The sequence below is a fragment of the Bacillus sp. Medicinal_06 genome (genome assembly GCF_056711665.1).
In genome coordinates this window covers 1-57,671 of record NZ_JBWYHD010000007.1, presented here as the reverse complement: position 1 = coordinate 57,671, position 57,671 = coordinate 1, and the positions used below count along the sequence as shown (strand labels likewise).

The 57,671-nt window shown below is 34.1% G+C and carries 50 protein-coding genes, 4 pseudogenes and 3 other annotated features (1 of these 57 running past the window's edge); of the genes and pseudogenes, 43 read left to right on the top strand and 11 right to left on the bottom strand.

Annotated features, from left to right (window positions below; translation table 11 throughout):
- From miaB to AC1M36_RS17760, 7 genes are all read left to right on the top strand, one after another.
- Positions 1-218: the final stretch of a tRNA (N6-isopentenyl adenosine(37)-C2)-methylthiotransferase MiaB gene (gene miaB, locus AC1M36_RS17790; RefSeq protein ID WP_336453167.1), read on the top strand. The gene continues 1,312 nt to the left of window position 1, outside the view; only the last 218 of its 1,530 coding nucleotides appear in the window; its start codon lies off the left edge, out of view; it ends in the stop codon at positions 216-218.
- A 3-nt stretch (positions 219-221) separates the two neighbouring features.
- The gene (locus tag AC1M36_RS17785) at positions 222-653 is read left to right on the top strand and encodes a YlbF/YmcA family competence regulator (RefSeq protein ID WP_174102197.1); all 432 of its coding nucleotides are present in this window, start codon (positions 222-224) and stop codon (positions 651-653) included.
- A gap of 129 nt (positions 654-782) precedes the next feature.
- Positions 783-1,325, top strand: coding sequence for an outer spore coat protein CotE (cotE, locus tag AC1M36_RS17780; RefSeq protein WP_174102196.1), 543 nt, complete (start codon positions 783-785; stop codon positions 1,323-1,325).
- A 170-nt stretch (positions 1,326-1,495) separates the two neighbouring features.
- Complete coding sequence (gene mutS / locus AC1M36_RS17775; RefSeq protein WP_336453166.1) at positions 1,496-4,168, top strand: DNA mismatch repair protein MutS; 2,673 nt, start codon at positions 1,496-1,498, stop codon at positions 4,166-4,168.
- An 8-nt stretch (positions 4,169-4,176) separates the two neighbouring features.
- On the top strand, positions 4,177-6,123 hold the full coding sequence (gene mutL / locus AC1M36_RS17770) for a DNA mismatch repair endonuclease MutL (RefSeq protein ID WP_336453165.1): 1,947 nt from the start codon (positions 4,177-4,179) through the stop codon (positions 6,121-6,123).
- 762 nt (positions 6,124-6,885) lie between these two features.
- Positions 6,886-8,184, top strand: a complete 1,299-nt coding sequence (locus AC1M36_RS17765) for a cation:proton antiporter (RefSeq protein WP_336453164.1) — start codon at positions 6,886-6,888, stop codon at positions 8,182-8,184.
- 727 nt (positions 8,185-8,911) lie between these two features.
- Positions 8,912-9,514 (top strand): hypothetical protein, encoded by a 603-nt coding sequence (locus AC1M36_RS17760; RefSeq protein WP_431613428.1) that lies wholly within the window; start codon positions 8,912-8,914, stop codon positions 9,512-9,514.
- 215 nt (positions 9,515-9,729) lie between these two features.
- On the opposite strand, the gene AC1M36_RS17755 is transcribed toward AC1M36_RS17760, so the two are convergent.
- Complete coding sequence (locus AC1M36_RS17755) at positions 9,730-10,119, bottom strand: LysR substrate-binding domain-containing protein (protein ID WP_336453162.1); 390 nt, start codon at positions 10,117-10,119, stop codon at positions 9,730-9,732.
- A gap of 248 nt (positions 10,120-10,367) precedes the next feature.
- Here AC1M36_RS17755 and AC1M36_RS17750 point away from each other — a divergent pair, with 248 nt between their 5' ends.
- The 4 genes and pseudogenes from AC1M36_RS17750 to AC1M36_RS17735 all read left to right on the top strand — a co-directional run bounded on the left by AC1M36_RS17750 (position 10,368) and on the right by AC1M36_RS17735 (position 13,566).
- A complete protein-coding gene (locus tag AC1M36_RS17750; RefSeq protein ID WP_479846084.1) occupies positions 10,368-11,054 on the top strand; it encodes a response regulator transcription factor in 687 nt (228 codons plus the stop codon).
- Positions 11,051-12,841, top strand: coding sequence for a sensor histidine kinase (locus AC1M36_RS17745; protein WP_336453160.1), 1,791 nt, complete (start codon positions 11,051-11,053; stop codon positions 12,839-12,841). The genes AC1M36_RS17750 and AC1M36_RS17745 overlap by 4 nt, the downstream gene beginning before the upstream one ends.
- 127 nt (positions 12,842-12,968) lie before the next feature.
- Positions 12,969-13,415, top strand: a pseudogene (locus tag AC1M36_RS17740) (N-acetylmuramoyl-L-alanine amidase family protein); the annotation flags it as partial.
- Positions 13,408-13,566 (top strand): hypothetical protein, encoded by a 159-nt coding sequence (locus AC1M36_RS17735; protein WP_336453159.1) that lies wholly within the window; start codon positions 13,408-13,410, stop codon positions 13,564-13,566. The pseudogene AC1M36_RS17740 and the gene AC1M36_RS17735, both read left to right, overlap by 8 nt.
- A 138-nt stretch (positions 13,567-13,704) precedes the next feature.
- Here the strand turns inward: AC1M36_RS17735 and AC1M36_RS17730 are convergent, their stop codons facing one another.
- Positions 13,705-15,051 (bottom strand): NAD(FAD)-utilizing dehydrogenase, encoded by a 1,347-nt coding sequence (locus AC1M36_RS17730; protein WP_336453158.1) that lies wholly within the window; start codon positions 15,049-15,051, stop codon positions 13,705-13,707.
- Positions 15,052-15,347: 296 nt separating this feature from the next.
- Between AC1M36_RS17730 and AC1M36_RS17725 the strand changes: the two genes are divergently transcribed.
- From AC1M36_RS17725 to AC1M36_RS17705, 5 genes are all read left to right on the top strand, one after another.
- Entirely contained in the window at positions 15,348-16,187 is an 840-nt protein-coding gene (locus tag AC1M36_RS17725; protein WP_336453157.1) for a polysaccharide deacetylase family protein, read from the top strand.
- A gap of 878 nt (positions 16,188-17,065) precedes the next feature.
- The gene (locus AC1M36_RS17720) at positions 17,066-18,052 is read left to right on the top strand and encodes a UDP-N-acetylglucosamine 4,6-dehydratase family protein (RefSeq protein WP_336453156.1); all 987 of its coding nucleotides are present in this window, start codon (positions 17,066-17,068) and stop codon (positions 18,050-18,052) included.
- Positions 18,049-18,957 (top strand): NAD-dependent epimerase/dehydratase family protein, encoded by a 909-nt coding sequence (locus tag AC1M36_RS17715; RefSeq protein ID WP_336453155.1) that lies wholly within the window; start codon positions 18,049-18,051, stop codon positions 18,955-18,957. Before AC1M36_RS17720 ends, AC1M36_RS17715 begins: the two co-directional genes overlap by 4 nt.
- Positions 18,958-19,042: 85 nt before the next feature.
- Entirely contained in the window at positions 19,043-20,107 is a 1,065-nt protein-coding gene (locus tag AC1M36_RS17710) for an undecaprenyldiphospho-muramoylpentapeptide beta-N-acetylglucosaminyltransferase (protein WP_479846083.1), read from the top strand.
- Between the two features lie 597 nt (positions 20,108-20,704).
- On the top strand, positions 20,705-22,813 hold the full coding sequence (locus tag AC1M36_RS17705) for an LTA synthase family protein (RefSeq protein ID WP_479846082.1): 2,109 nt from the start codon (positions 20,705-20,707) through the stop codon (positions 22,811-22,813).
- A 38-nt stretch (positions 22,814-22,851) separates the two neighbouring features.
- On the opposite strand, the gene brnQ is transcribed toward AC1M36_RS17705, so the two are convergent.
- The gene (gene brnQ, locus AC1M36_RS17700) at positions 22,852-24,216 is read right to left on the bottom strand and encodes a branched-chain amino acid transport system II carrier protein (protein WP_479846081.1); all 1,365 of its coding nucleotides are present in this window, start codon (positions 24,214-24,216) and stop codon (positions 22,852-22,854) included.
- 105 nt (positions 24,217-24,321) lie between these two features.
- Positions 24,322-24,574, bottom strand: a binding site (T-box leader).
- 58 nt (positions 24,575-24,632) lie between these two features.
- Positions 24,633-24,886, bottom strand: a binding site (T-box leader).
- A 48-nt stretch (positions 24,887-24,934) separates the two neighbouring features.
- Positions 24,935-25,195: a binding site (T-box leader), on the bottom strand.
- Positions 25,196-25,821: 626 nt separating this feature from the next.
- On the opposite strand from brnQ, the gene AC1M36_RS17695 reads away from it, so the two are divergent.
- The 4 genes from AC1M36_RS17695 (at position 25,822) to AC1M36_RS17680 (ending at position 30,140) form a co-directional block, all read left to right on the top strand.
- Positions 25,822-27,213, top strand: a complete 1,392-nt coding sequence (locus AC1M36_RS17695) for an amino acid permease (protein ID WP_336453151.1) — start codon at positions 25,822-25,824, stop codon at positions 27,211-27,213.
- 378 nt (positions 27,214-27,591) lie between these two features.
- Positions 27,592-27,786: a hypothetical protein gene (locus AC1M36_RS17690; protein ID WP_336453150.1), complete on the top strand. Its 195-nt coding sequence runs from the start codon at positions 27,592-27,594 to the stop codon at positions 27,784-27,786.
- Positions 27,787-28,250: 464 nt separating this feature from the next.
- Positions 28,251-29,684 carry a MocR-like pyridoxine biosynthesis transcription factor PdxR gene (gene pdxR, locus AC1M36_RS17685; RefSeq protein ID WP_479846080.1) on the top strand — a complete coding sequence of 478 codons (1,434 nt, stop codon included), beginning with the start codon at positions 28,251-28,253 and terminating at the stop codon, positions 29,682-29,684.
- Positions 29,685-29,717: 33 nt separating this feature from the next.
- Complete coding sequence (locus AC1M36_RS17680; RefSeq protein WP_336453148.1) at positions 29,718-30,140, top strand: YfmQ family protein; 423 nt, start codon at positions 29,718-29,720, stop codon at positions 30,138-30,140.
- A 114-nt stretch (positions 30,141-30,254) separates the two neighbouring features.
- Here the strand turns inward: AC1M36_RS17680 and AC1M36_RS17675 are convergent, their stop codons facing one another.
- Positions 30,255-30,944: a Crp/Fnr family transcriptional regulator gene (locus AC1M36_RS17675; protein WP_336453147.1), complete on the bottom strand. Its 690-nt coding sequence runs from the start codon at positions 30,942-30,944 to the stop codon at positions 30,255-30,257.
- Positions 30,945-31,017: 73 nt separating this feature from the next.
- Here AC1M36_RS17675 and AC1M36_RS17670 point away from each other — a divergent pair, with 73 nt between their 5' ends.
- Complete coding sequence (locus AC1M36_RS17670) at positions 31,018-31,806, top strand: HAD-IIB family hydrolase (RefSeq protein WP_336453146.1); 789 nt, start codon at positions 31,018-31,020, stop codon at positions 31,804-31,806.
- A gap of 71 nt (positions 31,807-31,877) precedes the next feature.
- Here the strand turns inward: AC1M36_RS17670 and AC1M36_RS17665 are convergent, their stop codons facing one another.
- Both AC1M36_RS17665 and AC1M36_RS17660 read right to left on the bottom strand, forming a co-directional pair.
- The gene (locus tag AC1M36_RS17665) at positions 31,878-32,357 is read right to left on the bottom strand and encodes a CBO0543 family protein (protein WP_336453145.1); all 480 of its coding nucleotides are present in this window, start codon (positions 32,355-32,357) and stop codon (positions 31,878-31,880) included.
- Positions 32,254-33,444, bottom strand: coding sequence for a DUF2515 domain-containing protein (locus tag AC1M36_RS17660; RefSeq protein ID WP_336453144.1), 1,191 nt, complete (start codon positions 33,442-33,444; stop codon positions 32,254-32,256). Before AC1M36_RS17660 ends, AC1M36_RS17665 begins: the two co-directional genes overlap by 104 nt.
- 250 nt (positions 33,445-33,694) lie before the next feature.
- On the opposite strand from AC1M36_RS17660, the gene AC1M36_RS17655 reads away from it, so the two are divergent.
- The 3 genes from AC1M36_RS17655 (at position 33,695) to pepT (ending at position 36,797) form a co-directional block, all read left to right on the top strand.
- Positions 33,695-34,084 (top strand): VOC family protein, encoded by a 390-nt coding sequence (locus tag AC1M36_RS17655; protein ID WP_336453143.1) that lies wholly within the window; start codon positions 33,695-33,697, stop codon positions 34,082-34,084.
- Positions 34,085-34,411: 327 nt separating this feature from the next.
- A complete protein-coding gene (locus tag AC1M36_RS17650; protein ID WP_336453142.1) occupies positions 34,412-35,059 on the top strand; it encodes a 2OG-Fe(II) oxygenase in 648 nt (215 codons plus the stop codon).
- Positions 35,060-35,564: 505 nt separating this feature from the next.
- Positions 35,565-36,797: a peptidase T gene (gene pepT, locus AC1M36_RS17645; RefSeq protein ID WP_336453141.1), complete on the top strand. Its 1,233-nt coding sequence runs from the start codon at positions 35,565-35,567 to the stop codon at positions 36,795-36,797.
- A 38-nt stretch (positions 36,798-36,835) separates the two neighbouring features.
- Here the strand turns inward: pepT and AC1M36_RS17640 are convergent, their stop codons facing one another.
- Genes AC1M36_RS17640 through AC1M36_RS17630 form a run of 3 tightly spaced genes read right to left on the bottom strand, consistent with a single transcriptional unit; the run spans position 36,836 to position 39,069 of the window.
- On the bottom strand, positions 36,836-37,939 hold the full coding sequence (locus AC1M36_RS17640) for a DNA-3-methyladenine glycosylase 2 (RefSeq protein ID WP_336453140.1): 1,104 nt from the start codon (positions 37,937-37,939) through the stop codon (positions 36,836-36,838).
- Between the two features lie 34 nt (positions 37,940-37,973).
- Entirely contained in the window at positions 37,974-38,471 is a 498-nt protein-coding gene (locus tag AC1M36_RS17635; RefSeq protein ID WP_336453139.1) for a methylated-DNA--[protein]-cysteine S-methyltransferase, read from the bottom strand.
- Positions 38,461-39,069, bottom strand: a complete 609-nt coding sequence (locus AC1M36_RS17630) for a bifunctional transcriptional activator/DNA repair enzyme AdaA (RefSeq protein ID WP_336453138.1) — start codon at positions 39,067-39,069, stop codon at positions 38,461-38,463. Before AC1M36_RS17630 ends, AC1M36_RS17635 begins: the two co-directional genes overlap by 11 nt.
- A 182-nt stretch (positions 39,070-39,251) precedes the next feature.
- Here AC1M36_RS17630 and AC1M36_RS17625 point away from each other — a divergent pair, with 182 nt between their 5' ends.
- The 10 genes and pseudogenes from AC1M36_RS17625 to AC1M36_RS17580 all read left to right on the top strand — a co-directional run.
- The gene (locus AC1M36_RS17625) at positions 39,252-40,010 is read left to right on the top strand and encodes an exodeoxyribonuclease III (protein WP_336453137.1); all 759 of its coding nucleotides are present in this window, start codon (positions 39,252-39,254) and stop codon (positions 40,008-40,010) included.
- 289 nt (positions 40,011-40,299) lie between these two features.
- A complete protein-coding gene (locus tag AC1M36_RS17620) occupies positions 40,300-41,268 on the top strand; it encodes an iron-hydroxamate ABC transporter substrate-binding protein (protein ID WP_479846079.1) in 969 nt (322 codons plus the stop codon).
- A 27-nt stretch (positions 41,269-41,295) separates the two neighbouring features.
- On the top strand, positions 41,296-42,303 hold the full coding sequence (locus AC1M36_RS17615) for a FecCD family ABC transporter permease (RefSeq protein ID WP_336453135.1): 1,008 nt from the start codon (positions 41,296-41,298) through the stop codon (positions 42,301-42,303).
- Positions 42,296-43,318 (top strand): FecCD family ABC transporter permease, encoded by a 1,023-nt coding sequence (locus AC1M36_RS17610; RefSeq protein ID WP_431613432.1) that lies wholly within the window; start codon positions 42,296-42,298, stop codon positions 43,316-43,318. Before AC1M36_RS17615 ends, AC1M36_RS17610 begins: the two co-directional genes overlap by 8 nt.
- A gap of 15 nt (positions 43,319-43,333) precedes the next feature.
- The gene (locus AC1M36_RS17605) at positions 43,334-44,152 is read left to right on the top strand and encodes an ABC transporter ATP-binding protein (RefSeq protein ID WP_336453133.1); all 819 of its coding nucleotides are present in this window, start codon (positions 43,334-43,336) and stop codon (positions 44,150-44,152) included.
- Between the two features lie 25 nt (positions 44,153-44,177).
- Entirely contained in the window at positions 44,178-44,999 is an 822-nt protein-coding gene (locus AC1M36_RS17600) for an alpha/beta hydrolase (RefSeq protein WP_479846078.1), read from the top strand.
- A gap of 101 nt (positions 45,000-45,100) precedes the next feature.
- Positions 45,101-45,442, top strand: a pseudogene (locus AC1M36_RS17595) (cation diffusion facilitator family transporter); the annotation flags it as partial.
- A 167-nt stretch (positions 45,443-45,609) separates the two neighbouring features.
- On the top strand, positions 45,610-45,915 hold the full coding sequence (locus tag AC1M36_RS17590) for a metal-sensing transcriptional repressor (protein ID WP_336453131.1): 306 nt from the start codon (positions 45,610-45,612) through the stop codon (positions 45,913-45,915).
- A gap of 249 nt (positions 45,916-46,164) precedes the next feature.
- On the top strand, positions 46,165-46,371 hold the full coding sequence (gene copZ / locus AC1M36_RS17585) for a copper chaperone CopZ (protein WP_336453130.1): 207 nt from the start codon (positions 46,165-46,167) through the stop codon (positions 46,369-46,371).
- Between the two features lie 118 nt (positions 46,372-46,489).
- A pseudogene (locus AC1M36_RS17580) lies at positions 46,490-46,625 on the top strand (hypothetical protein); the annotation flags it as partial.
- Between the two features lie 78 nt (positions 46,626-46,703).
- On the opposite strand, the gene AC1M36_RS17575 reads toward AC1M36_RS17580, so the two are convergent.
- Both AC1M36_RS17575 and AC1M36_RS17570 read right to left on the bottom strand, forming a co-directional pair.
- On the bottom strand, positions 46,704-46,976 hold the full coding sequence (locus AC1M36_RS17575; RefSeq protein ID WP_336453128.1) for an HU family DNA-binding protein: 273 nt from the start codon (positions 46,974-46,976) through the stop codon (positions 46,704-46,706).
- Between the two features lie 101 nt (positions 46,977-47,077).
- The gene (locus AC1M36_RS17570) at positions 47,078-47,893 is read right to left on the bottom strand and encodes a formate/nitrite transporter family protein (RefSeq protein ID WP_479846077.1); all 816 of its coding nucleotides are present in this window, start codon (positions 47,891-47,893) and stop codon (positions 47,078-47,080) included.
- A 525-nt stretch (positions 47,894-48,418) separates the two neighbouring features.
- Between AC1M36_RS17570 and AC1M36_RS17565 the strand changes: the two are divergent.
- The 9 genes and pseudogenes from AC1M36_RS17565 to AC1M36_RS17525 form a co-directional block, all read left to right on the top strand.
- Positions 48,419-49,111, top strand: a pseudogene (locus tag AC1M36_RS17565) (CsxC family protein).
- A 137-nt stretch (positions 49,112-49,248) separates the two neighbouring features.
- Entirely contained in the window at positions 49,249-50,682 is a 1,434-nt protein-coding gene (locus tag AC1M36_RS17560; protein ID WP_336453127.1) for a BC_2427 family protein, read from the top strand.
- A gap of 88 nt (positions 50,683-50,770) precedes the next feature.
- Positions 50,771-51,082: a hypothetical protein gene (locus tag AC1M36_RS17555; RefSeq protein WP_336453126.1), complete on the top strand. Its 312-nt coding sequence runs from the start codon at positions 50,771-50,773 to the stop codon at positions 51,080-51,082.
- Positions 51,083-51,393: 311 nt separating this feature from the next.
- On the top strand, positions 51,394-51,945 hold the full coding sequence (locus AC1M36_RS17550) for a DUF420 domain-containing protein (RefSeq protein WP_420792365.1): 552 nt from the start codon (positions 51,394-51,396) through the stop codon (positions 51,943-51,945).
- A 117-nt stretch (positions 51,946-52,062) separates the two neighbouring features.
- Entirely contained in the window at positions 52,063-53,226 is a 1,164-nt protein-coding gene (locus AC1M36_RS17545; RefSeq protein ID WP_336453125.1) for an iron-containing alcohol dehydrogenase, read from the top strand.
- Between the two features lie 158 nt (positions 53,227-53,384).
- Positions 53,385-54,134 carry a DeoR/GlpR family DNA-binding transcription regulator gene (locus AC1M36_RS17540; protein ID WP_336453124.1) on the top strand — a complete coding sequence of 250 codons (750 nt, stop codon included), beginning with the start codon at positions 53,385-53,387 and terminating at the stop codon, positions 54,132-54,134.
- A complete protein-coding gene (pfkB, locus tag AC1M36_RS17535; RefSeq protein ID WP_336453194.1) occupies positions 54,134-55,045 on the top strand; it encodes a 1-phosphofructokinase in 912 nt (303 codons plus the stop codon). Before AC1M36_RS17540 ends, pfkB begins: the two co-directional genes overlap by 1 nt.
- Positions 55,046-55,057: 12 nt before the next feature.
- Positions 55,058-56,923, top strand: coding sequence for a PTS fructose transporter subunit IIABC (locus AC1M36_RS17530; protein ID WP_336453123.1), 1,866 nt, complete (start codon positions 55,058-55,060; stop codon positions 56,921-56,923).
- 381 nt (positions 56,924-57,304) lie between these two features.
- The coding region (locus AC1M36_RS17525) for an SH3 domain-containing protein (protein WP_479846076.1) at positions 57,305-57,671 on the top strand (367 nt) is incomplete at its 3' end.

Genomic DNA, 57,671 nt, shown 5'->3' with positions numbered 1-57,671 from the left:
AGAATAAACGATATGAAGGTCAAATTGTTGAAGTACTAGTTGATGGAGAGAGTAAGAATAATCCTGATGTGCTTGCAGGCTATACACGTACTAATAAGCTTGTAAACTTCGTAGCTCCAAAATCTGCAATCGGTCAGCTTGTAAAAGTAAAAGTAACGGAAGCAAAAACTTGGTCTCTAAACGGGGAATTGGTTGAGGAGCCGATCGAGGTGAAATAATAGATGAAGATTTATACAAAAGATGAAATTGTTGAGCAAGCGAAAGAGTTAGCGAAAATGATTTCTGAAACAGAAGAAGTGGATTTCTTTAAACGTGCGGAAGCACAAATTCATAAAAATGAAAATGTGAAACGTGCAATTGATGAAATTAAAGCACTGCAAAAACAAGCTGTAAACTTACAGCATTATGGAAAATGGGAAGCGTTGAAAAAAGTAGAAGCGGAAATAGATGCTTTGCAAGATAAACTGGACAGCATTCCGGTTGTACAGGAATTTAAATCTTCACAAACATATGTAAATGATTTACTGCAGCTAGTAGCAAGTACTATTTCTAATAACGTAACGGATGAAATTTTAATTTCAACTGGTGGCAATGTGTTAAAAGGTGAAACAGGTGCTGAAATAGAGAGTAAAAAAGGAAATTGTGGTTGTTAAGAGAGGTGTCTTATAGACACCTCTTTTTTATTTATATTCTGCTTTATAGTCTTTTGTCAAAAAAAGAATGACACATTCCGCTATTGTCACGCATATGATTAAGTGAATATTGATTGAGGAGGGTTCCGAATGTCCGAATTTAGAGAGATTATTACAAAAGCAGTAGTGGGCAAAGGACGTAAGTATACAAAATCAACGCATACATGTGAATCAAATCATGAGCCGACAAGTATTCTCGGATGTTGGGTAATTAATCACACATATGAAGCAAGAAAGAATGGGAAGTCTGTAGAAATTGAAGGATACTACGATGTGAATACGTGGTACTCATTTGATGAAAACACAAAAACAGAAGTTGTAACAGAACGTGTTAGTTACACAGATGAAGTGAATGTTGGATATCGTGACAAAAATTTTTCAGGTGAAGATTTAGAAATTATTGCCCGCGTTATTCAACATCCAAACTGTTTAGAAGCAATTGTTTCACCAAATGGTAATAAAATTGTTGTAACTGTAGAGCGTGAATTTGTAACAGAAGTTGTTGGTGAAACAAAAATTTGTGTAAATGTAAATCCAGATGGATGCCCAGAAAATGAGGAAGATTTTGAAGTAGATGATGATGAATTTGAAGAGTTAGATCCAAACTTTATTGTAGAAGCAGAGGAAGAGTAATAGAAAGCTAGGGAGAAATTCTTCCTAGCTTTTTACATAAGGTGAATGAACATGTTTCCTGATAAAAATGTGCTATAATGAAGGGAGACTCCTAAAAGAGGAGATAAGAGTGTCCGTAAAGTGCGGCATTTAAATATATAGCACATTTTTATGAAGTATGGAGGAAACAAATGGCTCAGTATACCCCTATGATACAACAATATTTAAAGGTCAAGGCAGACTATCAAGATGCCTTTTTATTTTTTCGTTTAGGTGATTTTTATGAAATGTTTTTTGAAGATGCAGTTAAGGCAGCTCATGAACTTGAAATTACGCTAACAAGCCGAGATGGGGGAAGCAGTGATCGAATACCGATGTGTGGTGTTCCGTACCATGCTGCGAAAAATTACATTGAACAGCTCGTTGAAAAAGGATATAAAGTTGCAATCTGTGAACAAGTAGAAGATCCGAAAACAGCAAAAGGTGTTGTACGTCGTGAAGTGGTGCAATTAATTACGCCAGGAACGATGATGGAAGGGCGTACAATTGATGAAAAAGAAAATAACTTCTTAGCTGCGTTAACTCATTTTGAAGATGGCTCTTACGCATTAGCCTGTAATGATTTAACAACAGGGCAAAATACAGTTACATTGTTAACAGGTTCTGTAGAAGATGTACTGTTAGAAGTTTATGCAACAGGTTCAAAAGAAATTGTTGTCGATTCTACATTTTCTAAAGATGAGCTAAACAAGTTGACAGAAACATTAAAGATGACAATCTCTTATGAAGATGAAACGAAAGTGCCTGAAGGATTAGAGCATCTTGTGAAAAATGTAACCCAAACGAAATTAGTTACAGCAGTAGGACGCTTATTGAATTATGTACTAAGAACACAAAAACGCTCATTAGATCATTTGCAACCAGTAGATATTTATTATACAAATCAATTTATGAAAATTGATGTGCATTCAAAGCGTAACTTAGAATTAACAGAAACACTCCGAACAAAAGAAAAAACAGGTTCGCTCCTATGGCTATTAGATAAAACAAAAACAGCGATGGGCGGCCGCATGCTAAAACAGTGGATGGAACGCCCGCTTATACAAAAAGACAAAATTGAAGAGCGTCTAGAAATGGTTGAAACATTTGTGAATGACTATTTCTTACGTGAAGATTTAAAAGAAAAACTAAAAGAAGTGTATGACCTAGAGCGTTTGGCGGGAAAAGTCGCATATGGTAGTGTCAATGCGCGCGATTTACTACAATTAAAACGTTCTCTATTGCAAGTTCCGACCATTTTAGAGGCAATTAGTCTGTTAGACAGTTCTTATGCGGCAAGATTAATTCAAGGCGCTGATCCATGTGAAAGTTTAACAGAGTTACTAGAGAGAAGTATCCAAGAAAACCCTCCACTGTCTGTAAAAGATGGAGATATTATAAAAGATGGTTATAATGACAGGCTAGATGAATATCGTTATGTTAGTAAGAACGGAAAAACATGGATTGCAGAGCTTGAAAAACGTGAACGTGACATTACGGGAATTAAATCGTTAAAGATTGGTTACAACCGTATTTTTGGCTACTATATTGAAGTGACAAAGGCAAACCTTGCTTCGCTTCCAGAAGGGCGCTATGAGCGTAAACAGACGCTTGCAAATGCGGAGCGCTTCATTACAGATGAATTAAAAGAAAAAGAAACATTGATTTTAGAGGCAGAAGAAAAAATTGTGCAGCTAGAATATGATTTATTTACTGCACTTCGTGAAGAAGTAAAAGTGTTTATTCCTAAATTACAGCACTTAGCGAAAGTAATTAGTGAACTAGATGTACTGCAAAGTTTTGCTACAGTGAGTGAAGAAGAACAATTTGTAAAACCAGTTTTAACAGATAAGCGTGAAATCTTTATAAAAGATGGTCGCCATCCTGTTGTAGAAAAAGTATTAAACGGAAAATTGTATGTGCCAAACGATTGTGTGATGCCTGAAAACATGGATGTCTTTTTAATTACAGGTCCAAACATGTCGGGTAAAAGTACGTATATGCGTCAATTAGCACTTGTTACTGTTATGTCGCAAATTGGTTGCTTTGTACCTGCAACAGAAGCTATATTACCAGTCTTTGATCAAATCTTTACGAGAATTGGTGCAGCAGATGATTTAATTTCAGGTCAAAGTACGTTTATGGTCGAAATGCTAGAAGCAAAAAATGCAATCGCTAATGCATCAGAAAGAAGTTTAATTTTATTTGATGAAATCGGCCGCGGAACATCTACGTATGACGGTATGGCACTCGCACAAGCAATCATCGAGCATATCCATGACCAAATTGGAGCGAAGACACTATTTTCAACACATTACCACGAATTGACTGTACTAGAAGAGAGCTTAGGGCAGCTGAAAAACGTACACGTTTCAGCTATTGAAGAAAACGGAAAAGTTGTTTTCTTGCATAAAATTCAAGACGGTGCAGCAGATAAAAGTTATGGTATTCACGTTGCTCAGCTTGCTGAACTTCCAGATAGCTTAATTGCTCGCGCAAAAGAAGTATTAGCGCAGTTAGAAGGACAAGAGGAAATCATTATTCCGGAACGTGCAGAAGTTAACGTCCAAGAAGAAATTGTTCAAGAACCAGCTATAGTAAAAGAAGAGGAAGAGACAATACCAGAGAAGAACGAAGAAGCAGAAGAATCACAGCTTTCTTTCTTTGCGGCAGAACAATCTCCTAAAAAACAAGAAAAGTCTGCACTGGATCAAAAAGAAACAGCGGTCTTAACACAAATTAAAAAAATTGATTTACTTGATATGACGCCTCTAGAAGCATTAAATGAATTGTATCGTTTGCAGAAAAAGTTAAAGAAAGGATGAGTAAGTAGATGGGGAAAATTCGCAAACTCGATGACCAACTCTCTAATTTAATTGCAGCAGGGGAAGTAGTTGAACGCCCTGCTTCAGTTGTAAAAGAACTTGTCGAAAATTCCATCGATGCGAATAGTACATCTATTGAAATCCACTTAGAAGAAGCTGGATTATCGAAAATTCGCATCATCGATAATGGAGATGGGATTGCTGAAGAAGATTGTATTGTTGCCTTTGAACGCCATGCAACAAGTAAAATTAAAGATGAAAATGATCTATTTCGCATTCGAACGCTTGGTTTCCGCGGTGAGGCATTGCCAAGTATCGCATCTGTTAGTGAATTGGAATTAATTACAAGCACAGGAGATGCACCAGGTACACACCTTGTTATTAAAGGCGGAGACGTTATAAAACAGGAAAAAACAGCGAGCCGTAAAGGAACGGATATTACGGTTCAAAACCTGTTTTTTAACACACCAGCGCGCCTTAAATATATGAAAACAATTCATACAGAGCTTGGGAATATTACAGATATTGTGTATCGCATTGCAATGTCCCATCCAGAAGTGTCTTTGAAACTGTTTCATAATGAGAAAAAACTGTTACACACTTCAGGAAATGGTGATGTGAGACAAGTACTTGCAGCCATTTATAGCATTCAAGTTGCAAAAAAACTGATTCCAATTGAGGTGGAATCATTAGACTTTACGATTCGTGGATATGTAACGCTTCCAGAAGTAACGAGAGCGTCTCGTAATTACATGTCAACGATTGTAAATGGTCGTTACGTTCGAAACTATGTACTAATGAAAGCTGTGCAGCAAGGGTACCACACATTGCTTCCAGTTGGACGTTATCCAATTGGGTTCTTATCAATTGAGATGGATCCAATGTTAGTCGATGTTAACGTTCATCCAGCTAAATTAGAAGTACGCTTCAGTAAAGAACAGGAATTACTGCAATTAATCGAAAAGGCGTTGCAAGACGCCTTTAAAAAGATCCAGCTAATTCCAGATGCTGGCGTGACAACGAAGAAAAAAGAAAAAGACCAAAGTGTGCAAGAACAATTCCATTTTGAGCATACAAAGCCTAAAGAACCACCTATGCCTAACATTGTCTTACCAACTGGAATGGATGAAAAGAAAGAAGAAGAAGTAAATCCAGTAAAACCAGTGCCACAGCTTTGGCAACAGCCGAAGCAAGAATGGCAGCCACCGCAGTCATTCGTAAGAGAAGAAGCAAGCTGGCAGCCATCTTCTACACCGATAATAGAAGCAAGTGTTCAAGAAGCAAAAGAATGGGATAGTAGTGAAGAGGACTTTGAATTAGAGGAACTAGAAGAAGAAATTCAAGAAATCAAAGAGATTGAAATGAACGGTAATGATTTACCACCGCTTTATCCAATTGGGCAAATGCACGGAACTTATATCTTCGCTCAAAATGATAAAGGATTATATATGATTGATCAGCATGCAGCGCAAGAGCGAATCAATTATGAATATTTCCGAGACAAAGTAGGTCAAGTAACGCAAGAAGTACAAGAATTACTCGTACCATATCGCATTGATTTATCCCTTACTGAATTCCTGCGTGTCGAAGAACAATTAGAGGAATTAAAAAAGGTAGGATTATTTCTAGAACAATTTGGCCATCAATCGTTTATCGTTCGTTCCCATCCAACATGGTTCCCAAAAGGGAAAGAAACAGAGATTATTGATGAAATGATGCAGCAAGTCGTCAAACTAAAAAAAGTTGATATTAAAAAACTTCGTGAAGAAGCAGCGATTATGATGAGCTGTAAAGCATCGATTAAAGCAAATCAATATTTAACGAACGATCAAATCTTTGCTTTACTCGAAGAGCTGCGTACAACAACAAATCCATACACATGTCCGCATGGTAGACCGATTCTTGTGCATCATTCTACTTATGAATTGGAGAAGATGTTTAAGAGGGTTATGTAGGAGAGTTGTCCAAAGGGAAAAGTCTGCTACTGGGTAAAGAAAATTGTTTGTACTGTTTAAAGTTAGTATAAAGAATGAAAAATACCACTGAATGAATGAGTTTTTACGTTAATATACTGAAAAAATAATGTGCGAAAAGAATATTTTAATAGGCAAAAAAGCATGACAATTTTATGTCATGCTTTTTGTTAATTATTCATAATTTATAGGTTCTATGCTTTGGGGTAACGTGTAGAGTATTATTTGTCATTTCAATGAAAGGTTTGAAAGAAGGGCGTTTAAAGAATGTAGAAATATGGGAGACTCACCTTACGAGTTAAAATGAAAAGAGCATCTTAAATTAAATGGTCTTCATTTTCAAACTCAAGTACCTGTTTATGAGATGAATAGGCATGGAGTACCTAAGTATTGGTTGGATTTGTAGATTTGAAATAAAGATTGATAATTTGTAAAAAAGTTTTATAAAGAATCTATTTTGTAGAGTATTTCTTTTTCAGCGTGTGCCCGGAATGGGTTCAACCTCTCTAGGGTGTGAGTCCCGAACTGTGAAGGCAGAAGTAACAGTTAACACAAGGGTGTCCGCGGTGACGCGGAATCTGAAGGAAGCGAGCGGCAAACTTTCGGTCTGAGGAACACGAACTTTATATGAGGCTAGGTATCACTGATGGGCTTTGCACTATTTTATTAAATTGTACTCATACCTTTACATAATTCCATCTATTTACATAATATATATAAATATTTATAGAAAGGAGGATATTTTTGTTTAGTATACAGAGTGTAGATGTCGCTCATTTTTTATTTGCCATGGGCTGTCTCTTGGCTTTAGCTCATCTATTGGGTTTTTTAGCAGAACGTATGATGATTCCTCGAGTTATCGGTGAAATATCTGCAGGTCTTGTTCTTGGACCAACATTGTTAGGCTATTTTTTCCCTGACACTTTCCAATGGATGTTTTTAGGTTTCGATGGAGAAGGTAAGTTATTTGGAATTCTTTATCAAATTGGCTTACTTATGCTCATGTTTAGTTCAGGGTTAAAATTCCAGACAAAATTTAATAAAGAAGATTTTAAAATCACTTCTGCATTAGTTGTAGGGGCAACCATTCCAGCATTTATTGTAGGTTGGTTTGCTGCTGATCTATTAAATGTTACTTCCTACATGGGAAGCGCAAACAGTCCGCTTGCGATCAAGATTGTTATTGCTGTATCTATTGCGGTTACATCAATACCCGTTATATCAAAAATATTTAATGACTTAGGGATTATGCGCACTAGATTTGCCAAAATAGTGCTTGCATGTGCTGGTATACACGATATTATTCTATGGGTGGCTTTAGGATATGCAACAGCAATAGCAAGCCAAGAAGGTATTATTACATTTAGTTTAGGACTCAAAACGATATTAATAAACCTTAGCTTTATTGGCGGAATATTTTTAATTGCACACTTTTTATTTAATCGCTTCACATTTCTTAAAAATAATTTTCTTTTTAAAGCATCACATCTTGGATATTTCCTATTCACCATGTTTATGTTAGCATCACTTGCAGGGTACCTTCATGTAGAGGCTATTTTTGGAGCTCTTCTCGCTGGAATTATGATCAAACTGTCCATTCCAACAGATGAAGTGGATAAAGTTGAATATATTGTTTCAAAAGTTGGCTTTTCTTGGTTTATTCCACTATATTTTGCGATTGTTGGGCTACAATTAGATCTTATTAAAAACTTTAATCCATTTTATTTCCTTGGTTTTCTTTTATTTGCTTGTTTCGTTCAAACGTTATCCGTTTATCTAACATCAAGGATGATCAAGCAGGATCCTTTAACTAGTCTCAATCTTGCAATAGCCATCAATGACCGTGGAGGTCCTGGAATTGTCCTCGCTTCTATTGCATATTCAACGGGGATTGTCAACAAGGAGTTTTTTGCCGTACTCGTTATGTTAGCATTAATGACCTCATTCTTGCCTGGTGTTTGGTTCCGTATCGTTCTAAAAAAGAAATGGAGACTAATGCCAGGAGATGAGAATTTAGTTCCAGATCGAAATAAAGATGATTAATAATATTTTTTAGAATAATTGCTAAAATTGCGAAAAGAACATGATTTCCGAAGTTTATCAACTAATACAGGGGCATTATAACAACGAGTGGTTCTATAATAAATCGGATTGATGATTCAGAAAAGTAGATAACCTGAGGGGGAAGGTAACTTCTGGACTTATTCTACTTTTCTTGATAATAATCACATTATTTTAGTTACACCGATTGTAAGATATACAACAATGATGTAGAGCTATATTGCTTATTCCTGTATTTTCCATAGTGCCCTCAATCTGCGAATCGTTGTCCTACCCCGATAATACCGATAAATATTATAGTCAAAAACATATATGGGATCTTTTTCTTTATATTGAATTTTAGTATTATAGCTTCCATTAAATCCTACTAAATGAACATTAATTGTAATTAGCCAATTTTTATCTTCGCCTTGATATAAACGAATATAATAAATAAAATTAAAATCAAGATAAGCTTTCTTTTTACTGTATGACACCCTTGTTATAAGAAATGTACGAAAGTAAAGAAATATGAAAAATAATTAATTTATTAAAAAACAAGTTAGATCCCAAAGTTCACATGTATACTGTATACAAATTTAGTTTACATAATTGCAATTATCAAAACTAAATAAATTACTTAAAGTATTTTATAAATGGGACAAGTATAAGAAACGAAATCACTTTTTTTGAATTAAATATAATAGTATAGATAAGTGAGGTGAATTTTTTGTATCCATTTATTAGGAAAATTTGTAAACTTCTTTCTGTTTTTGGTCCTACTCCTGATCCTATATCTACTCCTTGCACTGTTTCCACAGCTACATTTAGTAATTTGTCCCCAATTGTTCTACCATCCGAAGGCCCAGCAATACCATATCCATCTAGTATTCATGTTACAGGTTTATCGGGTGAGGTTACTCAAATTACAGTGACATTAATTGGCCTGACTCATATATTCCCTGATGATGTTGATATCTTGCTTGTAGGACCACAAGGGCAAAACGTTATTCTTATGGCGGATGCGGGAGGTGGGTTCGAGGTTAATAGTGTTATATTAAATTTTAACGATTCTGCACAAACTTTACTTCCTGACGAAAGTCAAATCGTCTCTGGTACATTTCAACCAACCAATTATCTTGGTATTGATCCTATACTTATAGATACTTTTCCTTCTCCAGCACCACCACCTCCATATGGATCGACTTTAAGTGTTTTCAATGGAATAGATCCAAATGGTGTATGGAATCTCTTTGTATTTGATGACTTTGTTGTATTTGAAGGTTCTATTATAGGATGGACACTAAATATTACTACTACTTTTTGTTCTTAAAAAATCGTGATTTTTAGATTATTGTAATAAACCGGTTTATTACAATAAAGAAGGATATGGAATAATCCTTTTTGGTTTTGACATTTTTCTAATGTAAGGCATGTATTTTTCTTATACTGGAAATCGACTTTTTTAGGTTGAAATTCGCTTAGTATACCGCCGGCATTAACGAAATGTTGGCGGTATACTTTATTTAAGAAAAGTATCATGTATACTCAACAAGTAGCTTTTACATATGACCAGCCTCTTGCATGTTTTAAAGTAATATCGATAAACATTGATAAAGATGGAGAAACCCACTTGTTTGTATGATAAATAACTTGAGAGAAAATCTGTTTAAAATCACCATCGCAGGGGATAACCTTTAACCTTTCTTCTAGGATTTCGTCCTTTACAGTCATTAACGGTAAATAAGAAATATCAAGCCCTCTCATTACACAACGTTTAATCGCCTTGATACTCCAAAGTTCCATGGTGTAGGCAGGTACGCTTTCCCATCCTCGAAGATATTCTTCAAATATTTTTCTGTAACTACATTCTTTCTCGGTGGTAATCAAACACTCGCTTATTTTTTGACTGTCGTAGCTTTTATCTAAAACATTCAAATGTGGGTGAGATTTTGAAACGTATTCACTATGGCTGGTTTATTCTTTCCATAACATAAATGTATATGTGAAGGATTGTTATAGTTGATGGGAATTTTAAAATATAGATTTTATATTTTACGTGCATTTTATCTTTATCTCATTTTGGTACAATGAGTGTAAAGGAAAGGTATAGTAAAAAATTGTAGGATTGAACAGTATAAAAATAAAAAGTAAATGTAATCATTAGGGAAAGATAGGAGAGAACTATGCAAAAAACAATTCTGATTGTAGAAGATGAAGATATTTTACGTGAAATAGCTAAGGATTATTTATTGAATGAAGGATATGAAGTGTTAGAAGCAGCAGATGGAAAAGCAGCTTTAACTATATTTGAAGAACATGAAGTACATTTAATTATTTTAGACATTATGTTGCCAGAGTTAGACGGATGGTCTGTTTGTAGAAGGATTCGTAAATCATCCAACGTGCCTATCATCATGTTAACAGCTCGTGTGGATGAGGATGATACATTACTTGGCTTTGAATTAGGCGCAGATGATTATGTTACAAAGCCGTATAGTCCACCAATTTTATTAGCGAGAGCAAAACGATTAATTGAAAGTAGGTATACTTCTACAGTTAATGTATCTAGCGAAGACACATTAACCAGTAGTGGCATCCATGTACATTTTCCCTCACGTACAGTAATTGTAGATGGGGAAGGTATAAGTTTAACACATACGGAATTTGAAATATTAACGTATTTAATGCAAAATCAAGGGATTATTATTACGAGAGAACAACTAATCACTAAAATTTGGGGTTATGAATTTGCTGGTGATGATCGTACAGTCAATAGTCATATCCGTAATTTGCGTCATAAATTAGGACATAAAGCAACTTGTATTGTAACTGTTGTCCGAGCTGGTTATAAATTTGAGGGGCAGGCATGAAAAAAGGAATTGTATTAAAATTATTTTTGCTAACAACAGCGTTATGCACACTTATTTTAGCAACTATTTTTATTGGACAAACTCTATTTTTTAAGCAATACTATGCGAATCGAAAAGTTAATAATATTAAAACAAGTATTCAATCTTTTGAAAAAGCATATGTAAAGGCTGGGGAGGATGCGGAAAAAATTCAAGAATTGGAACAAACTTTCTATCAGGAGCATGCGACATGGATTACAACGCTAGATAGTTTAGGGAATATTAAGTATGTCAATGATTTTTCTGTTGAAATTCAACTAGAACCTTCTCGAAACAAGTTTTTTTCTAATCATTTAATTAAAATCCCATTGTATAATTTAACCGAATTAGATGATACGAAGAGGATAAAATTTAGTTTAGAGCAGGGGGATCGTATTATTATTGATGGGGTACAAAAAGGTGATACAATAGTCCCTGCAATTTTAAGAGTGGAAAATAAGAACGTTGAGCTGGAAAATAAACAATTAGCAGATAAGTTATATGGGAAACCAAATGTAACAGAATCTACACCGAAAGAAAGTTCAATATATTTAGTAGGAAATATTGAAAAAGTAAAATTACCTGAGGGTAATGTAAGGACGAACTTTATTTATACAAATCATGTGTTTATAGATAGGATAAAAAACTTTCAAGTAAATTTAGTATTAAATGAAAATCATAATAAGTTGAGCTCTACGGAAATTAGGGATTATGAACAAAATGATATTAAATATAAAATATTAATTAAACCGACAAAAGATGCAAATGGTAAAACAAATTATATTTTTGCTATGACATCATTACAGCCAGTTGATGAAGCTGTGCAAATGATAAAAGATTATTATATATATTTAATTATATTTGTATTGCTTCTTATTGTTTTGGCATCATTCTATTACTCAAAAAAAATTGCTGAGCCATTATTACAAATAAACGATACTACAAAAAAAATTGCGAATTTGGATTTTTCAGAGACGATACCTATTACGACGAAAGATGAAATAGGTAATTTATCACAGAATATCAATACACTTTCTAAAACTTTGCATTCGTATATTAACCAATTGCAACAAGATATAGAGAAAGAAAAACAATTAGAAAATACACGTAAAGAATTTATTTCTGGTGTTTCACACGAGTTAAAGACACCTTTAAGTATAATGAAGAGTTGTATTTCCATTTTAGAAGATGGTGTTGCTAGTAATAAAAAAGATTACTACTTTAAAGCAATGTCAAAAGAAGTAGATAAGATGGATATGCTTATTATTGATATGCTGGAATTAGCAAAATTTGAATCCGGTACGTATAAAATGGAAATGGATGTTTTCTATATTGATGAGATTATTGAATATATATGCGAACAATTAGCCTTGGATATAACTGCTAAGCAATTACATGTTTATAAACAACTTTCTAAAGTTGAGGTAGTGGCAAATCAACATCGAATTGAACAGGTGATTACTAACTTTATTACCAATGCGATTCGTTACACGCCAGAAAATGAAAAGATTATTATTTCTACTATAGAAGAAAATGAACGTGTAAAAGTATGTGTCGAAAATAAAGGAGTTCATATTGCATCGGAACATTTGGAGAAAATATGGGATCGCTTTTATCGTGGAGATGTTTCACGTCAACGTTCCCAAGGTGGAACTGGATTAGGTCTTGCTATTTCCAAGAATATTTTAGAGTTGCATGGTGTGGAGTATGGCGCATTAAATACAGAAGATGGAGTATTATTTTTCTTTTATTTAAATAAAAACGTGTAGAGTTTTCGTTCTACACGTTTTTTATTATTTTTAAACAAAATCGACATTATCTGCATTTTATCTTTATCAGTACTCATTAATATTTTCATTAGAAAATGAATTGAAGTCTGATAAGGAGAGTGTTGAAATGAAAAAAGTAGCAATATTGCTCTTATTTATAATCTTACTAATAAGTACAGGCTTTTGGTTATTGAATGCTAAAGCACAAAAAAATGTAACAAGTAATGATTTACGCTTGAAAGGAAGAACAATTGTAATTGATCCTGGTCATGGTGGAAGAGATAGAGGGACGAAAGGAAAGAAGCTAGGCACAATTGAAAAGGATCTTAATTTAAAAGTGGCTCAAAATATAAAAAGAGAGCTAGAGGAAAGAACGGATGCAAAAGTTATATTGACACGTGAAAATGATACTAGTTTACTTTCAGAAACAAAGCAAAAAGAAGAATTACAAGCGCGTGTCAAAGTAGCTAAAGACCATTCTGCGGATCTTTATATCAGCATTCATCATGATGCTTTTGAGGATATAAATGTAAAAGGAATCACAACTCATTATGGAGCTAATAAAAATGGGGATTTTACAGTTTAATAAATCATATGGGGAAAACAAGCCATTTAATGCGGATGATGCAGAAGCTATGCAAAAAGAGATCGAATGGAAAAAATTTACTAAAGATATAGAGAATCGGATACATGTATTAGATTCAGTTTCCATCATTAAAAAATAATAAAAACATATGTAATGCAGAAAAAACCAGGGTGATTTTAAGAATTTATCCTGGTTTTTTCATTTTGTGATTTAAAGTGCAATTTTATATAATAATGTTGTCATTTATCGTAAGTATAGGATTAAGTAGTGCCTATAATTAAGGTGTTGAACTAGTAGATAAATACTTTCCAACATACAGACCACTTGCTGCTGCTTGAGATAATGAATGAGTAATGCCTGAACAATCTCCAATCAAATACAAGCCCTTAATAGTTGTCTCAAACCTTTCATTGATTTTAATCGTAGGAGCATAAAACTTCCCATCAATTCCATATAGTAAGGTATCTTTATCAATAGGTTCTTCAATAAATTTTTCTAAACGTAACAAAAATTCTTTGAGTCCTTCAATATATAACGGAGGGATCTCTTTATGAAGGTCTCCATAGTCCCCTTGTAGTGTAGGTTGTATACGATTATATTGCATCATCTTTTCTACTGTAGGTTGTCTTTTTAATAAATCCTCTAAGCGCTGCACAACAATTCGATCCTGTCCCTGATTAATTCCTTTAATAATTTTCTTTGCGTATAAATCGGCTTCTTTAAGAGTAGGGAAATAGCACGGGATAAATAAAGTGAAATTTAAGTTGGAAGTGCCAGTCCCTTGTTCTCGAAAATTTTGTCCATCAGGCATAACTAATCCTTCTTCGTACTTACGAATTATACGTCCTTTTGGATTCATACAGTAAGTAGTTGCTGTGAAATTGTTATATTGATAAGAAAGTTTTGTTTCAAATGTGTCTTTTAATATCGAGCGTAATTGATGTTCTTTCATCTCTACTCGAATACCTAAATCTACACGAGCTTGCTCCTGTATAATCCCAAGAGAAGAGCATTTTTCTTTTAACCAGTCTGTCCCAGAACGCCCAGTTGCAAATACCACTTGTCTAGAGTGAATAACCTCTTGATTTGTAGTTATTTTAAAATGTTGTTCCTGTTTAACGATATGTTGTACATCTATGTGAAATTGGATATCTATCTTGTTACATAAAAATTCATAGAGTTGCTGAAAAATTTTTGTTGAAAGTGTAGTACCTAGATGTCTTACTTGTGTTGTTAACATCTGTAAATCGCATGCCTCAGCTTTTTGGGTAAGGCTTAGATTCTCTGTTGAATATTTTGGAGTTATGTCCCCACCAAAACGACATAGAACCTCGTCTACCTCATCCATTAGTTTTAGAAAAGTTTTTTTACCTATTTTTTGCTCTAGTTCTCCTCCGAACCCATTTGTGTAATTAAATTTCCCTTCAGATTTCCCTAAACCACCAAAGCCAAAATATTTATCACATGTATTACAAGTACATAAATTGCCCGTATCTAAAGGACAGTTTCTATGTTCTAATGGTTTGCCTTTATCAAGAATTAATATTTTTTGATTGCTTTTAGCTAGTACATAAGCCATAAAAACAGCACTTACTCCAGCACCGATGATTGTAACATCATACATATTCTTTCACCTGCTATTGAATAGTTTGTTTGCTATTTTTCTAGTGTATAACAAATTTTAAAAGTTAGGAAATAGCTTACATTGATTAGAGAGGCAACTGTTTTTTTATTTTATACGTTATTTAAGGGTCAATAGATTAATCTTTAATTGATTTCGACATTATCTGCATTTTATCTTTATCTTTCTCTATTAATCTATTTATTGTAAGAACTGGTTTAAAATAATGAATCACCTAATAAAAGTTCAGCTTTATAAATAATTCATATAAAAATCAATAGAGAAAGGATAGATAAGTAATGAAAAAATCACGGAGTAAGGATAAAACAAGTAGAATAATTAAAATAGTAATACCACTAGGAGTTGTTCTAGCAACGGCATTTTACATGTTCTTTTTAATTGGAACATTGAGCTCTACTCCTGCGAAAGGGATAGCTAAAGAAAATGTCAAACAAGTTAACACGCAACAAGAAAAGAAAAATGAAACATCACCGACAAGACAAAAAAGACCTGATGGAAAACCAGTAGGAAAAGTTGTTTATTTGACATTTGATGACGGTCCTAGCACATTAACAGGTCAATTTTTAAATGTATTAAAAGAACATAATGTTAAATCAACATTTTTTATGCAAGGAAGTAATTTGCAAAATACAAGTTTTCAGGAAAACGTAAAACGTACAGTAAAAGAGGGACATTATATTGGAGCACATAGTATGACACATAATAGTAACAAGCTATATAAGAACGGACAATTTGTACCAGAGATGAAAGAAGCATTAGCTCTTATCCATGATATTACAGGCACAAATCCTAAATTAGTACGTCCGCCATATGGTTCTGCACCAGGATTAAAGAGTGAAGAAATTCGGAATCAAATTGTAGAAGCTGGAATTAAAGTTTGGGATTGGACAATTGACTCTAATGATTGGAAATTAAAAGATAATCCAAACCAAATTATAGAAAATGTAAAGATGGCAACGACAGAAGAGGTAGAAGTTGTTCTGATGCACGAAAAACCACAGACATTACAAGCACTGCCGGAAATTATTAAATTTTATAAGGAACAAGGATATGAATTTGGTGTATATAATGATACGGATCATTTTCATCTGAATTTCCAGAAAGATCACCGTTTGTAACATAAAATGTTCTAAAAGCTTTTAAAACATATATTTATATAAAACATAATTTAGAGATTAATAGTTGAAATTTAATGTACAATAAAATCAATAGAGTAGATTGCCAATAGAAAAATTAGAAGCGAATGATAAAATACCTCCTTTGGAATAATCCAGAGGAGGTATTTTATTATTAAAATTTAAACGATACTATTCATCCGTGAATGATGGTATAGGTACTACGGAGGTGTCTTTGTGATTTATGAGCGTATGTCTTTGGCATAACATTGTGGTGTTCTTTTCAGGATATAGATTAATAGTTGGAGATAAATATAAGGTGCAGATTAGGTTGGATTGAATTAAAGAATAAAAAAGTATCGAAGAGGAGTTCTAAACTTTTTAAGTAGTTTATGAAAGAACCAGTATTTACTTTAGGAGCTCTCTTGACAAATTTCTATCTTAATGATTATGTATTGATACTATAATTTGGATATAAATTCACTAACTATATAATACTGATGATGTAGATGTGATGAAGGCACGTTTTGTTATTAATATAAATGCATCTAATATGATATAAACAAGGGTTAACTCTATTGTTCGTTTACAATTATTAAATTTCTTTATTTAGAATAATGCAAACGGAATAAAGGTGTTAGATATAAAGTTTTTATAGGAGACATATAATATCTTCTGAAATACAAAATAGAAAGGGAGAAACTATTTAATTTGTTTCTCCCTTTCTATTTTGTCAAACAAATGTAACAAATGATTAGTATGATTTAAATCAATGAAAGATATATGGATAAGCCTATGGAAACATAAAGAATTCGTTTAAGTATCTGTTAAGTAGATATTTAACACATTCTATAGTGGTTATTTGTTAGGAGGAAAAGTAATTGTATAATAAAACAATTTTAGTTACTGGTGGTACAGGCTCTTGGGGCCATGAACTTATAAAACGATTATTAAAAGAATCTCCAAAAGAAATACGAATTTTTTCAAGAAATGAAACAGTTCAATTTGAAATGGGACAACAATTTGCTAATCATGATAATTTGAAATTTATTATTGGAGATATTCGTGATAAAGAGCAATTACATTCTGTTTGTAAAGGTGTTCATTATGTGTTCCATCTTGCTGCTTTAAAACATGTTCCGGTATGTGAATATCATCCTTATGAGGCAATTAAAACAAATATACATGGAACACAAAACGTAATTGAAGCATCCATTCAAAATGAAGTAGAAAAAGTAATATATGTTTCGACAGATAAAGCTGCTGACCCATCGAATACATATGGGATGACAAAAGCAATTGGAGAAAAGCTTATTATTCATGCAAATTTGCAGACAAAGAAAACAAAATTTATTTGTGTACGTGGTGGAAATGTTTTGGGGTCAAATGGAAGTGTAGTCCCTCTTTTTATAAATCAAATCAAGGAACATTCAAGAGTTGATATTACAGATTTAGATATGACGAGATTTTTCTTAACAATTGAGGAGGCAATTGAATTGTTATTTAAAGCGACATACGAAGGAAGAGGTGGAGAAATCTTTGTGATGAAAATGCCAGCTTGTAGAATTATAGATTTAGCAGAGGTTTTAATTGAGAATTCCCAAAACACAAATGTACAAATAAAAGAATCGGGGATTCGTCCAGGCGAAAAGTTAAGTGAAATGCTACTTTCTGAAGTTGAGAGTAGAACAAGTATATGTTTTGATGAAGACTATTTTGTCGTATTGCCTACTATTCATATAGGAGGTCTTCAAGAGTACTATTCAAATTATCCGCGTGTTACGTTACAAAACTATAATTCTCAACAGGAACTACTTAAAAAAAATGAAATAAAGCATATGTTACAACGAGGAGGTTTTGTATCATGAACAGAAATGCATGTCTTTTGATAACTGGCGCAAATGGTTTTACAGGGCAGCATGCCTATCGATATTTTTCTGAACTTGGTATAAATGTCATTCCCATGTTTCACAATCACTCTCAGATAACTCATTCAAACAATGGTGTTGTTTGTGATTTAACAAATAAAACTGAGGTGATGAATCTAATTAAAAAGATAAAACCTGATTACGTACTACACCTAGCAGGACGTAATTCTGTTTTAGAGTCGTGGAAGCAACCTCTTGAATATGTGGAAGTTAATATAATGGGAACTTCTTATTTATTAGAAGCACTGAGACAAGAAGTACCAAATTGTAAGACAGTTATTCTTGGTTCAGCCTTACAATCTGATTTTACAAAAAATACAATTCCTCCTCATCCGTATAGTTTAAGTAAAACTATACAAGCAATGATTGCGGATGCTTGGGGGGAATTAATAGGTTCGAATATTGTGATAGCAAAACCTTCAAATTTAATCGGACCAGGGGAATCAAAAGGTATATGTTCTCTTATTGGGAAGAAGTTAATAGATATTAAAATGGAAAAATGTGAGCCTGTTATTGAGATTCATAATCTACAAGATACAAGAGATTTTTTGGATGTCCGTGATGCAGTTGCTGCTTATCACATATTACTATGTGAAGGTGAAGCAGGAAAGAAATATGATATTGGTTCAGGAACAAAAAGGTCTTTATCAGAAGTGCTAAAAGAATATAGGGAAATAACGAAGCTAGATTTTCAGGTGGAGGAAACAAATAATAGGAAGAATAAAGATCAATCGGATTTAGTTCTAAATGATATTAGACAACTAGGTTGGACTCCTAGAATTCAGTTTACTGACTCATTAAAAGATATATTGAAATACATGAGGGGAAATATACGAGTACGGTGAAACTTTCCTTATTTTGAAGATGTATAAAATATAAAAAAGTTAGAGTGTTAACTTTTTAAATACACAATAAAGGAGGGAATCATATATGAACAAAAGAATTCTTTTCACTGGAGGCGGTACAGCAGGACACGTTATGGTTAATGTGGCACTAATCCCCAAATTTATTGAAAAGGAATGGGATGTTCAATATATTGGATCTCAAGATGGAATTGAAAAATCGTTAATTACAAATACACAATATCAAAGTATTTCAACAGGAAAACTTAGACGGTATTGGGATTGGAATAATGTGAAAGATCCTTTTAAAATTATAAAGGGATGTCTACAGAGTTATAGATTAATGAAGAAAATGAGACCGGATGTTGTATTTTCAGCAGGTGGATTTGTATCTGTTCCTGTAGTTATAGGAGCGTGGTTGAACAAGATACCTATTATTATACGTGAACCAGATAGTACTTTAGGGCTTGCCAATAAAATAGCGCTGCCTTTTGCTAAGAAAATTTGTATAACTTTCCCTGGTACAGAAAAGAAACTAAATCCCCAAAAAACGATTTATATAGGTCCAATTGTGAGAGAAGAAATTCAAAAAGGTAATGTATCACGTGGAAGAGCTTATTGTGGATTTCAAATAAATAAACCTGTGCTATTAGTAATGGGTGGAAGTCAAGGTGCGCAGTGGATAAATGGTATGGTCAGAGATAATTTAAATAAATTATTAGAGAAGTTTAATATTGTGCATATGTGTGGAAAGGGAAAAATGGATCCATCCATTCAGGCAGAAGGCTATAAACAGTTCGAATATGTAGGAGAGGAATTACCGGATATACTTAATCTTGCGAGTGTTGTTGTTTCAAGGGCAGGTTCTACTGCTATTTCTGAATTATTGGTTTTGAAAAAGCCGATGCTTTTAATCCCGCTCACTAGTGGTTCTAGTAGAGGAGATCAAATTATAAATGCGGAATATTTTCGGCATTCAGGTTACGCTGAAGTATTACTTCAAGAAGATACAACAGACTACAAATTTATTAATTCGATAAATCAATTATATAATGACAGAGAAAGATATATTCAAAATATGAACAATTATAGAAGAAAAGATAATGAGGGAACTACTCAATTAGTTGATTTAATCTGTGAAATGGTTAAGTAATGAGAAGGGTTATACACGTAAGGATTAACAAATTGCATGACTGAATTAAGCTTTTGTGTTCGGAGAAAAGTTATCTTTATGGAGAAGATCAGCCATTTAATACTGATGATGCAAAAGCTGTACAAGCAGAGACTAAATAGGTGAAACTTATTAAAGATATGGGAAATCAGGTGGATTTAATTGATTCACTTTCAATCATAAAGAGGGTGTTGCAAAACTCATAAATATCCAAAGATGAATGCATAAAGAAATCCGTCTTCCTGGAAAAACGATAGTATTCCAAACTATCTCCAGAGAGGACGGATTTACTAGTATGATAACCACTTTTGAGGAAAGTCAATCGATTTTACATAGTTTTTTTGATTTATAACATTGCATGTTTATTTTAGTTTGGCAATACTCTCGATATAGTTTGTAGATACAGTATTTTTGCATTTTTTCGATTCTATCAGGTTGTAAAAAATACGAAGAAGTGTTATTTTTTAAGGAGTATTTAAGGTTATATCTGTATAATAAAAATAGATATGAGGATTGAGAGTATAATGTTTTTACTGATGCGGGGTGAAACAAAGAAACAAAAAGAAAAGAGGAAATAAATTGCATTTGGATGTTGTAGCTCAGAAACAAAGAAGAAATGAATTGCGTTTTAATTTTTCTGTTCAGCAGACAAGAAAGAACCCATTACTTTCTTTCATTATTAGCGGAATGTGGACCATTTTTTTAGAAACGTTGTTTTTTATCACGCTAGGCTATTTTGAATTAGAGAAGACTAAGCTATTTTTTAATGAGGGAATCACATTAAGTATAGTTACTATAATTTTATGGAGCATACTATTTTTTATTGCTTATTTGAATAAAGGGATGATCAATAGACTTAGACCAGCTATAGGAATTCATATTTTATTGTTTGTAATAGCTCATTTAATAGCTTGGCTTTATATATTCATACAAGAAAATATGAATTTTTTACTTGTGAATAATTGGATTTATTTGCAGTATGCACAGTACCTATTCAGCTTGGTATTTATTTATATGGTATATGTTTTAGTTTATAATTTAATTGGTAAAATTTTACTAAGCATAATATTAACTAGTTGTTCTTTAATTATTCTAGCGATTGTTAATTATTTCAAAAGTATGTTCAGAGGAGAGCCGCTTTATCCGTCTGACTTTACACAAATCGGGCATATGCAGTCCGTTATACCGATGGTTATGGATTATTTTAGTTTGAAAAATATATTGATAGTAATCATTAGTATAGCTTTATTTATATTTGTAGTTTTTTATATTCGAAAACACATTAAATCTATAAAAATCCATATTAGTATGAGGATTGTTTTAATATGTGCATCCGTGTTTATGGTATATTCGTTTAGTAATTACCCTAATACATTTGTGAATAAGTTATTTGCAAAAGGGGGGATATACTTCCCTTTGTGGAATCAAAATATGAACTATGGTCAAAATGGTTTGGTTTTGGGGTTCTTAAGTAACTTAGATACAACGGTCATACAGGAACCAGAAGAATATTCAAAAGAAAATATGCTTCAAATTGCAGAGGATATAAAGAAACAATATGGCGATAATGTGGGAGAACAAAAAAAAGCAGAGAAACCGAATATTATATTTCTTATGAGCGAGGCTTTTTGGGATCCTACAAAATTAACGAACCTTTCATTTAGTGAAGATCCGGTGGCGAATTTACATCATTATATTGAGAATTTTCCAGGGGGACAAACAATAGCTCCTACATTTGGGGGAAATACAGCGAATACAGAATTTGAAGTGTTAACGAGTTATTCAATGAGTTTGTTAATGCCTGGTTCTATACCATATCAACAAGCTGTTACAAGTCAGAAAGAAATTCCATCCATCGCAAGTGAATTGAAAAAGCAGGGGTACTATGCGAGTGCAATTCATGCTTTTAATCGAGCGTTTTATAAACGGGACGATGTATATAATACATTTGGATTTGATCACTTTAATGCAGAAGATACGATGAAAAATAAAGAATTAGCTGGAGACAATATTAGTGATTTATCTATGAGTAAAGAAATAATAGATGAATTGAATAAGAGAAAAAAGCCTACATTTATTCATGCGGTGACGATGCAAAATCATTTTCCATATAATCCAGGGCGGTTTGAAGAAAATAAAATAGAAGTTAGTGGATTAACAAATGAAGAATCAAAAGCAGAATTAGAAATCTATACGGAAGGTGTAAGGCGTTCGGATGAAGCTCTACAATATTTAATAGAACAGCTTAATGGGTTAGAAAGACCTACTTTATTAGTCTTCTTTGGGGATCACTTGCCAGTGTTAGGAACGAATAAGGCTATTTATAAAGAGGCTGGATATATAGAAAATGAAGAAACTTTAAGTGAAAAATTAATTATGTCAGAAACGCCATTACTAATGTATGCAAACTTTGATTTGCCAAATGATAACTTAGGATTAGTAAGTCCGATTTATTTTTCAAATCTTGTTCTTGATTATGCTGGATTAAATAAATCACCATTCTATCAGTTTTTATCGGAACTACACAAAGAAATACCAGTGCTTAAAGATGATTTAAAGGTCGATAAAAATGGAGAAGAAATAAAAGATTTAACTCATAAACAAAAAGAAATGTTAGAGCAATATAAACTTATTCAATATGACTTACTTGCTGGAAAGCAATATAGTAAGGACATATTATTCAAATAAGCGAAAAGAAAGGGTGCCCTATAAAGGCAGCCTTTCTTTTACTTAGTAGATAACATTTTATCATTTTGTACCTCTGATTCATTAGGGGAAAAATAATCATTTCTTAATATTCCCCATAAATAACCTGCACAAGCTCCAAATATTGCAGGGAAAATCCAGCCCATTCCCACCGTATATAATGGAATAAAATGATAAAGGCTTTCGATAACATGTATTTCAATGCTACTTTGCTTCAAACCATCAACGATACTAATGAAAGCTGTTCCTGCTAAACTACCTACGTAAACAGATGAGTATCCCTTAAAATATTTGTGGAAGAAAGATAAAATAATTAAAACGATGGTTAAAGGATAAATCATAGTTAATATTGGAACAGAAAATAATATAATTTGAGTTAAACCTAGGTTAGCAAGAGACATACTAATGAAACAAAGAATTCCAATCCATGTTTTATAACTAAAATACGGTATAATTCTAGAAAAATATTGACCACAAGAAGTGATAAGGCCAATGGATGTCGTTAAGCAAGCAAGAGTAAATACTAATCCTAATAGGATACTACCCGAATTCCCGAATAAATGAGTAGTCACAGCCGTTAAAATAAGTCCGCCATTTTCAGTTGAAGGAAGCAAAGACTGGCTAGTAGCTCCTAAATGTCCTAACATCAGATAAATAATTGCTAAAAAAACACCTGCGATTATCCCTGTTCTAATAGTAATATGCGTTATCTTTTTTGCATCATGGATACCTCTTTTTTTAATGGCTGTAATAACAACACTTCCAAAAAGAAGGGCAGATAAAGCGTCCATTGTTAAGTAACCATCTATAACGCCTTTAAATATAGCAGTATGTTCATACTTTTGAGATGGTATTCCGTATTCTCCAATTGGATGGAATATACTTTGAATAAATATAATCGCAATAATTCCTAGTATAATGGGAGTTAAAACTTTACCAATTCGATCAAATAATTTAGAAGGGTTTAGACATAACCAAAAATTTAAAGAAAAATAAAGAATGGTATAAATAAAAAGCGATAAACTTTGGGTCTTTAACTCATTTGGAAGAAACGGAACAGCTCCCATTTCAAAAGCTACACTTCCTGCACGTGGAATAACTAAGAATGGACCTAGACATAAGTATGTTATGAGTGTGAAGGTAATTGAAAATTTTGGATGTACATGATTGGTTAATGCCTGTAAACTTCCGAACTTAGCGATAGCAGTTACACCTAATATTGGTAGACCAACTGAAGTAATAAGAAACCCCATCATTCCTTCCCAAATATTTGATCCAGCGGTATGTCCTAAGGAAGGGGGGAAAATCAGGTTGCCTGCTCCAAAAAATAGAGCGAATAACATAAGACCGATGTATAAGTTATCTTTCATTGAAAAACTTTTCATTTTTTATTCCTCCTGTTTTCATCTTTTTAATGTCTTTTGAATTAATTCTTACGTAGAAATAGAAAAATCTCACCTCCACAATCAAATACGCATAATATGCTTGATTGCTGAGGCGAGATTATCGCGGTACCACTCAGTTTCTCTATTTCCTCACGGTAAATAGACTCAGTAAGTCACTATGACTTTAGTTCAGTAACGAGAACTATATCGTTGCTTTCTACTGGATATGATTTTCTATCTTTCAAAAGCAAAGCTCCAAGACTACCTTCAAGGAGGTCTCATAGTCGTTCTCTCAGCCAGTGGAACGATTCTCTGTGTATGAGAATTCTCTTTTACTCCTTCTTTTCAACGCCATTATGTATTCAATTCATAAAAAAAGCCCCAACATTTGATTCATTTCTGGAAAATCAATCAAATGTTGGGGCGAGGTTATCACGGTACCACCCAACTTTTCTATTTCCTCACGGTAAATAGACTCAGTAAGTCACTATGACTTTAGTTCAGTAACGAGAACTATATCGTTGCTTTTTATTGGATATAATTTTTCCATTTTTCAAAAGCAAAGCTCCAAGACTACCTTCAAAGAGGTCTCATGGTCGTTCTCTCAGCCAGTGGAACGACTCTCTGTGTATGAGAATTCTCTTTTACTCCTTCTTTTCAACGCCATTATGTATTCAATTCATATAAAAAGCCCCAATATTTGATTCTGAAAATCAAATATTGGGGCGAAAGTATCACGTTACCACCCAATTTTCCTATTTCTCTCACGAAAAACAGGCTTTATAAGTTTAACGAATAAAATTAAACTTAGGTCTGCTAACGGGACCAACCGTTACTTACTAATCTAGACACGAAATAGCTATTTCACAAGTAAAGCTCCAAGGCTACCTTCAATGATTTGACCGTTACCACCCTTTCAGCCTTGGGGCAGCTCTCTGATACGCTCCTAACCATCTACTCTCCTCTTCATCGCAGATAAAATCAGCACAAATTGCATTTGTTTAAGTTGTTATAACGGATTATAAAAAAATATAAGCTATTTTGTCAATACATTTTTTGAGCAACTCATCATTTCGTATTGTTAGGATTTGATTGAAAGGCGAGATTCCTATGTATAAAAATACTAGTGTTAATTAAATTTAGTAGACTATTCCTATGATTTTTACGGTTAAGGAGAATTGCTTCATTCTAAGATTGCATTTGGTATTTCCATATTTTCTTGGAGTACACGATGAGATAGAAAAGAGATGTTGATATTTAGTCTTAGAATCAATGGCGAGTAACTATTTCTATATTTAAAAAATATTTATTGGTAATTTAAATAGTGAAAATGTTGCTGTTTGTTACTAATACATTTAGTATTCCCTAATCGATTAATCTATATTAATTTCCAAGAAAAGTAATTGTATTTTTCAGATAAATCAATTATTATAAAATAAGTAATTTTATGAAGAAAGGAAGATAGGGGGATTTGTTCTAATTGTTAGGAATGATTTTAGAGCAGCTTTAAAAGAGAAAAAATGACGCCTGCTTTATCATTTTGTTACCTAATAGGAATTGTAGTATCATATTTTGCTGATGAATTGTGGATGAGGAGGAAATCTAGTGGCAAATAAAGAACTGAAAAGGGGATTGGAAGCGCGTCATATTCAAATGATTGCTTTAGGCGGTACAATTGGTGTTGGTTTATTTATGGGGTCAGCCAGCACGATTAGGTGGACAGGTCCATCAGTAATGCTTGCTTATGCAATTGCAGGGATTTTTATATTTTTCATTATGCGTGCGATGGGGGAAATGTTGTATGTAGAGCCAGGTACAGGCTCATTTGCGACATTTGGCCATAAGTATATACACCCATTAGCGGGATACATGACGGCATGGAGTAACTGGTTCCAGTGGGTGATCGTTGGGATGTCAGAAATTATAGCGGTTGGGGCATATATGCAGTATTGGTTCCCAGATCTGCCAGCTTGGGTGCCAGGTGTCATCACAATGGTGATTCTTGGTGCGGCAAATTTAATTTCTGTTAAATCATTTGGTGAATTTGAATTTTGGTTTGCAATGATTAAAATCGTTACGATTGTGTTAATGCTCATTGCGGGATTTGGACTTATTTTCTTCGGATTTGGTAACGGAGGGAGTGCGATAGGATTATCTAACCTTTGGGAAAACGGCGGTTTCTTTACGGGCGGCTGGTCAGGGTTCTTCTTTGCTCTATCGCTAGTTGTTGGAGCTTATCAAGGCGTTGAATTAATTGGAATTACAGCTGGTGAAGCAAAAGATCCGAAAAAAACGTTAACGAAAGCAATTCAAAGTACAATTTGGCGTATTTTAATCTTCTATATTGGTGCAATTTTTGTTATTGTAACTGTTTACCCTTGGGATCAGCTGAATTCAATTGGTAGCCCGTTTGTAGCGACTTTTGCGAAAATTGGGATTACGGCAGCTGCTGGATTGATTAACTTTGTCGTAATTACAGCTGCAATGTCTGGCTGTAACAGTGGTATTTATAGTGCAGGACGTATGCTTTATACATTAGGAATGAATGGGCAAGCGCCAAAATACTTCACAAAAATTTCCCGTAACGGTGTACCTTTATTTGGTACGGTTGGTGTGTTAATTGGTTTAGCAATTGGCGTTGTTTTAAGTTATATTGCACCAAAAAACTTATTCGTGTATGTATACAGTGCGAGTGTACTTCCTGGTATGGTTCCGTGGTTTGTCATCCTGATTAGTCAAATTCGATTCAGAAAAGCAAAAGGAGCTGAAATGGAAAATCACCCGTTCAAAATGCCTTTTGCACCTGTTACAAACTATGTAACGATTGCCTTTTTAATTATGGTATTAATCGGTATGTGGTTCAATGAAGATACACGAATTTCACTTATTGTAGGTATTGTTTTCCTAGCAATCGTTGTCATTAGTTTTTATGCTTTTGGAATAGGAAAACGTGTTCCAGTAGATGTTCAAACAGAGAATGAAGTGGTTAACCGTTAATTCGCTTCGGCTGGTTAACATTTCTCTCATTAATAACATTAAAAATTTTGATGTAGGTATAAAGAATATATCAGAGAGCTCATATCAAGCAAACAACCAATGAGAAATACTCATTAGGCTGTTTGCTTTTTTCTATTGTTCTTTTTATTTTTTAGTAGTAGCAATTACTTAGAAGCACTATTTTTTACCTGTAAAGTGGATGAGTAAAAAGTTGTGAAAGTGGATGGTCCTTTTGAAATAGATATCCCTTATTATAAAAGAGGAGGGTAGTATGTTTTAAGTATCTTGATTATGTTCTCATCCAAAAAATATAAAGTTTTTAAGTTAAACGATTCGGTTTTCTGTTCAAATAGACTGGTTTTAGAAAGGAGAAAGGCAATGAAATTTGCAATTTTATTAGTTATTATTATTGTAATTGCATCACTTTTAGGAACGGTGTTTGTTACAAGAAACGCGGAGGAAAATTACGGTCAGTCTACGAAGCAGAATGTGAAGAATTTGTCTGCTATTTATATCGTCCTTCTTTTAAGTCTGCTTATAGGAGTTACGTGGTATGCGGTTGCTGTCTTGTAGTCTTTCTACTTTTGATAAATAGGTAGCCTAAATGAAATGTTTATTTTTTAACACTATTCTTTTTATCTTGCATTGACAGGCGGTAAGACTCCTACCTCAAAGTTTAGTAAAAGCAAAGAGGTTAGGTGAGAGTTGAGCTGTCCGTAAAAAACCGATTGGTGAGGGTTAATAATCAGTGCGGGATGAAGAAAACCTCCTGCTGATTAAAGTTTTACTGTTTAACGTAAAGAAGCTTCATTCCTCAATATGTGAATGTACAATAGGGGTGAAAATTCAATTTGTATATATGTTTAGTTACTACTCCTCACATTGTAGAATGAGTGAATATTTTCATAGCTGGGGATGAATGGGGCAAACTATGCTAAATGAAAACAGGAAAATACTTAGTATATAACAAACAGAGGTTAACATCTTAATTTTATTTTAATTAATAAAAAGACTGCTGATAAGGGGGAGGGAATTAGATGGAATGGAGACCCAATCGTGCAGATAAAACGCCAGTCTATAAACAAATTGCTGACTATATAGAACGGGGAATTTCTTCAGGAGAATTTTCTTCAGATAGTATGTTACCTTCGGAACGTACTTTAGCAAAAGAGTTGCAAGTGAACCGCAGTACGGTAGTAGCAGCATATGAGGAACTGAAATCACTTGGGGTAGTAGAGAGAAAAAAAGGAAGTGGGACACGTGTAAACACAGATATATGGGGGGTATCACGTAAACGTACGCCAAACTGGGGGAGATATGTAGAAGATGGTTCATTCCTTCCGAATCTGCCGCTAGTTCAACAAATTCGAACGGAAACACAAAAGGATGATTTGATTAATTTAGCAAGTGGTGAGTTGTCACGGGATTTGTTTCCTGCTGACCAGTTTCGCTGGATTCTCTCAGAACAAATATTTATGGAGAATCTAGGATATGATCATCCGCAAGGAAATGAAAAGTTAAGGGAAACGATCTCTTCACATGTGGATAAATATAAAAATATCGCTGTTGATCCATGTTCCATTCTAATTACATCAGGAGCTCAACAAGCGCTTAACCTTATCGTTCAATGCTTGCTTAAACCAGGAGATGCAATTGCGATTGAAGATCCATCTTATTGTTTTTCACTTCCGATGTTTAAGTCTGCCGGGTTAAACATATACCATTTACCTGTGGATCAACATGGCATGAATCCAGATGATTTGATAGATTTACACAGAAAGCACCGAATTCGAATGGTATTTCTAAATCCGGATTATCAGAATCCAACAGGAACGGTCCTTTCAATGTCTCGTCGCAAAAAGGTTTTGGAATTGTCATCTGAATTTGGTATACCGATTGTGGAAGATGATCCTTATAGCTTAACTTCGTTTAATGGTGAAGTAAATCTAACCTTAAAATCTATGGATACGAATGGAAATGTTTTATATATTAGTTCATTATCGAAAATTGTAGCATCTGGATTGCGAATTGGGTGGGTGATTGGTCCGCCTCGTGTCATTGAACGTTTAGCAGATGCAAAGCAACAAGTAGATTTTGGACATAGTGTCTTTCCTCAATGGATAGCGAATCAATTTTTAGAATCAGAAAATTTTCATGCGCATATTTCTATGCTTCGGGAACAATTGAAACAGAGAAGGGATCAAATGGTCACCAGTCTTAGTGAACTGTTAGATGAGCGGGTTGAATTTTTTGTCCCAGAGGGTGGAATCCATTTGTGGTGTAAAGTGAAGGATTCATTTCAGGAATATCACTTATTAGGAAGTGCGATACAAAACGGGATAGCGTTTGTTCCTGGAAGTGTTTTGGGTTCGAGAAAAGAATATGTACGTTTTACTTTTGGAAGAGCGAACACAGACCTCATAAATTTAGGTATTACAAGATTTGCGGAGGTTTTAAATAGAAGTCAATAATATGAATTTACAATGTAACGGAGATGATAAAATATGACGACCTGGTTTGTAATTATGTTAGCTCTTTTCGGTGGACTTAAAATATTAGTTTCAAGCATTCCAAACTCTGTTGTGGAGTCTTTTGTCAGTAGATTTGAACTACATCCACAACTTAATGAGGAAGCTGCCACTGTAACGGTTGATGGAAAACGCTTAGATGGGGAAGATGAGATTCAAATAATTAATCAGTTTAACGAAGCAATATTTTTAGAGAAATACTATTTTCCGCCACAGCATGAAGGGATTCCATTGGTGATTGAAACAAAGAGAGGTAAACATGATGTTAAGTTTTCGATTTACAGTTTCGATGATCGTGTCGATGTGATTAAACAACATAAAAAGAAAGTAGTTGCGTATAGTTTACGTTCAAAAACACTTCAAAGCCGTCCTTTGTTAGTAGCGGGAGATGTAGTTTAACGGATTGTCAAAGAGACAGTCTAAAACCCATATACAAAGACAAATCATAATGAGAAGGAGCAATTCGAATGAGTTGCTCCTTTTTGCAATGCAACAATATTTAGTGTAACGATATTATTCGTATCTTAAACTATTAGAAAGCTGTTCAATAGTTTCCCAATCATTAACGATAATTTGTTTTTTTTCTTTACGGATTGTATTCGATACACTTAATTTTTCAATGACACGATTTAAGTGACGAGTTGTAGTACCGATAAGTGAAGCGATTTCGTGATGATCTGTTGTACGAATTTCTCTCCCAAATAGTTTAGAAGTATTTCGTATTGTACATAAGTAACTTGCAAATCGTGTTTCCACTGAAGCTAGTAAATTTATACGTGAAGCAGTCGTACATGTTTGTAATTTATAAGTCACGTGGCATAGGAGCTCTTGTAAAAAGGAAACTTCATGCAAAAGTTTCTTTTTGACGTATTGTCTATCGATAAAGATAAAATCTGTTTGTTCCTCGGTAGTTACATGTGATTGTATGTTTACATTTTGAATGAGTTCAATATCACCCATCATAGAAACAGCTGAACAAAATCGAAGTAATAGTGCTTTTCCTGTAATGACGTTTGTTGTTATTTTTGTACGTCCAGATATTTGAATGTACAAGCCGTCTATAGCTTCCCCCTCGTGTAAAACAATTTCTTTCGCATCGTATCGCCGAATTTGAAATGGATGATCAAGATGTGTAAAAAGTTTCTGTATATGTTCATTGGCTAAGTATGTTGATAGCAGCAATTCGTCTTCAATTTTTTTCATCATTATTCTCCTTTTTCGGACATCTGTCCTGTTCATTATAAAGGAATTCTTTTACATTAAAAAGAAAGGAGCGATGTATATGAAATTTGTTTTTGATATTGATGGTACAATTTGTTTTAAAGGAAAACCAATAACGGAAGGTATAATTCAAGCATTAGATACTTGTCATGCAAGAGGGCATGAAATCATATTTGCATCTGCTAGACCAATAAGAGATTTACTACCTGTGATACCAAGACATATGCATCACTATTCAATGATTGGTGGAAATGGGGCGTTTGTTGCAAAAGAAGGAAAAGTCACTCAGGTTACACCATTTGATAAATCAACAATGAAGTCTATTCGATCATTAATAGAGGAGCATAACCTTACTTATTTGATTGATAGTCAATGGGATTATGCTTATACGGGAAGTGAAAATCATCCAATTTATCGCAACATAGATCCCGATAAATTAGCTGCTAATGTATCGATTGATTGCATCGAGGAAATGGTGAAAGTTGTGTTGTTTCCTGATGGGAATGAAGAAGAATTAGTGCAAGTGTTAAATGAACTACCTGTGCAAATATACGTACATCATCAAGAGGACATTATTGATATAAGTCCATTAGGAATTGATAAATGGCAAGGGTTACAAAATTTAGGAATAGAAGAAGGGTCATTCATCGCTTTCGGTAACGATGCAAATGATGTATCAATGTTTTTGTATGCGAAAGAGGGAGTTTGTATTGGTGAGCATAAAATGCTGCGCTCCGTTGCATCTATGAGCCTACAGAGTAATGAGCAATGTATTATTGAAAAGATTATTAAGTTATCAGACATAGAATCTAGAAATGTATGGGATTTAATGAAGAACCTTTAAAGCAAATTAGAACTTCTAATTTGCTTTTTCTTTATATAGTAACTTTGATTTTGTTACTCTACAACGACTCCCTAGTATTGTAGCCACCCATAAATCTTCCACATAAAAAACATGAAAATCATATATCCGAAGAAAGAATAAGAATGGTGCCAATCTTCACTATGAGTAAATAACCCTAAGCTTTCAGCAAACTGTTCCGATATACTTGCACAAATGCCAATCAGTATAATAAATAGAATTCTTGAGAATGTAGATAAAGCTTTGGCAATATGTAAAAAGAAAGTAGTAAAGGTTGGCAATATCAATAACGTAAAAGCAATATTGACCGAAAACGTATTTGGAAATGGTCTGACTGGAAAATCATACATTTGTATACTCACAAATAGATAATCTAAATATGTTCCAATAAAACAGGAGAAAATGATAGTGAATATAAATGCTAGGTAATTATTCTTCTGTTTCTTCTTCTCTGAGAAGGATATTTTTTTTTGTAAGGATTGCAAGTTCAATTTTTTCAAGTGTTTTGCAATAGTCATCCGCAATCTTTCCATTTATATTTTCTCCTTTATCAATGAAATAGTCTACGATACGCCAGTCCTCAAACCAATCTCCTGTTTCCGCATCTTCATGTTCTAAATCTTTCCACGCATATATTAGTTGAGGACTATATAAGCGAGTTGCATCTTTTCTAAGTTGACATTTCTTTGTTCTACGTTTATAAAACTCTCGGGAAAATGTCTCATTTACATCAGAAAATAAATGAGGCCAGTAGTCTTTTCGTGAAGCAGTATGTGAATGATCGTGAGCCCAATTTATTACTTTGGATAACATATGTTCGTTGCGAAACAATAAAGAGTATAATCGTTTGCCTAGTAGAATTCGTTCATGTAAGGAGGTGAAGTGTTTCATTGTATCACCAAATAACAGTGTTTTTTGTTTGGTGTCATCTTCATAATAGGGAAAGAGGATATGATTAAAACGAAAGAAGTCAAAGAGTTTAAATCCAATACTATTTAGTACGGCCTTTTTAAAATAATCATTTTGAATGACTTTTTTTTCTAAATAGCTTTGTTCATTAATAATCGTTGCTATAGCTAATGTATAGGGATTACCCGTTTTCCAAAAATGGTTCCACATCGTTTCCATAAACGTTGAGACATTGAGATGGGGTAGGAGGTAGAAGAGAGTTTTGGATCTTTTGAGGCTTTGTTCATATAGTAAAAATTGTGGATACACATCTTGGAAGATTAACCAGTTTCCCCGTTCTAAAAAAGAATAGTAGATAAGTTGATCTTTTTCTGATAACAGTCTTGTGTATAAATCTCCTTTTAAATCTGTCATATTCCAACCGCCATTACGTGATACCATATGTCCAAGTAAAGCCCAGTGTATTTCAGGATGCTGAAGGTAAAACTGATAATAAGCACGTGTTCTCGTCACGTTATTTTTGTTTAGTTGTTTTGTTTGTTTTTTAATGTTATAAATAAGCATTTTCTCTTCTATGGTTAATGCAGCCTTTTTAAAGGAAGCAGTACTGCTTTTACTTTTTTTCTTTAGTTCATTTTTTACATCTAAAAGAAAAAGCGGGATCGCTTTGGAAGACCCGTTCCATTTTCTTTTTTGATTGTTTTCATCCATTTTATTTCCCCCTGTTAACATGAATTTCAACAAATAGTTTAATAGAACGGTTACCATCATTTTATTACACATATTCCGAATAAATGTGAATTGTTTTTTTGGGGGATATAAACAGTGTAATATTTTTTACTATAAGCACGATAAGTCTTTTGTACTACTTCACCCTCATACAAATGAGGGATTCAATAAACGTGGAACTCGATTATATTCATAGGTAGGAAGCATAAAAAATGAAGAGAGGAAGAAAAGTATGAAAAATTGGGTTCAATTTAGAATCGCACGTCCAACAGATAAGTTTGAAGAAGTGATTACATTTTATGAGGAAGGTCTAGGATTAAAACGGATAGGTGAGTTTTATAATCATGAAGGGTATGATGGAGTTATGTTTGGATTGCCTGATGCAGAATACCATCTAGAGTTTACAAGGCATACGAATGGCAGTCCATGTCCAGCTCCAACAAAAGATAATCTACTTGTATTTTATATGATTCATAAAGCTGAGATTGAAAAAGTAACGAACAGGTTACATGCAATGGGTTATGGTGAAGTTGAACCAGAAAATCCATACTGGAAAGAAAAAGGCATTACAATAGAAGATCCTGATGGATGGAGAATTGTACTTATGCATATAGATAAATAAAGATAGAATAGTTATAAAAAAGGGTTCGTTTGTTCAAATTTCTACTTGGTAATAATCTAAATATTAGAGTCTATTTTGATGATACTGTCTTCAAAATAGACTCAATATTTTTTTGTGAGTGAAGATTTATATGTTTATAAATTTGCACTAATGTGGTCTGTCTTTTTCCTCACTAAAGCGCTTAAAATATTTGAAATTACATGTCTTCTTTTTCAACCATTATAGTATACTAGACTGTTAATTATTGTAATATTTATTAAAGGGTGAATGATAAGAAAATATGATATATTAATGCTATCTAATTATTTTTTAAGGGAGATAGGGGAAATGACAAAGAAAAATCAAACTGAAAATAAAGAACAAACGATTTTTAGCCATACAGGAGACACTATTGTGACAGAAGATAGAGAAATACAAATTATCTCAAGAGTAGAAGAGCCTCTTATTGTCGTTTTAGAAAATGTACTAAGTGATGAAGAATGTGAATCGTTAATTGAATTATCTAAACATTCAATGAAACGTTCGAAAATCGGCGCTTCTCGTGAAGTAAACAACATCCGAACAAGTAGCGGTACATTTTTAGAAGAAAATGAAATCGTTGCCAAAATCGAAAAACGAGTGTCTTCGATTATGAATATTCCTGTCGAATATGGTGAAGGTCTTCATATTTTAAAGTACACCCCTGGACAAGAATATAAAGCACACTATGATTACTTTGCAGAACATAGCAGGGCAGCAGAAAACAATCGTATTAGTACGCTTGTGATGTATTTAAACGAGGTAGAAGAGGGCGGAGAAACATATTTCCCAAAACTTGATCTTTCCATAGCTCCGAAAAAAGGTTCAGCCGTATACTTTGAATACTTTTATAATGATAAATCATTAAATGAACTGACACTTCATGGCGGTGCACCTGTTATCAAAGGTGAAAAATGGGTTGCGACGCAATGGATGAGAAGAAGAGCTTTGTTGTAAGATACAACGCGATTACGAGTTTTTGTGTATGTTTTTTGGGGCAACGTTTTTATCCCGCTATTTTAGGACAGTAACACTTCCACCTCAAAATTCAGCGAAAGCAATGTCCAGCTCTAGTGGCTAGAATCTCCGGTCGTTTCGTCCCCTCAAACGAGGCAAAAAGCGCCTCTCTGTCGGGGGCTCTAACGTCCTACGATTCTGAGCGAGCCGCTTCCGCTTTTCTAAAGAAGTTAGGTGAGAGATGAACTGTCCGTAAAAGCCCGATTGGTGAGGGCTAATAATCAGTAGGGGATGGGGAAAATCCCCACTGATTAAAGTTTCACTTTATGTGAGAGGAATCAGATTCCGTGTACATAAAATATACCTATAGATTTGTTAATAAGAATTGTTGTGACAAGTAAATTTACCGACTTTATTTTCAATCTACATTACAGTTAAAAACTTTAAAAAATTTCGCCTTGAGGATTATAATAAAGAGAGATTCATAAAAAAGGAGTGAAATAATTTGAAACAAGAGCTTATAGAAAGGTTTACAAGATATGTGAAGGTAGATACACAATCAAATGAAGAAAGTCATACAGTACCATCAACACCGGGGCAAATTGAGTTTGGAAAATTACTAGTTGAAGAATTAAAACAAATTGGTTTGACAGAAGTAACGATGGATGAAAATGGGTATGTAATGGCAACACTTCCTGCAAATACGGATAAAGATGTTCCTGTAATTGGTTTTTTAGCTCATTTAGATACAGCAACTGATTTTACAGGGAAGAATGTGAAACCACAAATTCATGAAGATTTTGATGGAAAGGCAATTACATTGAATAAGGAATTGAATGTAATTTTAACACCAGAACAATTTCCAGAATTACCATCATATAAAGGCCACACTTTAATCACAACTGATGGAACAACACTTCTTGGTGCAGATGATAAAGCGGGCCTTACAGAAATTATGACTGCTATGAATTATTTATTACATAACCCACAAATTAAACATGGAAAGATAAGAGTAGCATTTACGCCGGATGAAGAAATCGGCCGTGGACCATCTCACTTTGATGTGAAGGCTTTTGGAGCATCTTTCGCTTATACAATGGACGGAGGCCCACTTGGAGGATTGGAGTATGAGAGCTTCAATGCTGCAAGTGCAAAACTTACTTTTAAAGGAAATAATACGCATCCCGGAACAGCAAAAAATAAAATGCTCAATGCAAGTAAGCTAGCGATGGAGTTTCATGCGCAGTTACCAGTAGAAGAGGCACCAGAATATACGGAGGGATATGAAGGTTTCTACCATCTCATTTCTGTAAATGGTGATGTTGAACAAAGTAAATCACATTACATTATTCGAGATTTCGAACGTGATAACTTTGAGGCTCGTAAAGAAAAAATTACGAATATTACGAAGCAGATGCGAGAGAAGTATGGTGAGGAAAATATTATTCTTGAGATGAATGATCAATATTATAATATGCTTGAGAAAATTGAACCGGTCAAGGAAATTGTTGATATTGCGTATGAGGCGATGAAAAATCTAGATATTGAACCAAATATTCAACCGATCCGCGGAGGAACGGATGGGTCTCAATTATCATATATGGGCTTGCCGACGCCAAACATTTTTACTGGTGGGGAAAACTACCACGGTAAATTTGAATACGTTTCTGTAGATAATATGGAGAAGGCTGTTCAGGTTATTGTAGAAATAGTACGGTTATTTGAAGAGCAAGCATAAAGAAGAAGTCCGGATAGTTATTGATTACTATCCGGATTTTAATACAGAACTCGCCATAAATAAAAGGTCGCATAGGATTCCCAATCCTTCCATGCTGAAGCGTACTCTCTTATTTCTTTTTTTGTTGGTTTATTTTCTGATCCGGTTAAACGTTTAATGACATTATGTAGACCAACATCATCAATTGGAAAAGCAGAAGGAAATCTTAGACAACGCATTAAAACATAATTTGCTGTCCATGGTCCAATACCACGTATGTCGGTTAATGTTTTCTCAGCATTTGTTAGGTCGCTGTTTATGAACAAGTCTTTACTTAAGACACCTTGTGTCATGAGTTTTGCGACACCAATAAGATATTCACATTTTCTTATGGTCATTTTTAGTTCTGTTAGATCTTCTACAGATAGGTTGGCGATAACCTCTGGTGTCGGAAATATCCAATATTTCCGTCCATTCCATTCGATATGTTCACCGAAGGATTCAACAAAGCGTCTTTTTAATGTATAGGCAAATGTGAGATTAATTTGTTGACCAAGAATACCCCAGCAAAGTGCCTCAAATAAATCAGGAATTCCCATATTGCGTAGTCCGTAATACTCGTTGATTGGTTTAGATAGAAGTACATCGTTTTTTGCTACATCATAAAATGAGCTTAAATCCGTATCTAAATCAAACCATTCTCTTACATACCTCGCTACTGTAGCACGAACCCATTTCTCAGGCGGCGTTTTAGCACCTAAAAAGCGAACATGTATGTTTCCTTCATCATCTACACTTGTCTCGATTAACGGGTTTTCTCCCTCGATGGGAACGACTCTATAAATTTTGTTATTTTCAATGTGAAACATACATTCATTTGTGGAACGTGAAAGATAATGTAAATTTTGTTTAAAGCTAAATTCTTTCGGCACAAGTAATGTTATGCTTTCATTTTCATCTTTCCACGCTCTATATGGAAGCTCAGGACAACAATGTCTACAAGGCTGATAACCAGTTTGTACCGCTTCTTTTCTAGATTTAAAATTCCGATTGTTTTTTGGGAACTGCTTTTGTTCACACCAAGGGAAGCAATAGTATTTTATTGTTTTGTTACCAATAAAATAGGGAGCATCCCATTCAAAAGGAGTTGTAACATTCTTCATTTGCAACCACCTACAGTAATATTTTTTTCTAATGTTAACAATTTTTTTTCATTGTTAATCCACCTCTAAAACCAGATAACTCCCCGTTCTTTCCAATCACACGATGGCAAGGAATTGTAATTAGTAAAGGATTAGCTCCAATCGCTGTGCCTACAGCGCGTACTGATTTTGGTTTTTGAATAAGCCGTGCAATATCTGAGTAGGAATAGGTTTTTCCATAAGGAATTTCACGTAATGCATTCCAAACAGCTAATTGAAAAGGAGTTCCGTGAACATCAATCGGACATGTAAAGATTTCCCGTTGTTTTTTTAGATACTCTTCTAGTTCTTGAACATATGGTTGTAACTTTAAGAGATTCTGAACTAAAGTATGCTTTGAAAAACGTTTTTTCGTCCAAGTGGTTAATTCTTCAAAAGTTTGATCTTGAGATCCTACAAAGCATAATCCTGTTGATGTTGCGGCAATATACATATGCCAGTTTTCGTGAACAAATAGAGTCCAATATATAATTTGATTTGTTTTAGATTCCATTGTACTTTCCCTCGCTTGTATGATTCATTTTTCGATATTCAGTAGGGGTATACCCTGTTTTCTTTTTAAATAATGTTGCAAAATGTGCAGTGTTAGCTATACCCACAGCAAAACCTATTTCTATAATTGTTTGATTTGTATTTGTAAGATACTGCATAGCTTTGGAAATCCTTAATTGTTGCATATACTCTAGCGGAGTGATGCCTTTCATTTGCTTAAAAGTACGCTGTAAATGATAGGGGCTGCCATGACACCTATCTGCAAGTATTTCAAGAGTTAATGGTTCGTGATAATTTTTATCCATGTACTCTATAATTTGAGTTACCCAATCTTCATTAGGTAACTTTAATCCATTTGGCTTACAACGTTTGCAAGGACGGAATTTTTCGGATAGTGCTTGTTTTGCATTGAGAAAAATTCGTACATTGTCTTTGTTAGGTGTTCTAGATTTACATGATGGGCGGCAAAAAATACCTGTTGTCTTTACGGCGTAAAAAAATTTGTCATCATAGGAAGTATCGTTGTGTATAATCGCTTGCCAGCGTTCATCCGTCAAATGATTTACACTTGTTTCGAATTGTAATCTCTCATTTTGCATGGAACCACCTCCGAAATTAGTATATCCTGAAACAAGTACCCATGTACGTATTTATGAATGTAAGAGCAAGATTACAAAGGTGAAAATGATAGACGTTATATTTTGTGTTAGCATGTAAGCAGAAAATATAAATATAGAGCGAGTATGATATTATGCTACAGCAGCAAGAGGAGGAACAAAAAGTGAAATTTATTTCGTGGAATGTAAATGGTTTACGAGCAGTTATTGCAAAAGGTGGTTTTATAGAATACTTACAGGAAGTCGATGCGGATATTTTTTGTTTGCAAGAAATTAAATTGCAAAGTGGACAAATGGATCTAAATCTTGAAGGGTACCATGTGTACTGGAATTATGCTGTGAAAAAAGGTTATTCAGGAACTGCTATTTTATCAAAAAAAGAACCGCTTTCTGTTACATATGGCTTAGGGATTGAAGAGCATGATCAAGAAGGAAGACTCATTACATTAGAATTTGAAGATTTTTATATGCTAACGCTCTATACACCAAATGCGAAAAGAGGCTTAGAACGTTTAGATTATCGCATGAAGTGGGAAGAAGATTTTTTATCGTATATTAAACAATTAGATAAAAAGAAATCAGTTATTTTTTGTGGGGATCTAAATGTAGCACATAAAGAAATTGATTTGAAAAATCCAAAAACAAATCGAAAAAATCCAGGGTTTTCAGATCAAGAAAGAGAAAAGTTCACCCGGGTTTTAGATGAAGGATTTATTGATACATACCGCTATTTATATCCTAATAGAGAAGGGGCTTATTCATGGTGGTCATATCGTATGAACGCAAGAGCGAAAAACATTGGGTGGCGTTTGGATTATTTTGTTGTCTCTGAGAGGCTAAAAAATAAAATTGTTGATGCGAAAATCAATAGTGAAATAATGGGATCAGATCATTGTCCTGTTGAATTGAATATGGAATTTTAGAAAAAAAGTCGTATCTATCATCAAGATGAATACGACTTTTTTTGTTAAAATTTTTCAAATCATTCTTGAAATAATTTGTATATAGCTATATACTTAGTAACGATAATCATTATCAATGATAATGTTTATCAGTGAGTGAGGGAAGAAGATAATTGATTATCAGAGGAAGTGAAGTAAATGAGTTGTAATTTTAAATAGATGTATTGTAAGTGAATACATAAATAGAAATAGGATTTCATTAAAATAATATATTTAAAGGTTGTTAATTTAGAGAGGAGTATTTATAAGCATGAATAAGAAATTATTTACACTAGGGATGGTCACAGTATTAAGTATTGGTCTTGCAGCATGTAACAGCGCAGATAAAAGTTCAGGAGAACAAAAACAAGAATCAAAAGCAACTGAAACGAAGAAAGATGAGAAACAAAAGATTACATACTTAGGTAAAGAATATACAGTGCCTGCAAAAGTATCAAAAATTGCAACAGCTAGCTTAGAATCAATGGAAGATGCAGCTGTACTTGGCATTAAGCCAGTAGGAGCAATAACAGTAGGCGGACAATTACCGAAGTACTTAGCAGAAGATTTAAAAGGTGCAAAGTCTATCGGTGAGAAAATGGAACCAAATTTTGAAACATTACTTCAATTAAAACCAGATGTAATTACATCTAGCTCAAAATTCCCACCAGAAGCAGCTGAGAAATTTGCAAAGGTAGCCCCAACATTCCCAGTATCACATATTTCTACAAATTGGGAAGAAAACTTGAAGTTAATGGGAGAGCTATCTGGTAAAAAAGATAAAGCGGAAAAAATTATTAAAGATTATAAAGCTGATGCTGAAAAAGCGAAAGAAAAAATTGGTGATAAATTAAAAGATAAAAAGGTTCTTGTAATAAGACTAAGAGCTAGTAACTTGTATCTTTATCCAGAAGGCGTTTACTTCAACCCAGTTATTTATAAAGATTTAGGATTAACTGTTCCAGAAGAAATTAAAGCTGTAAAAGCACAAGAAGCAATCTCCTTAGAAAAATTAGCTGAGAGTAATCCAGATTATATCTTCTTACAATTTGAAGAGAGCGAGAATAAGGATAAACCACAAGTATTAGAAGACTTACAAAGCAATCCAATCTGGCAAAGTATTACTGCTGTAAAAGATAAAAAAGTATTTGTCAATACAGTTGATCCAATGGCACAAGGTGGTACAGCTTGGAGTAAAACAACATTTTTAAAAGAGGCGGAAAAAAACTTAGCTAAATAATTAAATAAGTAAGGTGCGTTGAATGATATGCGAAGAATGAATTCAATACCAATGGTAATTTTATGCTTAGCACCCATATTTATTTTCCTTACAATCATACTTTCTATTTTATATGGTGCAAAAAATATTGATTTTGAAACAACTTGGAATGCAATATTTCATTTCGATTCAAGCAATGTAAATCATAATATTATTATTACTTCTCGTTTACCAAGGGTAGTTGCAGCTCTTTTAGTAGGAGCGTTTCTAGCCATATCAGGAGCACTTATGCAGGGGATGACAAGAAACTATCTTGCATCCCCTTCTATTATGGGTGTAACAGATGGCTCTGCTTTTGTGATAACAATTTGCATGGTATTTCTTCCTGGAATGTCTTCGGTTAATATGATTTTATGTTCTATGCTTGGTTCAGCGCTAGGCGCAGGAATTGTTTTTGGTTTTGGTTCACTGCTCCGAAACGGCTTATCACCAGTTAGGTTAGCGATTATAGGAACTGTTATTGGTACTTTTTTAAGTAGTATTTCTGCTGCAATCGCATCCTACTTCCAAGTTTCTCAAAATATTAGTTTTTGGTATAATGCAAAATTACATCAAGTGGATCCAAATGTAATAAAATTAGCAATTCCTTTCGGTATCGTTGGGATTATTTTAGCGTTGTTAATATCGAAATCTATTACGATTCTTTCATTAGGAGAAGAGGTTTCTGTTAATTTAGGACAACGTACAAAGCTGGTAAAAGCGACCGCTATTATATCAGTTATATTCTTGACAGGGACGGCTGTTGCGCTAGTCGGAAAAATAGGTTTTGTCGGACTTATTATTCCGCATATTACTCGTTTCTTAATTGGAGTAGACTATAAATGGATTATCCCTTGTGCAGGAGTAATTGGTGGTTTGTTTTTAGCTTTATGCGATATAGTAAGTAGGTTTGTAAATTATCCGTTTGAAACACCAATAGGAGTCGTTACGTCTTTAATTGGAATTCCTTTCTTCCTTTATTTAATTCGTACAAGAGGAGGAGAGAAACATGCTTAAGGATTCAAGTCGGTATTATGTAATGACAATGGGGATTATTATACTTTTAATTTTGTTTGCTATTTATATAAGTTTAACAAATGGTACATTTGATATTACAATTGCGGATGTATTTCGGACGATTTTTCGGATTAACCCCGTACCTGAACATGATCTAGTAATATTTGACTTTCGACTTCCGAGAATCGTAATAGCTGGTTTAGTAGGGTTAGGTCTTGGAATTGCTGGAGCTGTTATTCAAGGAATTACAAGAAACGGTTTAGCTGATCCGGGTATTTTAGGTGTGAATGCTGGAGCCGGAACTGCAATTGTTATTTTTATGTTTTTCTTTCAAGGACAGTTGAAAAGTACGGACTGGGTTTCGATTATGATGATGCCAATGTTTGGGTTAGTTGGTGGTTTAGGTGCAGCTATATTAATTTATATGTTTTCTTGGCGAAATGGAAAACTAGATTCCCAACGTCTTTTATTAACAGGAATTGCGATAGGATCAGGATTTGGTGCATTTTCTATGTATTTATCATTGAAAATGAAAGCAACTGACTTTGAAATGGCTGCCGTTTGGGTTTCCGGGAGTATATATAATGCAAATTGGAAATATATTATTGCTATGCTGCCATGGCTCATTATCCTAATTCCTATAATTAAAAGAAAAGCCTATTTACTTGATTTATTTCAATTGGAGGAAACGAGTATTACGAGTTTAGGAGTTTCGGTTGAGAGAGAAAAGTCTATTTTATTATTAAGTAGTATTGGATTAGTAAGTGCTTGTGTTGCTGTCTCGGGCAGTATCGGATTTGTAGGACTGATGGCACCGCATATTGCAAAACGTCTCGTTGGTATTCAGCATAAGTATGTGATTCCTGTATGTGGAGCAATCGGTATGTTACTTGTCATTGTTTCAGACTTTATTGCAAAAACAATATTTACACCTGTGGAATTACCAGTTGGAATTGTCATTTCGATTATTGGTGTACCATATTTCCTATATTTGTTATATAAAGCGAAGGCGTAAGAGGAGTGAGAGAAAGTGAATGATCTAAGGGCTGAAAATTTAGAAACAAGTTATGAAAAGTTTACAGTGTTTCGTGATTTGAATGTAGAGATACAAAAAGGGAAAGTTACCACAATTATTGGCCCAAATGGATGCGGGAAATCAACACTCTTAAAAACAATGGGGCGCATTTTAAAACAAAAAAGCGGAAAAGTGTATTTGCAAGGGCAGGATTTAAATACAATTCCTACAAAACAAATTGCAAAGCAGCTCGCACTACTTCCACAAAACCCAATTGCACCAGGCGAACTGAAAGTGGAAGAATTGATTTCTTACGGACGTTACCCACATCGAAATAATGTGAATAAACTATCACCAAAAGATAAAGAAATGATTGATTGGGCATTAGATATTACAAAAACATCTGCTTTTCGTACGCGTCAAATCGGAAATCTATCTGGTGGACAAAGACAAAAAGTATGGCTAGCAATGGCTTTAGCACAAGAAACAGAAGTTTTATTATTAGATGAACCGACTACATACCTTGATATGTCTCATCAATTAGAAGTACTGCAAATTGTTGAACGATTAAACAAAGATCACAAATGTACGGTTGTTATGGTTTTACATGATATTAATCATGCAGCGCGATTTTCAGATGAGATTATTGCAATGAAAGATGGAAAAATTATTACAGCAGGAAGCCCAGTAGAAATCATTACAAATGAAGTATTAAAACGTGTATTTCATATTGATGCACGGGTCATGATAGATCCATATAATGGAGCTCCTGTATGTTTCGGTTATGATAGTGTGTTCCAAGAAGAAAGTACTGAAATATACGTAACTAGTTAAAATGGTAAGAGGAGGGGAGAATAACATGAATACGAGTATTGAAAAAAAAGATGTTACTATTTCTGGTGCAGAGCAATGGAAGATGTATTCGAAAATAGGAAATCGTGAATATCAAATTTATATTTCGAAGCCAAAGCAACCTGCTCCAGAACATGGATATCCTGTAATTTATGTATTAGATGGAAACGCATTTTTTCAAACGTTCCAAGAAGCTATTAAGATCCAATCAGTAAGAGCAGAAAAAACAGGAGTTGTACCATCTATAATTGTTGGTGTAGGCTATCCGATAGAAGGAACTTTTGCAGCTTCTGAAAGGTGTTATGATTTTACTCCTTCCGTGCCTTCTAAGGATGCGCTGCAAAAAACTGATGGAAAACCATGGCCTAAGTCAGGAGGAGCAAATGAATTTTTAGCATTTCTTCAAGAGGAATTGAAGCCGCAAATCGAAAAGGATTTTGAGATTGATAGAGCAAAGCAAACAATATTTGGACATTCACTCGGTGGATTATTTGCTTTACATGTATTGTTTACAAATACAAACGCCTTTCAAAATTATTTCATCAGTAGCCCATCTATTTGGTGGAATAACCAGTCTGTTCTTGAAAACAAAGCAGCGTTTATAAATGAATTGGACAGAGCGAGTTCTGAAGTTGGAGTCTTTCTGACAGTGGGAGCATTAGAAAGAGAGCATATGGTTCGAGATGCCACTGCATTATCAGAGCGTTTACTGAATTTGCAACATAATAAATTACGATTTGCATTTTATGAAGCTAAGGGGGAGAACCATGCATCAGTAGTACCAACAGCTTTAAGTAAGGCACTGAGATTTGTAAGTAATGTACTCTAATCATTGTTTTTAATAAATCACTTGAAAACTTCATTTGATTAGTCTATATATGTTGTCCAAAAGGTAAGCAGAAGCTTACCTTTTTTATATAGGAAATGACTATTTCTGTTATTGTAGCCGTATTAATATTGAAAAGTGCTTGGGGAGTTACGAAGCATTCCATCCAGATTTTAATGGAAGGGACACCTGTATCAATTGAATTATCCAAAGTAAAACGGGCAATTAGACAAATAGAAGGTGTACGTGATGTACATGATCTTCATATTTGGACAATTACATCGGGATTAGATGCTTTAAGTTGTCATGTAATGATTGATAAAAAACAAGATTATCAAGAAATTTTACAAATGATAATTAACATGCTAAAACAAGAATTCCATATTGAACACACAACAATTCAAATTGAAACTCTCAAAATTAAACATAATGAATTGGTCGTATAATGACTTGTTTTTCCTAAATAATATTGATTGAAAAGACCTATACTTTGTAGTATAGGTCTTTTCGTTTATATAGGGTATCACCATATGTATGTTTAATGCTATAATTGGTATACTCATGGGGGGCATTGTACCATGTGGATGAGGATAAACTTTAAGAAGGTGATAAAATGGATCATAATAAAAATGAAACGGTTACTAGCCATAGATCGGATAAAGAAAAAGAACAAATTATGAATAGGTTAAAGAGAATTGAAGGGCAAGTTCGTGGTATTCAGAATATGATTGAAAATGATCGTTATTGTGTTGATATTTTAGTGCAGATTTCAGCTATTAATGCAGCGATGAAGAAAGTTGGTATGGGGATACTGAAAAATCATACAAATCATTGTGTTTCTAATGCGATTAAAGAGGGTAATGGAGATGAAGCGATTGAAGAATTAATGACAGTGTTTGAAAGATTCTCAAAAGCATAATCAAACAAGCTAGTGAGTTAACTGGCTTGTTTTTTTGTATACCTATTGATGGTATGGTGGTTTTAAGTTATAAGGAAACGGAGATACATTTAGTGGGATGCATAGGGGGCTGTAAGAATGAAACAAGAACTACTGAAGTTAAAAAAGATTTTAAAAAATAATGACCTACGCCTATTCAATACCTTAGGGAGGTATGGTATTATTTATTTATAACCAATAAATAATGAAATAACAAGAGGAGGATATTAGATGGAAAAGTTAACATTAAAAGTTGAAGGTATGTCTTGTGGGCACTGTGTAAACTCTATTGAAGGAAGCGTAAAAGGGTTAAATGGTGTTGAACAAGTAAAAGTTCACTTAGCTGCAGGTACTGTTGAAGTAGAAATGGATTCTTCAATAGTTACTCTCAAAGATATTATTGTTGTAATTGAAGATCAAGGTTATGAAGTTCAATAAAGAGTTTTGAAACATAAAAGAAATCGTACTTAAATAGGTACGATTTCTTTTAACAAAAAAATATACTCTATAGCTGTATAAGGATAAGGAGTGAATAGCATGAATAGACAAAAAGAGACCACGTGCTTTAGGACTTGCAACACCGACATCTATTATGGCGGGCTCAGGACGTTCAGCTGAGTATGGAGAAGTATTTAGAAGCAACACATCGCTTAAATACAATTATTTTAGATAAAACAGGGACAGTAACAAATGAATAATAAGTAGATATTTTAAAAGAACACAGGTAATGAAAAAACAGCCTTCTCATAAGCGAGAAGGCTGTTTTTTTATTATTTTACTGCTTCTTTTAATTCTTTACCAGCTTTAAATGCAGGTACCTTTGAAGCTGCGATTTGCATTTCTTCACCTGTTTGTGGGTTACGGCCTGTACGAGCAGCTCTTTCACGAACTTCGAATGTACCGAATCCGATAAGTTGTACTTTTTCACCAGCAGCTAAAGTATTTGTGATTGCTTCTACTACAGATTGTACAACTACAGTAGCTTCTTTTTGAGAAATTTCAGCTGTTTGTGCTACATTTTTAATTAATTCTGTTTTATTCATATCTTCACCTCATATGTAAATAATGCTATTTAAGTTGTTATTATAACGTATAAAAGAGAAGAGAACAAGTGTACTATACGTTTTCTATTAAATTCTTTTTGTTAAGCAGTTACGGATTTTTTCTTTAATTCTGTTGTTTTACTTTTGGATTGCTCGCGTTTGTGATAAGCCAAGAAGTAAGGGAGCGCTACGAATAGTATACCACCGACTAAGTTTCCAAAGAAGACGATAATGAAATTCGGTAAGTATTCCATCCAAGTTAGGTGCCCTGCAAAAATGGCGGCTGGAATAACGAACATATTGGCAACAACGTGTTGAAAGCCAATTGCAACAAAAGTCATAACGGGAAACCAAATACCAATTATTTTTCCAGCAAATTCTTTGCTACCCATACTAAGCCAAACTGCTAAGCAAACGAGCCAGTTACAACCAATAGCAGAGACAAATGCTTGTACTGGTGTATCATGTAGCTTGGCCTCCGCAATCGATACCGTTTTGGCTAAAAATTCTCCCTCTGTTAATCCGACGATGTGACCGAAAAAATACGCGACAAATACAGCACCAATAAAGTTGCTAATTGTAACAATTAGTAAATTTTTTAATACTTTAGAGAAAGAGATTTTTTTGGAAAACCACGCAATCGATACGGTCATCATATTACCGGTCACTAGTTCACCACCTGCAAGAATAACTAGAATTAGACCGATAGGAAAAACGGCTGCTCCTAGAAAACTAGTAAAAGATCCCCAGGATTTTGGCATTGTTCCAATCACGTGAATATCAAGTAGATAACCTAGCGCTATGAAAGCGCCGCCAAAAAAACCTAAAATCATCATGGGAAGTAACGGTAAAAGTGCTTTTTTTTGGCCTGAACTTGCGGCTAACGTAGTAATTTCTTGTGGTGTATAGACAGACATAAACAACCCCTCCATATTTTTGATACATGACTCCATCCCATCAATGAGTTTTTCGTCTTATTGATGGTTAGATTGATAATTTTGGGGAACGAGTATAGACCCTCAATTAAAAGTTTTTCTCAGAACGTTAAGATGAGATTTTTCTCGGAACATACATAAAAACACCAAAAATGATATTCATCTTGGTAAGTAAAAATTACTTAGAGTTGTTCTGTAGAATTTTTCATCAACAATCAAATATAAATAAAAAGTACATGCATTGCAGATCATGTCGATAAAATTATGTTACATAATTCGAATGGTTTTGTCAATTAATGGTAAAAATGTAGGCGGTGTATTCTATGAAAATGATAGGTATATAGTTTTAACGTTTATATGTAAATGACTATAAGAGCTTCATTATTTCTATAAAATAATAAAACTGACTATTATACAAATCTATACCATTAATAGAAAACGTACATAAGTTATAGCATAACGAGTTTTTAAAACTCTAAAAATGTTATCAAAAGGAGAAGATAAAATATGAGTGGAAAATGTTCGAAACATGTACCTTGTTCAGTTAAAGGACAAACTCAAATTCCACTTAATGATGCAGATGCACCAGCTATCGTAAGAGAAACTGCAAGGGTGAAAATCCCAGTTGTTTTAGCAGAAAGAATCGTCCAAATTGTTGTAGAAGCAAATATTGAGCTTGAAGATGGAGCAGTAGAAATTAACTGAGTGTTAAAAGATGTATTTTTAACACAATGTAAACTTGTACCAGTTGCGTTCGAGGATTTTAATGACACAGGATACCGTGAAGTAACGCGAGCAAAATTATTTGTAGAAGGCTATATTCGTAAGAATATCGAATATGCTACTAGTGATTGTAATGGAAACCTTCGCTATCGAACTGCAAATGTCCCATTCTACGGTTTCGTTGACTTAACTGAAGATGATTTCCTAACTCCCCCACTTTTTGCTGCTGGCTCAGCAAGTAGATCACAATTCATTAATCCGAAAGACGGTGATTTACCTCGTTTGGACAAGTATTTCTTTGAAAATACTACTTTTTATAATGAACAACCGTACTGTGAATTAATACGTGCAGACTTTTACGAATTAGACTTTTCACCATGCCCTACACATATAAATGATGATTTTAAGGAAATTCGTGAAAAAATAGTATTAGATCTTACTTTGAAAGTTTTACAAGTTCAGCAAGTAAACGTATAACAAAAAAAGACATTCTCTTTTAATTCTAAAAGAGGATGTCTTTTTTATTGTTATAAGACATATATAATGTTGAAACGGTTATGTATATTTTAAAAATACATACACTTTTCAATTCATCAGTTAGGAAGTGATTGGTGATGAGCAATCCGTGGATCAGTAATAAAGTGGTGGATGAACTTTTTTCTAAACATAAAAAAACTCTAAAGAGCAAGAAAAAACATAAATTGATTGAAGAAAATGTGAAAGAGGATATAACGATAGAAGAGCACAAGAAAGCAGACACATTGATTGCAGAGGGTGTGAAAGAGGAAAAATTATCTGAAGAGCATAAGGAAGTAAATAAATCTCCAAATGAATTAAAAATAGGAAGTGCAGGACGTTCCATAACCGTGGAAAAAGCGTTTTCTACTGGTGCTGAAGTATCAAATTTTTTAAACCTACCTATTATTACTACCAATCCGTGGATTAGTAATAAAATGGTGGATAAACTTTTTACTAAACACAAAAAGATTCTAAAGAAAAAGGAAGCAGATAAATCGATTGAAGAGAGCGTAGAAGAGGATGGATCAGCGAAAGGGGACAAGGGAGCAGATAAACTGATTGAAGAGAGTATAGAGGATAGATCAATGGAAGGGAGCAAGAAAGCAGATAAACCGATTGAAGAGAGCATAAAAGAGGATAGATCGACGGAAGAGGGCAAGAAAGCAGATAAACTGATTGAAGAGAGCATAGAAGAGGATAGATCAACCGAAGGGAGCAAGAAAGCAGATAAACCGATTGAAGAGAGCGTAGAAGAGGATAACTCAACGGAAGGACACAAGGAAGTAAATAAATCTCCAAATGAATTAAAAATAGGAAGTGCAGCACGTTCTATAATCGTGAAAACCCCATTTTCTACTGTTGCTGAAGTATCTGATTTTTTAAACCTACCTATTTTAAGTAGCAAAGATGAAGAAGTATTTATATTTCAAAACGAAACGGAGAAAATGCTTTATGAATTAGAGGCGAAGATGTTAGCTACAGTACATCACTATCATGAAGAACCGTATTGTCATTTCGTTTCTTCAAAGCTTTTTGAAAATAGGGTGCTTTTAGAACTTGCGAATGTGGGAGATATAAGTAATTTTGAGGATAGTGATATAAAACAATCTTTCTGGACTCCTATGCATAACGTGTTGTCAAAAGAGAAAAAAGATAACATATCTAATAATTATATAACGACAAGACTTCCGATAGAAATAGGAAAGTTTAAAACTGAGATTGGTTTGAAAGAAAAAGTGATATTTCAAGAAAAAGTCGCAGGAATTAAAGGGATTTCGCAGGAGGTTATTTTGACGGATAGTAAATTTTTTTCACCAGAAGCTAAAAATGTAAAGCGAAATTCAGTAACAGTTGAAAAAGGCATTTTACTTGTGGATGGTTATATTTTGCAGCGTATTGAGTATATCGTAGCTTGTTCAAATGAGAAAAGTACGTCTCAGAAAAAAGTGTATCAGTTACTGCAAAAAATAGTGCTTGAGTTAATCGTTCAAATATTGCAAGAACAAGAAGTGAAAGTTGAAATTATGTAACTACCATTGACATAGTGTATATAAAACATTTTTCTTGACTTTTTATATACAGGCGAGGAAAATGGTAAAAAAGGAAGGAGGGGTGATAATGGAAGAGTACGTATTCGATCTTTATAATGTATTGTATACAACAGAGTGGCAAGATATTGTTTCATTTCTTGGGATTTTATTTTGTTTAAAAATTGTAATTGTATACATGGAAGAGCAAGGTATGTTCTATTCCTTTTCATCTCCGTCCGATTTAGAGCGGGAACCGTTGCTCTGCTATGCTAATATAAAATGGATGGAAATTCCTTTTAGTGCATTCTTTATGATTCGGTTTATAACGGCTATCGTGAAGAAAAAAGAAGCCAAAGAGGGAGATTGTAATCCGACTTGTAATGCAGCGTATTGTTTATAAGCTAAATACAAGGAGGAGAATAATATGTGGTTTCGATTTCTTATGATTGGTTTCTTTTCGTTAACAGCAATTTCTTTAATGGGATATCAAGTATCAGAGATTTTTCAAGCATACAGTGACATGTTTTCTAACAAAAACTAAGTGAATTGCTATTTTAATAATAAAGCGATAAAATCCTTCTTAAGAAGTTATGATTAAGAAGGTTTTTTCTTTGTTTAATTTTAGTGTGTCAAAGTATTGTCACATTTATACTGTTGATAATATGTTAAAATAGTGTGGTTAACTGTACATATGTAGAAGAGGAAGAGGGAGTGAACAATTTGACGGATCGATTAAATAATCAGAAGAGCTATGCTCCTATTGTGATAACGCTTTCTGTGATCGTCAATGCGATTATTTTATTTTTGTTTTTTGGACCTGTTGGCTACAAAGGAGAGGTGCATTTTGATGTAACAATTTTGCCGATGTTAAATGCAATTTTTAATAGCTTTACATTTGTATTTTTATTGGCAGCATTGTTCTCTATTATTAAAAAGAATGTAAAGATGCATCGAGGTTTTATTCTTGCAGCATTTACAACAACATTGTTATTTTGTGTCTCCTATTTAACGTATCATTACTTGGCACCAGCGACGCATTTCGGTGGAGAAGGAGTAATTAAATATGTGTACTTCTTTATTTTACTTACGCATATTTTCCTTGCAGCAATTATCGTACCGCTTGCATTGTTCTCACTTGTATATGGTTTTACAAATCAATTGACTCGTCATCGTAAGATTGTACGTTGGACGATGCCAATTTGGTTATATGTAAGTCTTTCTGGTGTTATTGTTTATTTAATGATTTCACCGTATTATCAGTAAAAAATCTCAGCCGAAAAGGCTGAGATTTTTTGTTAAAGCAAATATTTTTGTGAGATGAGCGAAATATGTTATACAAAAGTATAGTAATTTTTATAGTGAAAGGATGGATAGGGAATTATGCAAAATTTTGTGTTTCGTAATCCGACAAAGCTTATTTTTGGTCAAGGACAATTAGAGCAATTAAAGACAGAGATTCCCCAGTATGGTAAAAAGGTTCTTCTCGTATATGGTGGGGGAAGTATTAAACGAAATGGTATATATGATAATGTAATTGCTATCTTAAAAGAAATTGATGCAGAAATTTTTGAGTTAACAGGTGTTGAACCAAACCCACGTTTATCTACTGTAAACAAGGGAATTCGAATGTGCAAAGAAAACGATATTCAATTTATTTTAGCTGTCGGTGGTGGAAGTGTTATCGATTGTACGAAAGCAATTGCTGCCGGTAGTAAATACGATGGTGATGTATGGGACATTGTGACAAAGAAAGCATTTGCAAATGAAGCTTTACCATTTGGTACAGTATTAACTCTTGCAGCGACAGGTTCTGAGATGAATGCTGGTTCTGTTATTACAAATTGGGAAACGAATGAAAAGTATGGATGGGGCAGTCCAGTTACTTTCCCGCAATTTTCTATTCTAGATCCAGCTCATACAGCTTCTGTTCCGCGAAACCAAACGATCTACGGTATGGTTGATATTATGTCGCATGTGTTAGAACAATACTTTCATCAAGATACGAATACAGAATTGCAAGACCGTTACTGTGAATCTATTTTAAAAACGGTAATTGAAACAGCTCCAAAACTTTTAAACGATTTAGAAAGCTATGAGCACAGGGAAACGATTTTATATTGCGGGACAATGGCGCTAAATGGTATTTTAGCAATGGGCGTCCGCGGTGATTGGGCAACGCATAATATTGAGCACGCCGTTTCAGCTGTGTATGATATTCCACATGGTGGCGGCTTAGCGATTTTATTCCCGAATTGGATGAAACATGTTTTAGATGAAAATGTAGACCGCTTTAAACAATTTGCGGTACGTGTATTTCATGTAGAAGCAGATGGAAAAGCGGATAAGGAAATTGCCTTAGAAGGTATCGAAGCGTTGAGAAGTTTTTGGACATCTATTGAAGCGCCATCCCGTTTAGCTGACTATGAAATTGGAGAAGCGAAAATTGATGTAATGGCTGAAAAAGCGATGGTATATGGTGAATTCGGTCATTTTAAGAAATTAAATAAAGAAGACGTAGTTGCAATTTATAGAGCGTCATTATAAAGAATAAAAATAATTTAAAAAACCTTCTTGATATGTATCAAGAAGGTTTTTTGAGTGTTATTGAATGTTTGGTGATTTTATTTGATCGATTTTGAATGTTTTTGATTGATTTTTGAATTCGGTTTCATTATACTGTAATCAAAGGAGAGGTGAGTGATATGTTAACTCCTGAACGTCATCAGCGAATTTTACAGCTTGTGAAAGAAAATAAAGTAGTGAAATTACAACAGTTGGTGGAAGAAACTAAAAGTTCAGAATCGACAATCCGTCGTGATTTAGCACAATTAGAGAAAGAGCGATTATTAAAACGAGTGCATGGCGGAGCTGCTGTATTAACTGGAAAAGGTGAAGAGCCTACGATGGTTGAAAAATCAGCCAAAAACATTCAAGTGAAAAAACAAATCGCTAAATATGCTGCGTCTTTTGTAGAAAAGGGTGATTGCGTTTATTTAGATGCAGGAAGTACAACATTTGAAATGATTCCGTATTTAATAGAGAAAGAAGTTACCGTTGTGACAAATGGGCTTATGCATATTGAAGCATTAGTTGAAAATAATATTCGAGCTTATTTACTTGGCGGGATGATGAAGAGTCGAACAAAAGCATTAATTGGTGCAATGGCACAGGAAAGTATGCAGCAATACCGATTTGATAAGTGTTTCTTAGGGGCGAATGGTGTGCATGAACAGCTTGGATATACAACACCAGATCCTGAAGAAGCATTGCTGAAAAAAATGGCATTAACATTAGCGAATGAAGGTTATTTTTTAATAGATGAAAGTAAATTTTCTGAAGTTGCATTTGCGAAAATTGCAAGTATTGAAGAAGCGACAATTATTACAAATGTATTAGAAGAAGAGCAAGAAGAATATAAGCGAAAAACAAATGTAATTGAGGTTGATAAATGATGATTTATACAGTTACTTTAAATCCATCGATAGATTATGTTGTGCAAACGGAGTGTTTCAAGCTGGGAACTGTCAATCGAGCGGAAAACGATATGAAATTTCCTGGCGGGAAAGGAATTAATGTATCCCGTGTGCTTTATCGACTTGGAATAGAGAATACAGCGCTCGGTTTTATAGGGGGATTCACAGGTCGATTCATTGAAGATGTTTTGAAAAGTGAAGGTGTTAAGACGAATTTTGTTCATGTAGATGGGGATTCGCGTATTAATGTGAAAATAAAGGGGGAGGAAGAAACAGAGCTGAATGGTCAAGGGCCTGTTATTACGGATGGACAGCTTCAACATTTAATGGGCGAAATGGAAAATATGCAGGCTGGTGATTATCTTGTATTAGCCGGTAGTATTCCTGCATCGATTCCAAAAACATTTTATGAAACAATGGCTAATTTTGGGGCAGAACGTCAGATTAACGTCATTGTTGATACGAGTGGAAGTGCGCTTCAGCATGTAATTCAAAATAAGCCATTTTTAATAAAACCAAATCATCATGAGCTTGGAGAATTATTTAAAGAAAAGCTTTCGACAGTAGAAGAAATGATTCCATATGGCAGAAAGTTAATCGAACAAGGTGTGCAGAATGTAATTGTCTCTATGGCAGGAGATGGAGCTTTGTTATTTACCAATAAAGGAGTATACGAGGCAACCGTGCCAAAAGGAACGGTTATCAATTCTGTTGGAGCGGGAGATTCTCTTGTTGCAGGGTTTGTGGGAATATATGAAAAAACAAAAAATGTCGAAGAAGCATTTCGTTATGGTGTAGCAACGGGAAGCGCAACAGCGTTTTCAGCGGATTTATGTACGAAAGATAAAGTAGAGGAATTATTATCGCAAGTAATGATTACAAAGCGGTAGGGGGAACAGAATATGAAAATTACAGAGCTTTTAAAAAGGGATACAGTTATTATGGATTTGACAGCTTCAGCAAAAGAAGCTGTCATCGATGAATTAGTAGAGAAATTAGAAAAGGCAGGAAGGTTAAATAATCAAGCGGAATTTAAAGAGGCTATTTTAAAGCGTGAAATGCAAAGTACAACTGGAATTGGCGAAGGGATTGCTATTCCACATGCAAAAACAAAAGCGGTCAAACAGCCAGCTATTTGTTTTGGACGCAGTGTAAGCGGTGTCAATTATGAGTCGCTTGATGGACAACCAGCTCATTTATTCTTTATGATTGCGGCTAGTGAAGGTGCGAATAATACGCATTTAGAAACGTTATCCCGCTTATCGACATTATTAATGGATGAAGGGTTTCGTAAACAACTGTTAGAGGCAAAAAGTGAAGAGGAGCTTCTGCGTTTGTTTGATGAAAAAGAAAAGGAAAACGAGCAAGAAGATGAACTTAGTGAAGCAGCAAAGCCAGAAGGGAATGAACCGTATGTGTTAGCGGTAACAGCTTGTCCAACTGGTATCGCTCACACATATATGGCTGCGGATAGTCTCAAGGCGAAAGCGGTGGAATTAGGAGTTGCGATTAAGGTCGAAACAAACGGTTCTACTGGTGTGAAAAATGGATTAACGAAAGAAGATATTGAACGTGCAACAGCTATTATTGTTGCGGCAGATAAGCAAGTAGAAATGAATCGTTTCGCGGGAAAACACGTGATTCAAGTACCAGTTGCAGATGGTATTCGGAAATCAGAGCAGTTAATTAATCGAGCGATAAATCAAGACGCTCCGATTTTTAAAGGTGGAAAAGAAAGTGAAGAAGCAAAAGGGGTAGAACAAGAAAAAGGATTGGGCATATATAAGCATTTGATGAGCGGTGTAAGTAATATGTTACCGTTTGTAGTTGGAGGTGGAATTTTAATTGCACTTGCTTTTGCTTTCGGCGGAATTAAAGCAGAAGGTCCAATTGCAGAGACTCTCATGACAATCGGTGGAGGAAAGATGGGAGCATTTGCATTTCTTGTTCCGGTGTTAGCTGGATTTATCGCAAGTTCTATTGCTGATCGCCCGGGGTTTATGCCTGGTATTGTTGGTGGTTTTTTAGCAGCACAAGCAAATGCAGGGTTTTTGGGTGGGTTAATTGCCGGCTTCTTAGCTGGTTATATTGTAGTTGGTTTAAAAAAAGTGTTGGCAGGTTTACCAGTACAATTAGAAGGGATTAAACCTGTTTTATTATATCCGGTACTTGGTTTGTTACTTACAGGGGTATTAATGTTAAAAGTTGTAAACCCTCCTGTTGTTGCTTTAAATGAGGCCTTAACGGGTTGGTTAAATGGTTTAGGTGGTGCGAATGCTATATTATTAGGACTTATTTTAGGTGGAATGATGGCTGTTGATATGGGTGGTCCGATTAATAAAGCGGCATTTACATTTGGGATTGCTGCAATTGAGGCTGGAAACTTTGGTGTACATTCAGCTGTTATGGCTGGTGGAATGGTCCCTCCACTTGCAATTGCTTTTGCAACTACACTTTTTAAAGCGAAATTTACAGAAGCAGAGCGGAAATCAGGTTTTACAAATTATATTATGGGAGCGTCATTTATTACAGAAGGAGCAATTCCATTTGCAGCAGCTGATCCAATCCGTGTGATTGTAAGTTGTGTTGTTGGATCAAGTATTGCTGGTGCATTATCGATGTTATTTGGAATTACATTGCCAGCGCCACACGGTGGAATATTTGTCATACTATTAGTAAATAAGCCAGTGTTATATATTCTTTCTATATTAATAGGTTCTGCAGTATCAGCTCTTATGCTAGGGGGATGGAAAAAGAAAATTTCATAAAACTCAAAAAGGATAGCTACTTAACTACGTAGTTGTCCTTTTTGAGTTTTTGTGTCAGTAATATGTGAATCATAGTAAAATACAAAAGATTTATTGCATAAAAAGACATAATGTAACTAACATTTGTAATGTTTCGGTGTTTTTTTGTAACAAGATGGTAATACTATTACTTTTATTGCAAAAAAAACATATGTATTTGAAAGAAAAAAATGATTAAATCTCTTAAAAATACGTATAGAACACTCTTTTCTTTTATTCTACTTTATATTACAAAGCATTAATGATTGATTACGAATCGTTTGTAATTCTGTGATATCCTAAATCTCCTAAAAAACTGTTGCTATAATGAGGACACGAAAACAAAGCGAATGGAGGCTATTCATGAAAAAATTAATTGGTATAGCAGCAGCAGCGGTTTTTGGTCTTGGGATTTTCACTATTTCTGCACAAGCAGAAACTGTTGTAACAACAGAGGTATTAAATGTACGCGAGAACCCAACTACTGAATCAAAAGTTGTAGGAAAATTATTAAATGGTCATAAATTAGATGTTACAAATACAGAAAACGGATGGTCACAAATCAAATTAAATGGTAAAGACGTATTCGTAAGCGCAGAATTTACAAAAAGCATCTATTACGTAACAGCAAACGTATTAAACGTACGTGCTGAAGCGAACACAAACTCAGAAATTCTTGGTACGCTTAAGAAAGACGATATGATTGAAACAACAAGCCAAGTACAAAATG

What these genes read in the sequence shown, in the direction of transcription:
- AC1M36_RS17570 (WP_479846077.1), bottom strand. Translation starts at nt 47,893, where the DNA reads ATGTCTGTCTATACACCACAAGAAATTACTACGTTAGCCGCAAGTTCA.
- pdxR (WP_479846080.1), top strand. Translation starts at nt 28,251, where the DNA reads ATGGAATGGAGACCCAATCGTGCAGATAAAACGCCAGTCTATAAACAA.
- mutS (WP_336453166.1), top strand. Translation starts at nt 1,496, where the DNA reads ATGGCTCAGTATACCCCTATGATACAACAATATTTAAAGGTCAAGGCA.
- pfkB (WP_336453194.1), top strand. Translation starts at nt 54,134, where the DNA reads ATGATTTATACAGTTACTTTAAATCCATCGATAGATTATGTTGTGCAA.
- AC1M36_RS17650 (WP_336453142.1), top strand. Translation starts at nt 34,412, where the DNA reads ATGACAAAGAAAAATCAAACTGAAAATAAAGAACAAACGATTTTTAGC.
- AC1M36_RS17675 (WP_336453147.1), bottom strand. Translation starts at nt 30,944, where the DNA reads ATGAAAAAAATTGAAGACGAATTGCTGCTATCAACATACTTAGCCAAT.
- brnQ (WP_479846081.1), bottom strand. Translation starts at nt 24,216, where the DNA reads ATGAAAAGTTTTTCAATGAAAGATAACTTATACATCGGTCTTATGTTA.
- AC1M36_RS17575 (WP_336453128.1), bottom strand. Translation starts at nt 46,976, where the DNA reads ATGAATAAAACAGAATTAATTAAAAATGTAGCACAAACAGCTGAAATT.
- AC1M36_RS17735 (WP_336453159.1), top strand. Translation starts at nt 13,408, where the DNA reads ATGGGGATTTTACAGTTTAATAAATCATATGGGGAAAACAAGCCATTT.
- AC1M36_RS17750 (WP_479846084.1), top strand. Translation starts at nt 10,368, where the DNA reads ATGCAAAAAACAATTCTGATTGTAGAAGATGAAGATATTTTACGTGAA.
- AC1M36_RS17670 (WP_336453146.1), top strand. Translation starts at nt 31,018, where the DNA reads ATGTATATGAAATTTGTTTTTGATATTGATGGTACAATTTGTTTTAAA.
- AC1M36_RS17600 (WP_479846078.1), top strand. Translation starts at nt 44,178, where the DNA reads ATGAATACGAGTATTGAAAAAAAAGATGTTACTATTTCTGGTGCAGAG.
- AC1M36_RS17690 (WP_336453150.1), top strand. Translation starts at nt 27,592, where the DNA reads ATGAAATTTGCAATTTTATTAGTTATTATTATTGTAATTGCATCACTT.
- AC1M36_RS17640 (WP_336453140.1), bottom strand. Translation starts at nt 37,939, where the DNA reads ATGAAGAATGTTACAACTCCTTTTGAATGGGATGCTCCCTATTTTATT.
- cotE (WP_174102196.1), top strand. Translation starts at nt 783, where the DNA reads ATGTCCGAATTTAGAGAGATTATTACAAAAGCAGTAGTGGGCAAAGGA.
- AC1M36_RS17590 (WP_336453131.1), top strand. Translation starts at nt 45,610, where the DNA reads ATGGATCATAATAAAAATGAAACGGTTACTAGCCATAGATCGGATAAA.
- AC1M36_RS17615 (WP_336453135.1), top strand. Translation starts at nt 41,296, where the DNA reads ATGCGAAGAATGAATTCAATACCAATGGTAATTTTATGCTTAGCACCC.
- AC1M36_RS17620 (WP_479846079.1), top strand. Translation starts at nt 40,300, where the DNA reads ATGAATAAGAAATTATTTACACTAGGGATGGTCACAGTATTAAGTATT.
- AC1M36_RS17630 (WP_336453138.1), bottom strand. Translation starts at nt 39,069, where the DNA reads ATGCAAAATGAGAGATTACAATTCGAAACAAGTGTAAATCATTTGACG.
- AC1M36_RS17545 (WP_336453125.1), top strand. Translation starts at nt 52,063, where the DNA reads ATGCAAAATTTTGTGTTTCGTAATCCGACAAAGCTTATTTTTGGTCAA.
- AC1M36_RS17530 (WP_336453123.1), top strand. Translation starts at nt 55,058, where the DNA reads ATGAAAATTACAGAGCTTTTAAAAAGGGATACAGTTATTATGGATTTG.
- AC1M36_RS17660 (WP_336453144.1), bottom strand. Translation starts at nt 33,444, where the DNA reads ATGGATGAAAACAATCAAAAAAGAAAATGGAACGGGTCTTCCAAAGCG.
- AC1M36_RS17785 (WP_174102197.1), top strand. Translation starts at nt 222, where the DNA reads ATGAAGATTTATACAAAAGATGAAATTGTTGAGCAAGCGAAAGAGTTA.
- AC1M36_RS17680 (WP_336453148.1), top strand. Translation starts at nt 29,718, where the DNA reads ATGACGACCTGGTTTGTAATTATGTTAGCTCTTTTCGGTGGACTTAAA.
- AC1M36_RS17540 (WP_336453124.1), top strand. Translation starts at nt 53,385, where the DNA reads ATGTTAACTCCTGAACGTCATCAGCGAATTTTACAGCTTGTGAAAGAA.
- AC1M36_RS17710 (WP_479846083.1), top strand. Translation starts at nt 19,043, where the DNA reads ATGAACAAAAGAATTCTTTTCACTGGAGGCGGTACAGCAGGACACGTT.
- AC1M36_RS17655 (WP_336453143.1), top strand. Translation starts at nt 33,695, where the DNA reads ATGAAAAATTGGGTTCAATTTAGAATCGCACGTCCAACAGATAAGTTT.
- AC1M36_RS17635 (WP_336453139.1), bottom strand. Translation starts at nt 38,471, where the DNA reads ATGGAATCTAAAACAAATCAAATTATATATTGGACTCTATTTGTTCAC.
- AC1M36_RS17715 (WP_336453155.1), top strand. Translation starts at nt 18,049, where the DNA reads ATGAACAGAAATGCATGTCTTTTGATAACTGGCGCAAATGGTTTTACA.
- AC1M36_RS17665 (WP_336453145.1), bottom strand. Translation starts at nt 32,357, where the DNA reads ATGGAAAGATTGCGGATGACTATTGCAAAACACTTGAAAAAATTGAAC.
- AC1M36_RS17745 (WP_336453160.1), top strand. Translation starts at nt 11,051, where the DNA reads ATGAAAAAAGGAATTGTATTAAAATTATTTTTGCTAACAACAGCGTTA.
- AC1M36_RS17555 (WP_336453126.1), top strand. Translation starts at nt 50,771, where the DNA reads ATGGAAGAGTACGTATTCGATCTTTATAATGTATTGTATACAACAGAG.
- AC1M36_RS17560 (WP_336453127.1), top strand. Translation starts at nt 49,249, where the DNA reads ATGAGCAATCCGTGGATCAGTAATAAAGTGGTGGATGAACTTTTTTCT.
- mutL (WP_336453165.1), top strand. Translation starts at nt 4,177, where the DNA reads ATGGGGAAAATTCGCAAACTCGATGACCAACTCTCTAATTTAATTGCA.
- copZ (WP_336453130.1), top strand. Translation starts at nt 46,165, where the DNA reads ATGGAAAAGTTAACATTAAAAGTTGAAGGTATGTCTTGTGGGCACTGT.
- AC1M36_RS17730 (WP_336453158.1), bottom strand. Translation starts at nt 15,051, where the DNA reads ATGTATGATGTTACAATCATCGGTGCTGGAGTAAGTGCTGTTTTTATG.
- AC1M36_RS17610 (WP_431613432.1), top strand. Translation starts at nt 42,296, where the DNA reads ATGCTTAAGGATTCAAGTCGGTATTATGTAATGACAATGGGGATTATT.
- AC1M36_RS17725 (WP_336453157.1), top strand. Translation starts at nt 15,348, where the DNA reads ATGAAAAAATCACGGAGTAAGGATAAAACAAGTAGAATAATTAAAATA.